The following is a 57326-nucleotide window of genomic DNA, read 5'->3' on the forward strand; positions in this document are numbered from 1 at the left end:
TACGGCGCCACCGGCGGCAGCAACCGTCTGGATGACTTTATCTCGGTGGGCTATGAACGCTTTCTGATTGACCCTGAACTGAAAAAAAATATCGTCTTTACCCAACATGATCTGGTTACAGATCAGGTGTTTGGGGAAATGCAGATGGTGATTTGCCGGAATGTCCTAATTTACTTTCGACGCGAACTCCAGACTAAGGTGCTAACCTTATTTCATAACAGTCTGGATATGGGTGGCTTCCTGGGGCTTGGTATGAAAGAATCCCTGCGCAGTTTACCTAACAGTATTAGATATAAAGCCATTGATGAATCAGCAAGAGTGTTCCAGCGGGTTGATTAAGCAGGTCGAGTTAGTGGTTATAGGTGCCTCCAGCGGTGGCCTTGATGTGTTGATTACCCTTTTGCAACACCTGCCCCGGCACTATCAGATTCCAACAGTGGCCGTTTTACACCAGCGTCCCAACCGGTCCAGTGGCGTACCCGAAATGTTAGCTAAATACACCCACATGAAAGTGCAGGAGCCAGAAGACAAACAGGGAATAGAAGCGGGCAATTTTTACGTGGCACCGCCCAACTATCATTTGTTGATTGATAACGACAGAGTGTTTTCGTTAAGTCTGGATGCGCCGTTGAATTTTTGTCGGCCTTCCATCGATATGGCGTTCGAATCGGCGGCTGAAGTCTATGGCGACAAGCTGGTGGGGTGTGTGCTCACAGGGGCCAACTCCGACGGTGCTGAAGGTGTGCGTTACATCAAGCGCTACGGTGGCCATGTACTGGTACAGGATCCCGCTCAGGCAACAGTTGATTCCATGCCCAGGGCTGCCATTGCGGCGGCTGAGGTAGATGAAATTATTAAAATAGAGCAGATTGCAGAGCGCCTGTCCCTGTTCGCCGAGGGTCATCAGGCATGAAGCAAAGTATACTCATAGTGGATGATCAAAAGGCAAATCTGGTGGCATTGGAAGCCACTTTGGCGGATCTTGATAATGTGGAAATCATTTCCGCAACGTCCGGCCCGGAAGCGCTTTCCATTCTGCTCAAGCAGACCGTCGCCATGGTGTTGCTGGACGTGCAGATGCCCGGAATGGATGGCTTTGAAGTGGCCAGCTATATGCGCCAACGGTCCAAGACCCGTCACATTCCCATTATCTTTCTGACCGCCATCAACAAAGAAGAAAGCTATATGTTCAAAGGCTATGAGAGCGGAGGCGTGGACTTTATGTTCAAGCCCTTCGATCCCTTTGTTCTGCTCAGTAAGGTCAGGATTTTTCTGGAGCTGGATGGCCGGCAGCGGCAACTGGAAGATGCGCTCAGTAAACTCAAACAGGTTAAAACCAGTAACGAAGTGCTGTTGCGTTCGGTGGGGGAAGGCATCATCGGTGTGTGCCTGAAGGGAACCATCACCTTTGTGAATCCCGCCGCCGAAATGATCCTGGGTGTACACAGCTCGGCGTTGATCGGCCAGCACTTGTACGAGGCGGTCATTGTATCCACCCATCATGCAGAGAAAACCGGGTGGTTTCACACCAAACTCTATAAAGCCTGTTCCGAAGGCCGGGCATTCCACACAGATGTGGGTGTGTTTCGTTCCCATCACGATAAAATGCTGCCGGTTGAATACACGGCCAGCCCAACCCATTCCCCTTCGGGCAAGTTTGATGGCGCAGTGATTGTCTTCAAGGATATTACCGAGCGTAAAAAGATTGAGGAAAAGCTGCATTATATGGCGCAGTACGACGCATTAACGGAGCTGGGTAACCGTAACCTGTTTAGCTCGGCGTTGAATAACTCCATAACCTACAGTGATCACAGCGGGCAGAGTTTTGCGCTGCTGTTTATGGATCTGGATCGCTTCAAGCAGGTTAACGACACGCTGGGGCACGATGCCGGCGATGAACTTCTGAAGGAAGTGGCAATAAGAGTCGCTCAGTGTATTCGTGATTCCGATATTCTGTGCCGGTTGGGTGGTGACGAATTTACGGTGATCATTAACGGTGAGTATGCGGAGAAGGCATCGGTGCGGGTGTCCGAGAAGCTGATTCAGGCGCTGTCGCAGCCGTTCGAGATTTTCGGACAGGAGCTGTATGTGGGGGCCAGTATTGGAATCGTTTATTATCCCGAGATGGGTAAGGATACCAGTGAACTGATTCGTAATGCGGATATGGCCATGTATCAGGCCAAACATGAAGGCCGCAACCGATACCGGGTATTTGAGCCGGATATGAAAACCCAGGTTGAGGAATCCATGGCGCTTGAGGTGGAGCTGCGCAGAGCGGTGGAGACCATGGATTTCCAACTGCATTATCAGCCGAAGTTTGACATGACCAACGGCCAGGTGGTGGGGGCGGAAGCGCTGTTGCGCTGGAAGGTTGGCGATAAGATGATATCGCCGGCTACTTTTATCCCGATCGCCGAAGAGACCGGCCTGATCAATGGTATTGGCCGCTGGGTTTTTGAAACCGCTGCCGTGCAAGTGAAGCAGTGGAGTACCCGGTTCGATTTACCCGAGGGCTTTCGGATTTCGGTCAATATGTCCGTACAGCAACTGCAGGACCCGGATCTGGTGCGGGTAATGGGCAGTTTCATTGATGCCGCCAACATTGATCCCGGTTTGTTGGAGATTGAGATCACGGAAAGTCTGTTTCTGGAGCGCACCGAAGTGAATCTGCGTAATCTGGCAGGTATCCGGGGTTTGGGATCCGGTATTGCCCTGGATGATTTTGGTACCGGCTATTCATCGATGGGCTATTTGGCACAGTTACCCTTAACGGTGTTGAAAATTGATAAAACCTTTGTGGATGATGTGCATAAGCCCCAGGGCAGCGCCATCATCTCAGCGGTGGTGGCTCTGGCTCGGGGCCTGGGGGTGGATGTTATTGCTGAAGGGGTTGAGCAGGAGGATCAGGCATCACGCCTGATCGAGCTGGGCTGCGTTACCGCCCAGGGATTTTATTACAGTAAACCGATTCCGGCTGAAGAACTGGAACAATTGCTGGAGAGCAGTTTCGTAATCCTGGATAGTGCCGTCAGCAGTGCTGCCAACTCCGGCAGTTAATGGAGTTTGAATCCCGTCAGTTCCAACAGAAAGTGATCGCCGTCGTCATTCTGCTCCACTTTGACCGGGATGAAAGGGAATTCGTGATGCAGCCAGATCTCCGTTTGCCGCTTGTTGTCGTCGTGCAATCGTTTCAGGTGAAAGGTTTTGATGTTACCGGATTCCGTGCTGATGGTGGGTTTGTCCAGCAGCACAAATTTTCGTAATTCCTGATCGTTATCCTTGGCTTCCATGAACTGAATTTCCGCCTTGCCGGATTGAACCTCCAGTGCCAGCAGCAAAGTGCTGGTGAGCGGATCCTGCATACCGGCTACCAGATCAAACTCTCCTTGCTTTTTTTTGTGCACATAAGTGCCCCGGCCCCTTTGCCAGTCAAAGTTGATGTGATTTTTTCTTTTCTTGAGAAACGTGCCGCGGGTGGAATCGTACTGTAGCGGCCGGGGCTGGCCTGCCTGCCACAGAAACTCCGATCGCTCCTCCAGGCGGTAGATCATCGCACTGGCATCGTATTCGATCCGATACCGCTCCTGTCCCAGGCTGATCAGTTTGCGACTGCCCAGGTCGCTTACCGACATGCCGTTGGCTTCACCGCGATAGTGCGCCGTGAACGGGCTGAATGGCATGGTTTCAGCGTCAGCCCGTGACAGCCCTGTCATCATCAGCAGCAGGGTTAGGAAAGGCAATGCGCGAAACAGAGGCATATGAGTCCTTAGGTCAGATCCAGGCCGGTGGCCGGAAGCGTGGTTCCCTGATACAACACTCCATCGGGGGTGAGCTGTATTTGCTTGCTGCAAAACAATTGCACGCAGGCGGGGTAGAGCAGGTGTTCCAACTGCTGTACTTTCCGGGACAGGCTTGCCGCACAGTCGTCGTGCTCAACCGGCACCTTACATTGGCCTATGACAGCGCCGCTGTCCAGTTCACTACTGACAAAATGAACGCTGCAGCCGTGTTCCTGCTCGCCGGCGTCCAATGCCCGTTGATGGGTGTTCAGACCTTTGAATTTTGGTAACAGGGAAGGGTGAATGTTGAGCAGGCGCCCGGTAAAGTGATCCACGAAGTGATCGGTGAGGATACGCATAAAACCGGCCAGCACTACCAGCCCCGGTTGGAACTGCTCAATCGCCTGCAGCAGATCGGCGTCGAAGGCCTCCCGGGTGCCATAGCCGGTGTGGTCCAGCACCAGGGTTTTAATACCGTGTTTGCGGGCACGGGTAAGGCCCTGTGCCTGAGGACGGTTGCTGATCACCGCGGCAATCCGGCCTTCAATGCGGCCCGCCTCGATGGCATCGATGATCGCCTGCAGATTGGTACCGCTGCCGGAAATCAGTATGACGATATCCATTTACAGACCTTGTAATACCACTTCCGGGGTTTCCTGAGTACTGGCTTCAATGGTGCCGATGAGCCAGGCGGATTCTCCCAGATCTTGCAGTGCCGTTACCGCCGCCTGGGCCTGATCGGCTGCAATGGCCAGGATCATGCCGACACCGCAGTTGAAGGTACGGTACATCTCGCGGGGCTCGACGTTGCCTTGCTGCTGCAGCCAGTTGAAAATGGCGGGCCATTGCCAGCTCCGGGTATCGATCACGGCGTTGGTGGCATTGGGTAATACCCGGGGGACATTTTCTGTAATGCCACCACCGGTAATATGGGCCATGGCTTTGATTTGGAACTGATCCGCCAGGGCCAGCAGGGATTTCACGTAGATGCGGGTGGGTGCCATCAGGTGCTCGGCCAGGGGTTTGCCTTCCAAGGGGGCATGAACATCGGTTGCGCTGACTTCGATGATTTTACGAATCAGTGAGTAACCATTGGAGTGGGGGCCGGAAGAGGCCAGCCCAATCAACACATCCCCGGCACTGACGGTCGCCCCGGTTATGATCCGGTCTTTCTCCACCACGCCGACGCAGAATCCGGCCAGATCATAGTCATCACCTTCATACATTCCAGGCATTTCAGCGGTTTCCCCACCCACCAGCGCGCAGCCGGCCTGTTCGCAGCCGCTGCCGATGCCGGTTACCACGTCCGCTGCCACGTCCACATCCAGGTGGCCGGTGGCATAATAGTCGAGGAAGAACAGGGGTTCGGCACCGGTCACCACCAGGTCGTTGACACACATGGCCACCAGATCAATCCCCACGGTATCGTGCTGTTTCAGGTCAATGGCCAGACGCAGTTTGGTACCCACACCGTCGGTACCGGATACCAGCACCGGTTGACGGTATTTGACAGGTATCTCGCACAGGGCGCCGAATCCGCCCAGGCCGCCCAGCACTTCCGGTCGGCTGGTACGCTTGGCAACCCCTTTGATGCGTTGAACCAGTTGCTCCCCGGCATTGATGTCCACGCCGGCGTCTTTGTAACTGAGGGAAGGGGTTTTGTCTGCCATGATTGCTTCGAGCCCTTGAGTGAGTTGGGTGACTTTTGGATGTCCAGGGGGCCGCTATTCTAGCAGGAGTTGTTCTCCAGCCCAATGCTTACGGGGCGCCTGCGGCGGTGAAAGTTGCGTAGGTTTCGGTTTTATCACCGGCGTCGACGTTGTACACTTTCGCGCAATGGTTTTTCGAGGTACACCAGCGCGTTATGAGTAAGCGAGCACAGCGTTTAGTCTCCCTGGCAGTGTTAGGCTGCTTGATGATGTTGGCAACGGCCGGCCAGGCAGCCGAAGTGGTTGATCTTTATAAGGCCTCGGTGGATGTGGCCAATCGCAGTACGGATGCCCGCAATACGGCCCTGGCCAAGGGGTTGGCCACGGTGCTGATCCGGGTCAGTGGTAATTCCGCCATCACCGCCGAAAGCTCGGTTCAGGATGCCATGGCCAACCCAAATCGCTTCGTGGTCCAGTACGGCTACCAGACCCGTGAAGAGCTGTCGCCGGAAGAGGGCAGTATGCTCAAGCAGACTTACCTTAAAGTCAGTTTCGATGAGGCCGCCGTGAATCAGTTTTTGCGTCGACAGGGGTTTCCCATCTGGTCCTCCAGCCGACCCAATGTGGTGTTGTGGGGGGCAGTGAGGGATGATTCCGGACGCCAGGTTATCGGCGGTAAAAGTCAGCCCGCCCTGCAGCAGTTGCTGCAAATGCAGGCCAAACGGCGGGGGTTACCCCTAATCTTGCCGGCCTATGACGAGGAAGACCTGGCGCAGGTGAGAACCGGGGATATCTGGGGCATGTTTGTGGAGCCAATCAATACGGCTTCACAACGCTACAGCGCAAACGTAGTGGTGGTGGTGAAGATGTTGACCACCCCCGATCAGGTGCAGATCAGTGCCGCCATGAACCTGGACGAGCGCCAGCAGTGGTGGGAAACATCCGGCGACACCCTGGAGGCAGCTGTAGCGGCATTAATGGACCAATTGGGGGACCGTATTGGTGAACGGTTTGCGGTGCAGGCCTCCATGGAGGTTGGCGAACAGGTCATACTGGAGGTGGCGGAAGTGGATCAACTCACGGATTATGCCAATCTGGGGGAGTATCTGGATTCGGTGCTGGCGATTCGCGGCTGGCATTTGCGTATGGCCCAGGGCAGTAAGCATCAATACCTGCTGACGTTGGAAAGCAACCTGGATGCGCTGCAACAGAGCTTTCGCATCGATCGCAAGTTGCTGCCGCAACCGCCGCAATGGGTAGTGCCTCTGGGGCAGCCGCAAACCGAGGAACGGCAACCAGCACCGCCTGAGCAAATGGACGACGCTGCGCAGGTGACGGAAATCGGTACAGACACCCAGGAACCGGCTGTGCTCTATTATCGCTGGAACGGATAGCACCGGGTTTCATGAACTCAGGCATACGACACCTCCCTAATATCCTTACGGTTACCAGGATTGTGCTGGTGTTCCCCTTCGTCTGGTTCATGTTCAATGAACAGTATGACCGGGCCTTGTGGACCCTGTTGCTGGCGGGAGTCAGTGATGGTGTTGATGGCTTTCTGGCCAGGCAATACAACTGGCGCAGCCAGTTTGGTTCCATTGCCGACCCGGTGGCGGACAAGATTTTGCTGATTACCACGTTTCTCACCCTGGGTTTGACCAACCATCTGCCCTGGTGGGTGGTGGCGGTGGTGGTGAGCCGGGATCTGTACATATTCTGTGGCGCCATTGCCTACTGGTTTGTGGTGGGGCGTTATGAGGGCAGCCCCACCATGCTCAGCAAAACCTGCACGTTTATGATGATAGTGTTGGGGCTGGTTGTGATCGCGAATCTGGTATGGCCGCTGGTTCCCCCCCCGCTTTTGCTGTGGTTAAGCTATCTGGTGGTGGGGTTGTCCTTCATCAGCATGGGGCAGTACACCCTGCTGGGTATCCGAGGGTTTGCCCGAAGACGCGCTCATTCAGGTGATAGCCATGACTGATACATCCCACCCGCAGTTGGCTCTGCACCTGTCGCGAAAGCCTAATACGGATTTTGCCAGTTTCTATGTGGGCCATAACCAGCAGCTGGTGGGGCGGCTGCAGCAGGTGTCCCGCGGGGATTTGTCCGGCTGGTTGTATCTATGGGGGGCCGAGCAGAGCGGTAAGAGCCATCTGTTACAAGCTGCCTGCCAGCAGGCTGAAGATCAGGGGCTCAGCGTGTTTTATCTGGCTGGCGCGGAGGCGCGTACCCTGTCGCCGGGGTTGCTGGACAATCTGGCGGCGTTTCAGGTTTTGGCGATTGATGATATCCACCTGCTGACAACCGACCCGGCCTGGGCCGAGGCTCTTTTTCATTTATACAATAAACTTAAGGATTTAGGCTCCGTATTGCTGGTCAGTTCGGTATCGCCGCCGCGTCAGCTACCGGTGGGGCTTGCGGATCTGGCATCGCGGCTGATGGCCATGGAAGTGTATCAGGTGGTACCCATGGATGACGCTGATAAGGCCGGAGCACTGGCCCTGATGGCCCAGCAGCGGGGTTTTCTGCTGTCTGATGAGGTAATCGCCTATATTCTATCCCGCTCCGACCGAACCTTGCGGGTGCTGGAGGGGGTGGTGGACCGTCTTGACCATCAGTCACTGCAGGAAAAACGCGTAATAACAATCCCTTTCGTAAAAAAGGTCATGAGCTGGTAGAACTCTCATCTATACTTTTTAGGGTAGATGCATAACCAAGAGCCAAACCTGTTTTAATGACTGACCCGATTGCCAGCCAAAACAAGCGTTTTATCAGCCTCAAATGGCGGGCACTGGCCCTCACCAGTGCGCTGCTGGTGATTGTATTCACCATATTTCTGATGGCATCCCGATATTCCTCTGAACTGCAACTCAAAGAGCAGGGCAAGGATCGCTCTCAACGTTATGTGGAGCAGCTGGAGGCATTGCTGGATCGACAGGTGCTGCGCATGCAGGCTCTCTCCAGTTTGCTGCTGCAGTTTGAAGGTATGGAGCAGGCGATTCGCTCCGGCAACAGCGATATCATACGGCAGCGCATTGACCAGTTCTGGCCCCGTTTCCAGCAAGAGGCGTCGGTGAATTCCATCGTCCTGTTTTCACCCTCCGATGAAGTACTGTTGTGGCAGGGAGATCCCAGTATTCCGCCGGAAATGGTGGAGAAGTTCCGTTCCGACTGGAACAGCCGGTCGGCGCTTTCCTGCTTTAAAACCTGTGAGGTTTATACGGTCGTGCCCCTGGAGCTGGAAGGGTGGGGTAAAGGCATGGTGGTTTTGGGGGCCTACATGGATCAGGTTGTGGAACGCCTGCACGCCTTGTCCAAAACAGAAATTGCCCTGGCGGTTCGGCGCAGCCCGGACAGCTTTGAACATGACAATACGTTGTCGGGCTGGAGCAGCGACGTTACCTATTCCACTGACCAGGGCGACACCGTCGCCATGCTCCGGCAATTGGCCAAAGACCACGGCCGCGCTGAGGTGTTCAACGGTATTCTGGTGCAGGAAGGCAGCCGTTTCTATGAGGTGGTTCTACGCCCTCTACGGGGCGCGGTATTTCCCCGTCAGGGCGAGCTGTATATCATCAGCGACATCACCACGGAAATGCTGCAGCACCAAACCCTGCAGCGCAATGGTTTGGTGTTCGGGTTGGTGGGGTTGATTTTTGCGGAACTGGTGTTGCTCACCACATTGTGGGGGCCGCTTAATCGTTTACGGGCCATGGCATCGGTATTACCGATGTTGGCAACGCAGAAATTCACTCATATTCGGCAGGAGCTGAACGCCCTGCATCGCGACCTACCGTTTTCCGATGAGAGCGATGTGCTCAACAGCTCAGCCATGCGCCTGTCGCATCTGTTGGAGGAACTGCAATCTGAGCTGCACAGCCGGGCCGAGGAGCTGGAGAAGAAAACCGTCGACCTGGAAGCGGAAAAGCATTTTGTGCAGGGCATTCTGGATACGGCCCATGCCTTGATTCTGACCCAGGACCGCACCGGCTGCATTGCGATGGCGAATCATCATTGCAGCTGGATTACCGGCTATGATACGGGTGAGCTGGTTGGTAAATCGTTTTTCTGGCTGTTGCCGCAAAGTGAACAGTTGCCGGATCTTCAGTTTCAGATTAATGAGCTGGCCAACGGATTTCGGAACGAACTGCACCATGAATCGGCAGTAGTGCGCAAGGATGGCACTACCATGTATATGGCCTGGTATCACTCATTACTGCCCAACGGTAAGGAGGGCCACCAGATACTGAGTATCGCTCTGGACATCAGTGAGCGCAAAGAAGCGGAGGAACGGCTGGGCTGGTTGGCATCCCATGATACCCTGACCGGGCTGTTCAATCGGCGTCGTTTCAGTGAGGAATTGCAGAAATCAATCTCTCATGCCAAGCGTTACGAGCGGTCCGGAGCGATTCTGTTCTTCGATCTGGACCAGTTTAAAGACGTCAATGATACCAGCGGCCATAAGGTGGGTGATGATCTGTTGCGGCGGGTCTCAGAGCGCTTACGAATCGAAGCGCGGGATTCCGATCTGATATTCCGCCTGGGTGGTGACGAGTTTGCCATGCTGGTGCGTGAAGTGGATATCGAAGGTGCGGCCAAGGTGGCATCGCGCTTGTGTGATGCCCTGAACGGCGTTGAGGTCTTGGGGAATAGCCGGGTTCACCGGGTATCGACCAGTATCGGTGTTGCGCTGTTTCCGGATCATGGGGAGTACGTGGATGACCTGGTGGCGAACGCCGACATAGCCATGTATCAAGCCAAGGCATCAGGGCGCAATGGCTGGCATATCTATTCTCCGGAAGAACAGGATCGCGAACGTACCCATGAACGGGTGTATTGGAATGAGAAGGTGAAAGAGGCGTTGTCCACAGACAGCCTGGGTGTGGCGTTTCAGCCGATCCAGAACATTGCGCAGCAAAAACTCTCACACTTTGAAGCCTTATTGCGGGTGTCAGACGATGATGGTAAGCCTTTACCTACCTTCAAATTCATCCAGTCAGCGGAAGCCTCGGGCCTGATCCAGGAAGTGGATCTGCGCATCGTTGATAAGGTATTGGCTTATAAACGGGAGCTGGAGCGACGGGGTGTGGCAGCGGTTTTTGCCATAAACCTGTCGGGTATTTCCTTTCGTAACCCAAACCTTTACGACGAGATTGCGCGTAAGCTAAACCACTACGGTGTCAATCCTGAGGAAATCATCTTCGAAATCACCGAAACGTCGGCGGTGGAAGATGCCGTTTCAACCGCGGAGAAAATGCGGGATATTAAAAAGTTGGGATGCAAGTTTGCCCTGGATGATTTTGGGGTGGGCTTTTCATCTCTCTATCATATTAAGCAATTGCCTATCGATCTGGTGAAGATTGATGGCTCATTTGTGCGCCACCTGGCCACTGAAGCAGAAGACCGGGCGCTGGTGAAAGCGGTGGTGGAAGTTTCCAAAGTGTTTGGCCTGACCACAGTGGCTGAATTTGTAGAAAACCAGGAGATACTGGATATCCTGCGGGAGCTGGGTGTGGACTACGCACAGGGCTATCACATAAGCAAGCCGGAGCCATTTGACACCATTTGGGGTGACGGGGCATCGCAAGAGGGTGTAATCGGCGCGGATTGATTGAGCTTTGGTCAGCATGTCGTTATATTCTGCTCTACCGATAAAAAGAATATACCAACAAGGCAGTGTTCGGGTGTGATTACAGCTCGTGATTTACCAGGGAGAGTTCGGGGCGGGGCACTATTCCTTGTCACCGTATTGGTGTTGTTTTACGGAAATCATTCTGTCGCAGCCGAACCGATGGGCAATAGCCACTATCCTGCGGCGTCCATTCCTCTGAAGGCAGATGGCTTTGATCTGGCGCCCTATTTGCTGTTCTGGCAGGATGAAGCGGAGGCCTCATTCGAGGATGCACTCCAGGCCGTCAAGGGGGGCCAGTTTCAGGCTTTGCCGCAGGTTACCCCCAATCTGGGGTTTCGTGATGGCAGTGTCTGGTTTTATCTGGGATTGAGTAACCCCTATAACTATAAGCGCCTGGTTCTAATGGAGGTGGACTACGCCGTCCTGGATCAACTGGAAGTGTATTGCATTGGGCCGGAACACGGGCCCATCTATTACCCGTCCGGAGATCATCTGCAGTATGAGAGCCGTCCCTTAAAGGTTCGCAACTTTGTGTTTCCCCTGGCCTTGGAGGCTTTTCAGAGTCTCCAGTGCCTGTTGCGGGTGGAGACCTCAACCAATCTGCTGCTGCCGATCCGTGCCTATGACAATCTGTCCTATATCGAGCAGTCCCACGTTTTGGAACGCATGTTGGGCGTTATGTATGGGGTAGCCGTAGCGTTGCTTATCTATAATCTGATCCAGTATTTTTTCACCAGAAAAATGGTGTTTTTCTATTTTTCATTGCATGTACTGGGGGGGCTTTGTTACATGAGCTTCATGGATGGAACCCTCGCGCTCTACTGGATTAAATTGGAACTCCAGGATGTGGGCGTACCCATTGCCATTTGTTTGGGTATTGGATCAGCTTTGCTTTTTTCCAATGAATTTCTGGAGTTAAAAAATTCCCACCCCCTGTGGTCCCGTATTGCAAATTACTTTGCCTATGCCGTGCTGTTGTTGTTTGTGCTATCGCTGTTTTCGACTCTCAGGCTGGCTCACATGCTGAGTGCCGGATTGACTCTGGCATTGTGTTGCTTTTTGCTGGCAGCAGGCATCCAGCGGGTGCTGGATGGGTTTGCCCCGGCCAGGGTGTACCTTCTAGGGTTTGGTACTGTGTTCCTGATGGTGATCTGGATTGTCCTTAATATATTCTTTTTGAAGGCCGATGTGCGATGGATCACCTATGGTGTGAATCTGGTGTGGATGTTTGAGCTGCTGGTGTTGTCGGTGGCCATCAGCGTGCGCATCAAGTCCATGGAAGTTGAGCAGGTGGATATGAACGAGCGTATGCGCTTGATCAAGGATGAGAGCCATACTAAAACGGAATTTCTGGCTAAGGTCAGTCACGAGATCCGAACGCCGATGAATGGTATGTTGGGGTTGGTTGAATTGATTCAGTCCACGCCTTTGAACAAGGATCAAAAACGTTATATCAATGCCATACAGAACGCTGGTAAGGGGTTGCTGGAAGTGATCAATGACGTGCTGGATTTTTCCCGTATGGAAGCCGGTAAGATGGAATTATCCAATGAAAGGTTTCATTTACAGGAACTGTTGTCCGATGCCTGTTCCATATACGAGTTTGATGCCCGCAAAAAAGGCTTGGAATTGGGTTGTATTATAGCACCGGGTACCCCCCTGGAGCTGCTGGGTGACAATGTGCGTATTCGGCAAATTCTGTTGAATACGTTGTCCAATGCGTTGAAATACACCGACAAGGGATTCGTCCATATTAATGTTCAGCTTACCGACCAGATTCATGATGACAAGTTAGTGCTGCGTTTTGAAGTGGAAGACTCGGGTATGGGCATTGCAGTGGAAGATCAAACCAAACTGTTTCAATCGTATTCCCAGGTTAACAGAATTCAAAAGACGTCGCGCTTCAGCACCGGGCTGGGGTTGTCGATCAGCCAACAGTTGGTTCATTTGATGGGTGGCGAAATGGGCGTGAAGAGTGAGCTCGGGGCGGGCTCTTGCTTTTGGTTTGATATACCCCTGACAATGCCCGATGCTGCCGATGTAGCAGATCGACCCATTGTGCTTGATGTGTTTGACGGGAATTTGTCTGAGCCGGATGAATCGAATGCTGTCCCCAATAGCGGATTACCCCCCACCTTTACAGGCACAAGCAGCGACTCTGAGCCACGCATTCTGTTGGTTGAAGATAACGATATCAATCAGTCGGTTATGATTGAGTTTTTGACTAAGATGGATATTACCCCTGAGTTGGCGGTCAACGGGCGAGCCGCGGTAGAGCTGATCCAGCAGGAAGGCAGACAGTATGATTTGATCCTGATGGATTGTGAAATGCCGGTAATGGACGGCTATGAAGCGGCCGCCCGCATTGCGCGTTGGCAAAAAGCCAACGGGTGCAGGTTGACTCCGATTATTGCCCTGTCTGCCCACACCATGCACAAACATCGGGAAATGGCTCAGGATGCGGGCATGGTGGACTTTCTCACCAAGCCTGTAACATCGGAGCAGCTGTTTACCAAACTGGCACGCTATCTTGAGCTATCGGTGTCCTGACATTTGGCAGTGTAGGTGAACACCCGTCGGTTCGACTTAATACTGTGTTAGACTGACCGGATAACACGATGCAGAACTGTCATTGGATTTGGTGACTTGAGCCTAATATGAAAGAACGATTGGTCCCGGCGGCAATCATTCCAGCCATCATGGACCTTGCCATAAAAAACCGTTTGAATATTGAAACGATCCTGTCTCGTGCCCGGGTTGATATTGCGGTAGAACAGAATTCGGGTGCGTTCCTCAGTGTCTCCCAGCAATTGAGAATTCTGGATGCCGCCTATGATGTTATGAACAATCCGGCGTTTGGTCTGCTGCTGGGGGAATCCATGCAGTACCATAGCCTGGATCTGGTGGGCCAGCTCATTGCAACCAGCCAGAATGTTCAAGAGGCATTGGATGAGTTGTTTCAGTTCAAGGATCTGGTCACGCCGTTTACACAATTTTCGCTGGACACCAACGGGCCCTATGCAGTGCTTTCCTATGATATCGAAAGTTCTTTAGTGGAAAGAAATCTTCATGTTCATTACGACCTGGTGGCCTCGACTATTGTTTCAGTTGCCAATGCGGTGATCGGTGCCGGCTTGCGCCTGCAGAAAGTCAGATTCGTGCATCAGCAGCCGGATTATCTGGAAGACTATCATCGTGTGTTCGGCAGACAGGTGGAATTTGGTTGCCAACGTAATGAGATTATCTTCGATCGCGCGCAACTGCAGGAGCCGCTGCTGACGTCGTACCCGGATTATCATGACGGGGTAAGGGCATTGGCCACTGAAAAGCTGAAATCCATTGAGAGCCGGGAGTCGCTTTCTGCCAAAGTAAGCTATTTCATCAGCAGCCACATGGGGGTATCTCCAACTTTGCTGGAGGATGTGGCTGAGCACTTTAATATGACGCCCCGAACCCTGCAGCGAAAACTGAAGCTGGAGAATACCTCTTTTGTTTTGATTCGCGATGAATGCCGGCATCGGCGCGCATTACGCGATCTGGCGGACCCAAGGGTTGAGGTGGATGGATTGGCAGAGACACTGGGGTTTTCTGATACCTCCAACTTTTATCACGCCTTTAAACGCTGGCAGGGGGTGTCGCCGGGGGCGTACCGCAAGCAGGCACTGGGACAACGTGATGTGGATTCCTAGGTTGCCGGTTAGTGCGGTTGTTCACTGGACAGCTTTGAGTGCAACAGATTTTTAGCCTCTTCGATCGCGTTTCGGGTTTGGTCCGACAGCGCAGCCCCCAGTTGAAATTGGTTACCGGTGATGCCCAGCAGATAACAGGGTGGGGCGTTTTTTTTCAGGGTGGTCTCAAACAGAAACAGTAAACTTTCCGGTGTTACGCTGTGACTGGTGAACATGAGTTGGCTGCCGGTCTGTAACCTGCTCCAGCTTGTCGGGGATTCCTGATTCAGAACACAGTCTACGAATATGGCCATATCACAGCCGTCCAGATCGAAAATATGTTCCGGTTCCAGTTGGAAGTCGTAGATAAAACGGAAGCTCAGTTCTGCGTTCTGTTCTGCGGTACGGGAGAGGTTCTGTTCGGCCCACTGTTGCAGTATGTGGCCTGCTGCATCGTCACCCCGGTCCGGATTGCCAAAGAAAAAGACACTAACCAGCATTATGCAGCCGGCCGTCGCTGTTACGTTGCAGCGCACTGTGAATTTTTCCATCGGAGGTCTGCAGCTCAAGTCTCAGGGGCATCTTGCCGGCCGCATGGGTCGCACAGGAAAGGCAGGGATCGTAGGCTCGAATCACCACTTCAATCAAATTCAGGAGTTCCGGTGTCAGTTCTTTTCCAGTGAGGTGTTGTTGGGCCACTTTGCGAATGCTTTCATTCATTGCCTGATTGTTATTGGTGGTGGAAACAATCAGATTCGCCATGGTGACCTGGTCTTGCCCGTTGATCTCGTAATGATGAATCAGGGTGCCCCGCGGAGCTTCAATGACACCAATACCCTGCTGTTGCCTGGTGCCTTGGCCAAGCAGGTCATTGGAAAGCAGGGCCGGATTGTGCAACAGGTTTTTGATCGCCTCCGCGCAATGCAAGGCTTCAATCATGCGCGCCCAGTGATAGGCCAGCGGGGAGTGCGCTGGCGCGCCCAGAGTGCTGACAAAGTCCTGCCGGCAGCGTTCCGCCCGGGGGGTGTCAATGTACCGGCAGACGTTGATTCTCGCCAGCGGGCCGACACGATACCATCCGGTTTCCGGTGTTAAGTGTGAGAGGTAGGGGAACTTCATGTAACTCCATGATTTCACCTGCTCACTCAGCAATGCACGGTATTGATCGCTGGGTTGGCGGCGGATTTCATTTCCCCTGCAATCTATTATCCGGAGATCCCCATGGTAAAGCTCCAGTTGCCCCTTTTCACCGCTCAGTGCCATAAAGTTGGATTCTGTTGCGCCGAATGCCTCATGATAATCGCGATGGCTCAGAAAGAGGGTATTGATGGTGGCAATGGTTGCCTCACACCACTCAATGATATCGTCCACCTGTGCTTTGAAGGGGGTGATTTTGTCGGCGCTCAGTGGCGCGTTCATACCCCCGGGCACGGCGGCAATGCCATGAATGCGTTTGCCGGAAACCGCTTCAATGATTTGCTGTCCGAATTTTCGAATTCTTACGCCCTGTAGCGCCAGCGTCTGGTGATTCTGAATCAGTGCAACAATGTTGCGCCTGGCAATATCGCTGTCGAATCCAAACACCAGATCCGGGGCTGCAAGATGAAAGAAGTGCAGGGCGTGGGATTGCAGTACCTGCCCGAAGTGCATCAGTTTACGCAAGGCCAGCGCACCTTCGGTGAGTTGATCAACACCGACGATCTGGTCGATGGCCTTGGCCGCCGCCAGATGGTGGCTCACCGGACAGATGCCGCATAAGCGTTGTACCACCAAAGGCAGCTCCCAGAAGGGTCTGCCCTGAATGAATTTCTCAAAGCCACGGAATTCAACAATGTGCAAACGGGCTTCGTTGATCTGATTGTTTTCATCCACCAGCAAAGTTACTTTGCCGTGGCCTTCTACCCGGGTAACAGGGTCGATGACGACGCGCCGGTTCATCAGTCAAACCTCCTGTTGGGGTAGTCCAGTTGCGGTGGCCTGCCTTCCAATACAGCATTGATGATTTCCAGAAAGGCCGCCGCCGGAGGCGGGCAGCCGGGCAGGAAATAGTCCACCATGACTGCAGATTGAATCGGCAGGACCTTGTCCAGTAAGCGGGGTAATTCGGGATCGTTGGGAATCTGCGGGTCAACAACACCCAAGCCCCGGATATAGGATTCTTCCAGGCATTCCTGTAGCGAAAAATGATTGCGCATGGCGGGAACGCCGCCGTTGATGGCGCAGGCACCGACAGCAACCAGGATGGTGCAGTGGCGCCGGAATTGATGCAGAATTTCTTGGTTTTCCTCGTTGCATAACCCGCCTTCGATCAAGCCGATATCACAGTCCGATAGGGACTTGATATCGGTCAGCGGGGAGCGGTCGAATTCGATTTTTTCGATCAGGGGTATGATGGCTTCATCCATATCAAGAAACGACATATGGCAGCCGAAACAGCCAGCCAGCGAACAGGTGGCAACTTTGAGCTTGGCCTGCTTCATGAGGATCCGCCTCGCTCTTCTTTGCGCAGGTTGCCGATGTCATGGATGGGGTGGTGGTCATAGAGCCTTGTGCCGATCGGTTCCTGATAGTTGCCGGTTTTGGGAAGAATGCAGCCCACCGGGCAGATATGAGCAGCGCGATCATCAGCACCGGCGTTGGTGTCGCCCAGCAGGCCACTTGGACTGCGAAAAACGAGTTGCGTGTTCTGGCCGCGGCCGGACAGAGTATAGATGGCTTTACCATCATATTCTGCCGACGCCCGGCCGCACAGATCGCATTGGATGCAGCGATCCCGGTCGATGAACAGATCAGGATGGCTGCCATCGGTCTGGCGCTCTGGCATAAAGGGGTCGTAATGATAATGGGTCATACCGAGGTCGTAAGCCAGGGCCTGTAACTGGCAGTTACCACTGGTTTCACAGGTGGGGCAATAGTGATTGCCTTCGGCAAACAGTAGCTGAATCAACCGCAAGCGGGCTTTTTGCAATTCAGGCGTATTGGATTGCACCACCTGGTTTGATTCCGCCGGCTGAGTGCAGGCCGCGACCGTTTTGCCCTGGAGATGGACGATACACACACGACAGCTGCCGTGGGCAGAAAAATCCGGATGGAAGCACAGGTGAGGTAGGTAAATACCGGCGCGCTGTGCCGCCTGCATAATGGTTTCTCCCTTTTCGAAGCAGACGCTGACACCGTCGAGGGAAAATTGCAGATCATTGCTCATGGGCAGGCTCCCGTTGTAACAGGTTTAACACCGGCAGCCCTGCGGTTTTGCCCAGGCCGCAGTGACTGCTGTGCTGCATCAATTGCACCAGTTCCTGCATGTCTTCTCGGCTCTTGGCCTGCAGTGCGGGGTTGTGCTCGTACTGGTCCAGCAACTGATCAAGGGCGACGGTGCCCGCCCGGCAGGGCGTGCAAAAGCCGCAGCTTTCATGGCGAAAGAAGCGGGTAAAATGACGAGTGATGTTCACTATTGAGCGATCTTTATTGAACACCATGACTGAACCGCCACGGCCCGGGTTTTCGAAATCCAGCGGGGTATCGAATTGGTCCTCGAAAAACAGCGCACCGGAGGGGCCACCGATTTGTGCGCACAGCGTGTTGTGGGCGCCACTCAATTCCAGCAGGGTTCGCAGGCTACTGCCTTGCGCCAGTTCATACAGGCCAGGCTGTCTGCAGTCGCCGGAAACGCTGTGCAAACGGCTGCCCCGGCTTTTTTCGTTGCCTGTGTTTTTAAACGCGGCACTGCCCTGTTGTAGTATGTAGGTGGCGCAGACAAAGGTTTCAACATTGTTGACAACGGTAGGCTTGCCAAACAACCCCACTGTGCCGGGAAACGGTGGTTTATTGCGGGGAATTCCCCGTTTGCCTTCCAGTGACTCAAGCATGGCGGATTCTTCTCCGCAGATATAGGCACCGGCCCCCAGGTGAAGCTCGATATCAAAATCCTGCCCCAGGTCGCCGCTGTCACGCCAGCGCCGCAAACAACGTTCCAGATGGGTATAAAGATATACGTACTCACCGCGCAGATAAATGAATCCTGCTTGGGCTCCGACTGCCAGGGCCGCGATCACCATGCCCTCAATCATCTGATCAGCCTGTTCAGTCAGGTAGAAGCGATCCTTGAACGTTCCCGGTTCACCTTCATCGGCGTTACAGGTAATGTATTTGACCGGTTCAGCCTGTTGTTTGCACCAGTGCCATTTGAAGGCGGTGGGAAAGCCGGCACCACCCAGGCCCCGCAAACCCGCCTCGCCGATCCGATCAATGATTTGATCCCCGGTCATCCCGCGGGCCTGTGTCAGGGCCTTGCCCCTTTGATAGGGATAGGAAGTGAGTGGGCCTTTATGGTGCACCCGATTATCCACCGCGAACCAGGATCGGGGCCACTTCTGCAGGGGCACCCTGTTGATGATCAGCGCACAGAACTCGTCCAGATTATGGGGGCCAAGGTGCGTCACCGGAAAACCGTTCACCAGTAACGAGACGGGGTGGTCGCTCAGTCCGATACAGGATGTCGTGTCAATACGGCAATCGGCGGAGCACAGCCTGTGCGTTAAGCTTTCCTGTAAAGATGTCAGCCCGGCATGGCGTTCAACGATGTTGTCAGCCAGTCGCAGGTGATAGCGGGGGGACTTGTCCTGCTCCAGAAAAAAATAAAAGGACATCAAGGCACGAATATCGGTTAACGCAACCCCGGACTTTTGAGACAGCCATTCCTGCATGGGATTGGTTACGGCGCCGAAGCGCAGTTGCAGCAGCACCAGGCTTTGCAGAATGCGTTCGGGCGAAAACGGATGCGGGTGTTGTTGCAATAACATCTGCTCCGCCCGTTCGGTATTCCAATCCGGAAATGTGCTGTTGGGTACCAGCCACTCAGTGTCTCGTTTTAGCAAAATGATGCGGCCTCATTGACTCTGAATACGTAGGGTAACAAGGGTGACAGGGTAAATGAAGCTAACCGGTATGAATAGTGTGTGAATGTTCTCAATCGCTACGCAGGTGTTGTTTGCAAAATTCCGCCGCGCCCTTTATGGGAACATCCTGGGCGTGGCTTAGTGCCACCGGTATTGCCCTAAGCCGGTCAATATACTCATTTTTCTTATCAATAAAGTGTATGTGTTCCTGCTGTCTGAAGAAATCACCCAGTTTGGGGGGAATACCGCCGGCAACAATGATGCCCCCCCAGGCCAGATACTGCAGGGCGAGATTACCGGCTTCGGCGTACACCGCTTGTGTAAACAGTTGCATGCACTGAGCGGCTTTGCCGCTTGGGTCGGCCAGTGCACTGCTACCCAGGGTATCGTTATCCGGTGCGGATTCGCCCGGGAACAGGCTCTCATACAAGCGTCCGAATCCGGATCCTGAAAACCAGTTTTCCCAGCTGGGAGCGTAATCATGCTGTTGCCAGTGTCGATGGAGCAATTCCGCGCTTTGCCGGCTGAAGGGGGCGAAGGTTTTGTGTCCACCTTCAGTGCCCTGAATGATAAAGGTTCCCTGGTGGGGGATGATGCAGGCCTGACCCAGGCCGGTACCGGGGCTGATGACCACGACGGGCTGGTGAAAATTCAGACTTTCACCCCGGAGCATTTCCAGTCTGGCCCGGAGTGCCGGAGAGGTGAGCCCCCAGGCGGTGGCCTGCAAATCGTTCAGGACGGTGACGCGGGACAGATTATAGTGTCGCTGCAGGTGCTCACCATCAATCAGCCAATTGAGATTGGTCATTTGGCAGCGTATGGCGTTATCGACGGGGCCGGCCACGGCCAATACGGCAGCCGTGGGTGGGGGCTGCTGCCGGAGAAACTGCTCGATTACGGTTTCAAAACAGTCATAATCGGCATTCACCACCAGGCTCTCTGCGATCAGCTCGCCAGCCTGATTCATTAACGCCAGTTGCGTTTTGGTGCCGCCCACATCGGCCAGTAGTGCAATCATGTCGCCAACAAACTCCTGCTGTAAGTGCGCCGATTCTTGCATGCAATTGATCGCATTGATCGACGTCAAACGCTTTGAAATGATTGTTTGGTGAAATTCCAGTTTGCCATAATACTAGTACTAAATCTGCCAGGACTTAAGTCATGCCCGGAACACTCTATAGTATCGAAGTCCAACCCAAGATTCCCCAGGCTTTGCAGCGCCTGGATGAACTTGCCAATAACCTGATTTACAGCTGGGACCGGCAAATCCGGGGGCTGTTCTTTCGCCTGGATCGGGAGTTGTGGGAGCGTACGGGACACAACCCCAAGCTGTTCTTGCGCCGGATTGACCAACGCAAGCTGGAAGAAGCGGCGGATGATCCCGTATACATGCAGGATTACGCCAAGGTTATATCCATTTATGATGCCTACCTCAAAGCCAAAAGTAACAAGGTGGTGCGCAAGCTGATAAATCCGCAGTCGGATCTGATTTCCTACTCCTGCGCTGAGTTCGGTTTGCATGAAAGTGTGCCCATTTATTCCGGTGGCCTGGGTATTCTGGCCGGTGACCATTGCAAGGCGGCCAGCGATATGGGCTTGCCTTTTGTGGCAGTGGGCATGCTGTATCGCCAAGGTTACTTTACCCAGCAAATCGACAGCCATGGCAACCAGTTGGCGCAATATAAACCTTCCCGGTTTCTGGACTTGCCGGTGCAACCGGCACAGGATGAAACGGGAACTGCCATCCAGGTGAGCATTCAGGTGCCCGGACGTTCCGTTGATCTCAAGGTATGGGTGGCCAGGGTGGGGCACAATCACCTGTATCTGCTGGACAGCGACCTGGCCAGTAACCAGGATGAGGATCGCCGCATCACGTATCAGCTTTACGGTGGCGACGCCACCAATCGGCTGCTGCAGGAGATGGTACTGGGCATTGGCGGGGTGCGGGCCAAGCGGGCCATGGGGTTGACCCCTTCCGTCTGGCACATCAATGAAGGGCATGCAGCGTTTCAGGTGCTGGAGCGGTGTCGCGAGTTGGTGGCTGGCGGCTTACCTTTTGCAGCGGCACTGGAAGCGGTGGCCGCCAATACGGTTTTCACCACCCATACGCCGGTGCCCGCAGGCCACGATATCTTTGATCATCGACTGATTGAATTTTACTTTTCCGAGTATGTTGCCGAACTGGGCATCAGTATGGAGCATTTTCTCAGTCTGGGCGCCAGCCCGGTCAACAGTCATGGTTTCAACATGACCGCCCTGGCACTGCGGGGTTCCCGTTATCACAATGGCGTCAGCCGCATCCATGGTCAGGTGGCTTCCGAAATGGAGCGCTATATCTGGCCTCAAATTGAGCCGGAAGAAAACCCCATCCGCTATGTTACCAATGGGGTTCACGTTCCCACCTTTCTGGCCAATGAGTGGGTGAATATGTTCGATCTGCAGTTTGGCGGTGGCTGGCGTACAGAGTTGCTGAACCCTGATTTCTGGCGTAAAACCTGGGACATTCCCTACCACAGCTTCTGGAGTGTACGGCAATCGCTGAAGGCCAAAATGCTGGAAGCGGTTTACGATCGCAGCGTGGAACAACAACGCCGAAACGGTATCAGTGAATCGCAGATCCGGCGTCTGACCCGCTACATCAAGCCCCGCAAAACCGACATTCTCACCATTGGTTTTGCCCGTCGTTTTGCCACTTACAAACGGGCTACCCTCATCTTTTCTGATCGGGAGCGGCTCTCCCGACTGCTTAACGATCCGGAAAAACCGATGGTCTTGATCTTTGCCGGCAAGGCCCATCCCAGTGATCACCCGGGGCAGGAATTCATTCGTCAGATCCATCACTATGCCCACGATCCGGAATTTGAGGGCCGTATTATTCTATTGGAAGACTATGACATGGCGCTGGCCAGAAAGCTGGTTACCGGTGTGGATGTGTGGTTGAACAACCCGGCTTACCCGCTGGAAGCCAGTGGTACCTCAGGTCAGAAGGCAGGCATCAACGGGGTGCTGAATCTGAGTGTACTGGACGGCTGGTGGGATGAAGGCTACAACGGTAAGAACGGTTGGGCGATCACGCCGCACGGGCCACAGTTTTCCCCGGATTTTCGCGATCGGGAAGAGGCCAATGAGCTGATGGATGTGGTGGAAAATGAAGTAATCCCCCTGTATTACGCACGTGATGGCCATGGTTTTTCCGTGGAGTGGATCGAGAAGAGCAAAAACGCCATGGAAACCCTGATCCCCGCATTCAATGCGCAACGCATGGTGATGGACTATGTCCGGGATTTTTACAACCCGGCCATTGCTCACGGTCAGGCGCTGTGGGGTAATGATTTCAGCAAGGCCAAAGAGCTGGCAGACTGGAAACACCGGGTGCGGGAGTGCTGGCCCCATGTTCACGCCCAACGCATTGATGAACCATCGGACACCATGTTCCGGGATGAAACCTTTGAGGTAAAGGTCGCCGTTGATCTGGCAGGCTTGTCCGCATCGGACATCACCGTGGATTGTCTGGTGGGAACGCTGGACTGGGATGGGCAGTTTGAGCGGCACTCCTGTTTTCAGTTGGGTACCGATGAGCAGCAGCATGACGGCAAGACGGTCTATTCGTTATCGGTCACCCTGGCAGACAGTGGTAAACAGTGCTACAAACTTCGAGTTTATCCCTACCACACCAGTTTAGGGCAGCGATTTGAAACCGGCGCCATGCTGTGGTTGTAGAGAGCTTTGCCCGGGTTAACCCGGTTGGCGTGAATACAGCACGTTGAGGGCTTTCATGCGGTCGGCAAGGCCTGCGTCTACCTGATCCCAGTGAAAGCGCCAGCGCCAATTGCCGTCCGTGGTGCCCGGTGTGTTCATGCGATGCTGTGCATCCAATTCCAGCAGATCCTGAAACGGCATCATGGCCCAGCGGGCGGGCGATGCCAGCGCGCTCTTGATCAGCGGCCAGGGCATGGGTTCGTTAGGGTGCGCGAAGTATTGGTTGATGCGCTCCCTGAGCGGTTCCGGCAGGCCCTGGTACCAACCCAGTGTGGTGTTGTTGTCGTGGGTTCCGGTATAAATGACGGTGTCACGGGTGTGATTGTGGGGTAGGTACGGATTCTTGCCATCGCTGTCAAAGGCAAACTGCAGAATCTTCATGCCCGGCAGGCCATAGCGTTTGCGCAGTGCAATCACATCTTCAGTGATGATGCCCAGGTCTTCTGCAATCAACGGTAGTTCGCTGCGTTCCGCCAGCAATGCTTCAAACAGTTCGGTGCCGGGTGAGGTGACCCAGCGACCGTTCATGGCAGTGGGTTCGTCAGCGGGAATTTCCCAGTACGCCACAAAACCCCGAAAATGATCGATGCGGATGGCATCGTACAGCTCCAGGTTATACTGCAGACGCTGCTTCCACCAGTGAAACCCCGATGTCCGGTGCGCTTCCCAGTGGTAGATGGGATTGCCCCAGCGTTGTCCGGTCGACGAAAAATAATCCGGCGGTACGCCGGCAATCACCTGAGAGCTGCCATCTTCATGTAGCTTGAACAGGTGACGATTGGCCCACACATCGGCACTGTCCGCCGAGACAAAAATGGGCAAGTCACCAAAAACCAGAATATCCCGCTCGTTGGCATACTGTTTCAGGCTTTGCCATTGGCGATGAAAAAGAAACTGTATAAATTGTTCCAGTTCAATTTCATGCTGGTGTTCTTTACAGAACGTCCGGATTGCGACCTCATCGCGATCTCTCAGTGGCTGGGGCCAGTGCTGCCAATGCCGGGGATACTGGTGCTTAATCACTGTAAACAGGCTGGCATCCTGCAGCCAGGGTGTGGCCTGCTGGTAGGCCGCAAATGCTTTTGCCAGCGGCTTGCTGTTGTTATCCTGCAGCCACTCAAAGGCATGAACCAGTGCCAGCCGGTGCTGACTTTGGGTTGCCACCGGCTTGTTGTAGACGGGTAATTCAAGTGCCTGAAGCTGTGCAATATCAATAAAAGAGGGGTTGCCTGAAAAAGCCGAGATGCTGTTGTAGGGGGAGCCATCCGCCACCGGGCACAGGGGGAGTATTTGCCAGACACCAAACCCGCCTAACTGCAACCAGTTGATCCAGTTGCAGGCTTCCTGGCCGAACGAACCATGGTGTTGTTTGCCGGGGAGTGAGGTGGGGTGAAGTATGACGCCGGACAGTCGCTGGTTGAGTATCCCCTTGGGCATGAATTAACCTTGCCCTCTGCGCATAACACCGTCGTTTTCCTGCGCGCCGCCACCACGGCTGATCACATGCTCCAATTCAGGTGGCGCCGGTTCATCCAGAAATCGATACAGATTCCTCAAGTGAGCCCGGTACAGCTGATCGAAGTCGGCCACGGATTCTGCCGGATTGTAATCGCCAAACCACCAGAACCAATCGGAGCCCTCGCAAATGGCCAGTTGCTCTTCTGCCCGCTGCGCGATTTCCGGTGCCAGCCGGCCACTGGCCATCACCCGATCGAAATCGTCTTTCGCTTTGCAGAGCAAATCCCAGGCTCTGTTTTTGGCGGGGTCACCAATCCAGGTGGAGAAGGTCCCATAGACCCAGCTGCCTGCCACCAACGAGGGTAGGCGCGTACTATCGTTGTGGTACTTCAGGTAATCCCTGAATGTGGTGAGCTGGATTTTGGGGTGCTCCACCAGACGGGAGTACAGCTGCTTCAGGAAGTGGTAACCATTGTGGGGGTAGTATTCCCAGCAGTTTTCACCATCGAGGATAATGGGCACCACGGTATCCTGCCGGTAATTGCAGGCTGAGCGGATATTCTCAATATGGTGGATAAGATTATTGACGGCGTCATGTTCGTTCCAGCCGGAATAGGTGAAGCCAATCAGGTCCGACAGATTGTCGTCCCGAAAGAAACAGGTCACTGAATTTTCCCGCAGCCGAAAGCCATGATGGATACACAGATTCTCCAACTTGTTGGCGTGTTTACTGTTTCCCAGCACACCGCCACCGCTGGCGGTCCATTGAAAGGGGATTTCCGCCAGCAGCTCCAGGGTCGCCTCGCTGAGTGCACCTTCTGATGGCCAGCAACCAACCGGCTTGAAGCCGAAGTGTTGCACAAAGGTGTCGATTCCCTTGCGCAGATGACGTATCGCTCGTTCACGGCCGTCGGGATAGCCGTCACGCTGTGGTAACAGCGCATCCGGCATGGCTTCAAGGGTGGATTTGAAATCCAGCATCAATGGCAGAATGGGGTGTTTGTCCGGTGTAACACTGATTTCCATCTGCCCGCTTTCAGCCAGATGGCGGTAACGGGGAACCACCGATCGAATCAGGGTATCAATCACACCCAGTAACTCACGACGATCCTTACTGGTAAAGCCTCTGGCTTTTCGAATCAGCCGCTGAATGGTTTCGTTCTCCATGCGCACGGTTTCACCCATCCACACCAGGTGATACCACACCAGCAGATCAAAAAAGAATTGCTCGTCCAGATAATTCAGGTAACCCGGTTTATGCAGAGCCTGGCGGGCGAGCTGCACCAGATCCCTGAATGGCGGAAAACGCTCGATCAAGCGCTTCTCATTGGCGCGGATGCATTGCCGGGCAATGAACAGACGCAGGGATTCGGTGGGGCCGATGGTGGCCATGGCCAGCGTCGCCAGCAGACGATCATTAAAGGGTTCACCCTGATTGAAGTAGCGATCAAATTGTTGAATGTAATCGTCTATCTGATCCAGCAGCACCGGAGTAAAGTTCACCACCACCCGGCTTTGGGGAACCTGCTCCACCACCGCCGCCATATCCGCGTAATCCTTGATAGCATGGAGATAGGTCCAGGGCAGGCGCACGTTGTGGGTGAATTGATCCTGATACTGCGGTTGATGCATATGCCAGCACAGAACCACATTCACCTTGGGATGATCATCGATTTTATGCGACATTGGAGAGTGCTTTTCCTAACATCTCTGAGGATACGAGAACAATGCCATTGGGTGAAACGTAGAATTGTTTGGCATCCTGTTCGCGATCGTAACCGATCACGGTACCGGGTGGGATTTTGCAGTCCCGATCAATGATGACCCGTCGCAGTCGGCAGTTGCGTCCAATTTCAACATTAGGAAGAATAACCGCGTCTTTTATTTTTGAATAACTGTGAATGCGTACGTTATTGGACAGCAGTGAGCGTTTAACCGTGCTCCCGGAGACAATACAGCCACCGGACACCAGTGAGTCCACCGCCATGCCGCGCCGGTTGTCGTCATCAAATACGAACTTTGCCGGCGGCAGTTGTTCCTGGTAGGTCCAGATCGGCCAGGTTTGATCATAGAGGTTCAGTTCCGGGGTTACCGACAGCAAGTCCATATTGGCATCAAAGTAGCTGTCGATGGTGCCGACGTCGCGCCAGTATGCCGTATTACCCGTATTGCTGTCTGAAAAAGGAAAAGCTGCCACCTTCAGTCGGCCCACCGCGTTGGGAATAATGTTCTTGCCGAAATCATGGGCGCTGTTGGTCAGTTCGGCGTCTTCAATCAACAATGTTCCCAGCAATTTTTTGGGGAAGATGTAGATCCCCATGGAGGCCAGGCTGACATCATTTTTACCGGGAACGGTGGCGGGTTGATCGGGTTTTTCCTGAAAGGTTTGCACCCAGTTGCTGCTGTCCACCGACATCACCCCGAACTCACGGGCAGCGGCAATCGGGACCTCTATGCAGCCCACCGTAATGTCTGCTCCTATTTCAATATGATGTTGAATCATAAGGGCATAATTCATTTTATAGATATGATCGCCGGCCAGGATCAGTACATAATCCGGGTGCACCATATCGATGATATCCAGATTCTGGTAAACCGCGTCTGCAGTTCCGGTGTACCAGGAATCTTTCACTCTTTGTTGCGCCGGCAACAGCTCTACGAACTCACCCAGTTCGGGGCGCAGAAAACTCCAGCCTTTTTGGATGTGGGTATTCAGTGAATGGGATTTGTATTGCGTCAGGATACTGATCTGGCGAATGCCGGAGTTGATGCAATTGGACAGCGGAAAATCGATGGTTCTGAATTTCCCCCCAAAAGGCACTGCGGGTTTGGAGTGCCAGCGGGTTAGGGATTGCAGGCGCGTGCCGCTGCCACCGGCGAGAATCAACGCCAGGGTGTGTGTCATATTGCCAAAATAGGGATGTGCCGATCCAAACATGATAAACCCGTATTGGTGCTAGATGTGGTACATCACCAAATCCACATAAATGGTAACTGACGATAATGGACATCTTACATGACAAGCATGCTACATTGCCCCATGCATTAACTGATCCAAATCAATGGTGCTGTCAGTCAATGAGTGATTCTCTGAAACTAGAACCAAACCGGATGAATTCAAAATAACAATCGGTTATATAACGGTATAGGAAGTTTGATGTTATTGTTTCTTCCTTTGCCGGCAGGGCTGATCGGATGTTTTGTGTGCGGCGTCCGCACAAGGTCCGCTATCCCGCACAAGGCTCGCTATATAGGAATCAAGGAATCCATTGTTCTTATGACACTGAATCTGCCCCAATCCTCCCTTTCCAGCAGTCGGCAGCAGGATGTCCGGCGTATTCTAAATGCGCGTCATCATGATCCATTTGTCGTATTGGGAATGCACGGTGAAGGCAACTCCGCCGCGCTCACGGTTTTTCGGCCCCATGCTGATTCGGTTTGGATCACGCACGATGGCCAATGCACTCAATTGAAGCAGATAGGGGAGTCCGGGCTGTTCACCATTGAAGGGGGCGCGGACCGTTGGGGTAAGCATCCACTTATGATGGAGCGAATCGGCAATACAGAAACCCGGTTCATCGATCCTTATACGTTTTGGCCCCAACTGCCGGAACAATGGCTGCATCAGTTCCATCAACAGGAATGTTTTGATGCCCATCATGTGTTGGGTGCCCGGCGCTGGCAAGTGGATGACATTACCGGCACCCGTTTTGTGGTGTGGGCGCCCAATGCGGAACGAGTCAGCGTTGTCGGCGACTTTAATCATTGGGACGGGCGCATGCACCCCATGCGCAGCCGGGGACACAGTGGTGTTTGGGAATTGTTCATTCCCGGGTTTGAAGCCGGAGCGTTGTATAAATTCGAAATTCGTAACCGGCAATCCGGCGCGGTGGTGATCAAATCCGACCCCTACGCCAGGTTTTTTGAAGTAAGGCCCAATTCAGCCAGCCGTTATTGTGACCCTGAAGTGTACCAATGGCAGGATGATTTATGGTTGCAGAAACGAGCCAAAGCGGATTGGCTACACAACCCCCATTCAATCTATGAGGTGCATTTGGGATCCTGGCGACGGCAGGAGAACGGGGATTTTCTCGATTACCGTGAACTTGCCCGGCAACTGGTGAGCTATGTTAAAGCCATGGGGTTTACCCACATTGAACTGTTGCCGATTACGGAGTTTCCCTACGATGGCTCGTGGGGCTATCAGGTAACCGGGTTTTTTGCCCCCACCAGTCGATTCGGCGCTATTAACGATTTCAAATATTTCGTGGATCATTGTCATTGTAACGGCATAGGCGTGATCCTCGACTGGGTGCCGGCACACTTTCCCAAGGATGCCCATGGACTGGCCCGGTTTGATGGCTCCTGTCTCTACGAGCACGACGATCCGCAGCGGGGAGAGCACAAGGACTGGGGTACGTTGATTTTTAATTACGGCCGTAACGAGGTCAGGAATTTTTTGTTTTCCAGCGCCTGTTTCTGGCTGGAGGAATTCCACATTGATGGTTTGCGGGTGGACGCCGTCGCCTCCATGTTGTACCTGGATTATTCACGGGAGCCCGGCCAGTGGTCACCGAACCAATACGGTGGTAACGAGAATCTGGACGCGATTCATTTTATTCGACGTCTCAACGAAAAAGTCCATCAGCAGTTCCCCGGCGTACTGATGATGGCCGAGGAATCCACCGCCTGGCCACAGGTCTCGCGACCGGTGTATCTGGGTGGACTGGGATTCAGTATGAAATGGAACATGGGCTGGATGAACGATACCCTGCGTTATATCAGTCTTGATCCAATCCACCGCACTTATCATCATGAGCATCTCACGTTTAGTCTGTTGTATGCATTTTCAGAGAACTTTGTCTTGCCGTTGTCACACGATGAGGTGGTGCACGGCAAACGCTCGTTGTTGGAGAAGATGCCGGGCGATGGCTGGCAACAGTTCGCCAATCTGCGGCTGCTGTTCACCTATATGTTCACACACCCGGGCAAGAAACTGCTGTTTATGGGGGGCGAGTTTGGGCAGGGGCGGGAATGGTGCCATGATCGGGCATTGGATTGGCATGTGCTGGAAAATCAATGGCAGCGTGGGGTACAGGCCGTTGTTCGCGATTTGAATGCGCTGTACCAGGGAATTGCGGCATTGCATCGATTTGATTTTGAGGATCGGGGCTTTGAATGGATTGACTGCCATGACAGTTCACAGTCGGTCATCAGCTACCTGCGCAAGAGTGGGGATGATTATGTGATTGTGATTCTGAATTTCACCCCGGTGGTGCGGGAGCATTATCGCATCGGCGTACCGCAGTTGGGGTTGTATCAGGAACGGTTCAATTCAGATTCGGTTTTCTACGGCGGCAGTAACGTATCCAATGGTATTGAAATACCCGCTGATGATATACCGTATATGAACCAGGCCTATAGTATTTCAATTACCTTGCCACCGTTGGCTGGAATAGTATTGAGCCTTGCCAGCTAATCACACACTGCATTAAGAATGGATCGGCCTTTCCATGAATATTCTGTTTGCCACCAGTGAGGCGTTTCCCCTGATTAAAACCGGAGGGTTGGGGGATGTGTCCTATTCCCTGCCGCGGGCCTTGCAGGAGATGGGCCATCAGGTGGCCTTGATTCTGCCGGGCTATCGCTCGGTAAAACACAAGCTGGGCAGACCGGATCGGCGCTATGCACTGGCCGATGAGTTCTTAAGGGATGATGTGCTGTTATCTTACTATGGACACAGTGCATTGGGATTGCCCCTGTATCTGGTGGAATCAGATTCTCTGTACGACCGGGACGGAGGGCCCTATGAAAGCGGCCCCGGCGAGGGCTGGTATGATAACGGTGACCGTTTTGCGCAATATTGCCGGGCCGTGGTCTGTTTGCTTAAGGGTGGGGCGGCAGAGATTCCACAGCGTTTTGATGTTGTGCACTGCAACGACTGGCAAACCGGGCTGATTCCTGCGTTTTTACAGCGCCTGGCGCTTCCCGTCAGGTCGGTTTTCACCATTCATAATCTGGCCTATCAGGGGCTGTTTGATCGCGGCACATTTGACTATCTGAAACTGCCTGATGAATGGTGGCATCTGGACTCACTGGAGTTCTATGGCAACTTCTCATTTCTTAAAGCCGGTATTGTTTACGCTGATTGGGTGACCACCGTCAGCCCCACTTATGCTTGTGAAATCATGCATGAGCCCCTTGCCTGTGGTATGGGTGGGCTGCTGCAGCATCACCGACACAAGGTGGTGGGTATTCTGAATGGGGTGGATTATGACGCGTGGAATCCGGCCACTGATCCGTACATTCGATTTCATTATGATCAACACTCGCTGCAGGAAAAAATCAACAACAAGCTGGAGATCCAGCGCAATACGGGGCTGCGCCTGAGTAAATCCACTCCGCTTATCGGTCTGGTGAGTCGTCTGGTTGAGCAAAAAGGGCTGGATTGGATTGTGAGTGCCATGGAAGCCACGCTGGGTGAAAAAGTGCAGTGGGTTGTGCTGGGTGCCGGAACACAGCAATACGAGCGGCAGCTACAGGCCTTGGCCCAGGCCAACTCCAAAGTGATCTCGGTGACCATCGGTTATGACGAATCTCTGGCCCATGGTATAGAAGCCGGTTGCGATCTGTTTGCGATGCCGTCACGCTATGAACCCTGCGGATTGAATCAGATTTACAGTCTGCGCTATGGTAGTCTGCCAATTGTAAGGCGTACCGGGGGCCTGGCGGATACGGTGATTGATGCCAGCGAGGATGCCCTGGAGCAGGGCTCCGCCACCGGATTCTGTTTTGAAGAGCCCAGTGCCCGCGCCTTCACCGAGACCGTGCGCCGCGCCATTGCCCTATACCGCAAGCAAAAAACCTGGCGCAAGCTGCAACAGCAGGCAATGGATCAACGCTTTGACTGGCAGCACAGTGCGCAAGCCTATCTTGAACTATACGAGCAGGAGTAGGGAATGGAGTACGACGTTGTTGCCATCGGCAGCGCCACCGTAGACCAATTTGCCGATACGGATTCGGAACTGATCCGGATCGAAACCCCGACCATGCAGGAGAAGCTCATCGCCTTTCCACTGGGCAGTAAAATTCTGGTGAAGTCGTTGAATCTGGCAGTGGGTGGCGGCGGTACCAATTGCGCGGTCACATTCTCCAGGTTGGGGCTGAAAACAGCTTATCTGGGCAAAGTGGGGGCGGATGGCAACGGGGATTTTGTTATTCGAACCCTGCAACAGGAACACATCGATTTCATTGGCCCCCGTGAGGGAACCACCGGCCTGTCGGTTATCCTGAACAGCTTTGCCAATGATCGCACCATTCTGGCATTCAAGGGGTGCAACAATAATTTGCACCTGCACGAGATCAAGCCATTTGAAACCCGGTGGGTTTACTTGGCCAGTATGCTGGGGGAAAGTTTTGACACCATCGTTTCCCTGTTGGCGGAACATGATTATCGGGTTGCCTTCAACCCCAGTAACTACCAGGCGGAACTGGGTTACAAAGCACTGCAGCCATTACTGCAAAAAGTGGAAATCCTGGTGATGAATCTGGAAGAAGCCTGCAAATTTTTAGGGCTTGTGTATCAGGAGCATCCAGCGGCCAAAACCTTACTGCAGCGTATGGCGCAATTGCCCCCCAGGATATTGGTCATCACCGATGGCAGCGAGGGGGTGCACGTGTATGATCGTAAACACTATTATCGCGCCTGGCCCAGAGAAGGCCTTGAGGTTCTGGAAACCACCGGTGCCGGTGATGCCTTTGCCTCCACCTTTACGGCGGCCTGCCTGCTGGATGAACCGATAGAGCAGGCTATTCATTTGGGAATGACTAACGCCGAGTCGGTGTTGATCCATCAGGGGGCAAAGGAAAAGCTGTTGTCCCGGGAAGAATTGTATCAACAGGCACAATCCTTCCAGCGCAAGATAGAAACGGAAGAACTGGACGCCGGGGAACCGGGGTAAGTCTGGATGGGGCAGGGCTCATGCTGAGCCGCCGCTGATACCGGTTACAGTTTGCTGGCCTTGGCCAGAAATTGATTGCGTTCATTGTGGTCGGGGATGTGCCGTGCCAGGGCTTCCACCAGGTCGGAGAGCGCAGGGTGCTGTTTACTCATCTTTTTCACCAGACGGCTGGCCAGGGGGCCCACATGAAACGCCAGCATGTCGGTGATTTGCTGCTGCTGCGATTCGGTGATGGCCGACGCCATCTGGGTGGGTTGGTCCGCCTGGCTGGTGGATCGTGCCTGAGCACCGCTGACGGATGCAGACAGCGGTTCCACCTGTGAAATTCCGCTTTTTTCCACGGACTGCATAAACTGACTGCGTTCATCCTCGTTGGGAATATGGCGGGTAAGGTTTGCCATCAGTTGATCCAGGCTGGAGGCGGAGCGGCTGTTCTTGCGTACCAGCAGTTTTGCCATAGGGCCCACATAGCGGGCAAGGGAATGTTCCAGTGACGCCAGCAGGTCATCACTCCACTGGGACGAGGAGAGGGCGTTGGTCTCCACCGGGGGTCTGGCTTCATAGTTCGCCGGTCGGGGGAAATGAGCGGTGGTGGCCTGGGTCAGGTCCATATCATCAATGGATTTCAACTGCTCGATGAATTGGGCGCTGGTCTGAAAGCGTTGTTTGGGATCAAGCTGCAGAGCGCGGCGCAAAATGGGTTTGATGGAACGGATGCTTTGCCCGGACAGGTGGCGCGCCCCATTCAACGCCTCCAGATTCTGATCCAGTGTCATTTCACGGGAAGGGCGTTCCTTGGTCAGCAGCTCAAAAAACAGGACACCCACGCTGTACAGATCTGACCGCGCATCCGCCGGTTTACCTTGCAGGCCTTCCGGGGACATGTAGTTGGGGGTGCCCACCATAAAACCGGTGCTGGTAAGATCCGAGGTATCCAGCCGGGCTACCCCGAAATCCGACACCTTAACATTACCGTTTTCCAGCAGGATGATGTTGGCCGGCTTGATATCCCGGTGCACAATGCCTTTTTCGTGGGCGTGCCCCAAGGCTTCCAGCACCTGGATGCAGATGTCGGTGGCGGAGGCCAGTGAAATAAAGGTATCACTCTTCAGGTGTGCCTTCAGTTCTATGCCTTCCACAAACTCCATGACAATGTAGGGTTCGCCGTCACTGCCAAAATCGAAAATGGTGACAATGTTGGGGTGCAGGCAACGGGCCGCCGCCTTCGCCTCCTGCAGGAAACGCACCTCCAGCTCGGCTCCCTGATCGCCCTTTCGCAGGTGCTCATGCAATACCTTAATGGCTACCGTGCGTTCGATCTGGCTGTCACAGGCTTTGTAGACGACGCCCATGGCGCCGCTACCTAAAATGCGCTCAATATCATATTTTGCGATGCGTTGTGGAGGCAAATGACGACTGCTCATGGTTAATCAATGGTTTCATCCAGCATCTGTACCGCGTTGCTCAGGCTGCGGTGCATGCGATTGAAAGAGCGGCCCAGGGACGATATTTCATCCTTACCTTTAACCGCTAATTCCTCAACGTTGAGATTGCCCAGGCTGATCTCGTCTGCCTTGCTGGACATGGCCTGAACGGGCTTGATCACTATAAAGTGTAGCAGCAGGTTGAGAATGATGGCGATGATGACAAAGATGCCAATCAGGGCACCCATAAAGGTGAGGAAGGTCTGGTCAGCCCGGGCCAGCGGCAGGGACATGGGAACGGACACCACCTGGGCGCCGATGGTCTCGTTCAGCTTCCAGCCGAAGCCGTTGCTGGAACCATAGGTATCGATCAGGGTCTGGGGCGCTTCGGCCGGTGTGCTGTGGCAGGCGAGGCAGCCGGGGTTGGTTATGGTGATAGGCCGGCTCAGGTAGAGCTGCGGTCCGGTGGGGGTTTCCCGCTCACCGATCAGTTCTTTCTCGTTGGCGTGATTGCGGAACCAGTTCACAATATCCGCTTCCCATTCAGTGGCCCGGTTAGCCGGGTTGGTGGGATTCAGCGTAGCTTCCTTGTAACTGTAATCCTCATGGGATTCCTGCAGTGTCTTGATGTACTGGGCTGCCGCGTAGGCCGGCACGGTTTGTGGAATAAAGCTGCGGCGCTGTTGGATTTTCAGCAAGGGCTTTACTTCGTTGACGGTGTACGCCCTGACGGCGATGGCGCTTTCCATCATGATCCTGGCCATGTCCAACACTTCCTCCCGCGCATTGTCCTGCAGAATTCGATGACTGACAAAGCCGGATACCAGCAGGCCGATGAGGGTCGTGGTGAAAAGAACAAGGTTGAACTTTAAGCGTAATCCCATGGGTTGCTCCGTGGCCTAACGTGCGGTAATGCGTTGGTTGCAGGTCTCCCAGGCAGCATAGGCCTGGGGGAAATGAGCAACCGGTATGGTTTGGGACCGGGTCTCGGTAACCGGCCAGGTGGGCCAGAATCCCAATGCAACCCGGACGCTCTCGGCAGTTTTCAAGGCATCGGTAAGTTGCTGTTTTTGCTTGGTGATGGCGATTTTAGTGTCTTTTACCACGGATTCCAACGGGATGTGGGGGCCGTTGCTGAGGAAAAGTCCGGTGTCCGGGTAGGTACTGTCAATATCGGATTTGGTCTGAATCATCCAGGCGCTGTTGGTGAGTTCCAGATACAGCGGGGTTTTACCGGCGCCATCGTCCATGGTGACCGCAACGGTTTTCAGGCTGCAATGATTCTGGTGGCCACTCAGGATCCAGGTGTTTTGTATGGTGATAGGAAGCTGATCCAGGGCAAATTGAATGGCCGTTATCTTCTGTTCAGTGGCAGCAGGCGGCGGAGTGTCTTGCGCAGCATCCAACGCTTTTTGCTGCGGTTGCGTTTCCGCCGGCGAGTCAGATGCGGGGCGTAAAGGGGGATTGGTTCTCACCTTGGAGCGCAGCGTCGTATCGATCTTCTGCTCTGTTGGTTGTGTGGGTTGTGCCGGTTTGGCTGATTGGGTCCGTTGTGCCGGTTTGCGGGCGGCTGCTTCCTGGTCGCGTTTGAGCACCTCTTCAAATGGAATCGCCTTTGGCTCATTCCGTTGGCTTGATGTTTCCTGTTGGCCTGGTGTAGCCCGGGTGCCGGAATCAGATTGCCCTGCCGGCTCGGTGGCTGCCGTGGGGATGCTTTGGTCAGGGTGAGATACCGCAGGTTGTTTACCGGCGCAGCCGGATAACAGGCTGGAAGCGCATAGCAGGGATAAAGATATCGCGTAAACGACGGGCTTTGGTGCCAGGTTCATGGTGTCTGATCCGGTGAAAATGGGTGCTGATGAGAAATCTTATTATTGATATATAGTGGACAATCGGCGCACATTTGTAAAACGTAATAATGCACAGATCCTGCCCGCGATATCCAACAATCCCCGGATTTACAGTAATCCTTCCCGCTTTACCTCAAAGTATTTGTTGATCAGGGCCACGGGCATTGTCTGTGGGGTGCTGTTGACGGTGTGTATACCGGAATGATTGAACGACTGGGTAATGGCCTGGCGGCGTTCCAGATACAGCTTGGTTCCGGTATACAGCAGGGCATCCCGAAACTGGTGAATGGGCTTTTCCAGCAGCTCATGCAGCTCGGGTTCCTCCAGATTGGCAACCATCACCAAATGTTTTTTCTGCAACAGCGTCAGGGCGGGCTGCAGATCGTCGACGTTTTCATCGCGGATGTTGGAAAGCAGTACCACCAGGGCCCGTTTCTGGTGGCGGGTCATCAGGCCCCGGATCGCGGTGTTGTAATCGCTGGCACGGGTACTGGCATCCACATCGTAGACACAATTGAGAATCTTCGACAGGTTGGCGATGCCTTTGACGGGTTTCAGCCAGCGCTCATCGCCGCCAAAACTGAGCAGGCCAACGGCATCCCCTTGTTTGAGCGCGGCATAACTCATCAACAGCATCGCATTCAATGCATGATCCAGATGGCTGTGATCCCCGTCTTTGGAGCGCATGCGGCGTCCACAGTCCACCAGAAACAGGATTTGCTGATCTTTCTCGTCCTGATATTCCTTGGAGATCAGTTTGTGCCGCCGGGCGGTGGCATTCCAGTCAATCTGGCGCAGGCTGTCTCCCTGGCGGAATTCCCGCAGTTGCTGGAACTCCATGCCTTCACCCCGTCGCTGCTGTAAACGAATGCCCAGTTGGGACGATTGCTGCTCCATGGACATCATGGCGTAGTTGGACACTGCAGCAAAATTAGGAAACACTTTGACCAGGCTGCCGTCGCCTACCAGGACCCGCCGTTGCCAGAAGCCCAGGCTGGAACGCAGCAGCAGATCGGTCCGTCCAAAGTGGCGGTTGCCCCGCTGTCGGGCCCGTACCCGGTACTGAATTTCAGTGCCGCGATGGGGTTGCAGAGTGCAGTGTTGATGAGGGTGTTCCGCTTCAAAATCCGCGGGGTAATGATCATGGATCTCGATCGGAATTGGGCGGCGATAGCGGTGCAGAATCTGCAGCTCCACCTTGGACCATACTCCCAGTGCCAGGGATTCACTGTGGGCTCTGCGCACGGTGGGCAGCGGCGTACGGCGCACCATGATGCCATCAAACAGCAGCAGAAAGACCAGGGTGGCGCTGCTGATCTGCCAGATTTTCTCCAGTTGCGGCTGCCAGTCGGGCTGGCTCCATGGCCCGGGCAGCCAGTTATTCAGCGCGGCGGCCAGGCCCAGCAAGGTCCAACCAATGGCAAACCAGAACAGACGTTTGGTGGGTCTCATCAATAATCCCGTTACAGCCTGGGGGCTTCGACTTCCTGCAGCAACTGCTGCAGTGCCTGATCGGTTTTCAGGCCCTCAATTTCCATTTCAGCGGTGAGCGCCACCCGGTGGCGCATGACCGGCAGCGCCATGGATTTCACATCATCCGGGGTTACGAATTCGCGCCCCTCCAGCAGGGCATTGGCGCGTGCTGCTCTGATCAGTGCAATACTGGCCCGCGGCCCGGCTCCATGGGCAAAGCTGTGCCACTGGCGGGAACTGCGGGCAATGCGTACCGCATAGTCGAACACAGCATCGTCCACCTGAATATGGGCGGTGATGTGTTGCAGCCTGGGAATGTCCGCTGCGCTCACCACTGACTCGATGGCGGCCACGCTCAACGTATCCTGCACCTGCCCGGTGGTAACCTGTTTTACCAGATCCTGTTCCTCCCCTTCGCTGGGGTAGTCGATCAATACCTTCAGCATGAATCGATCCAGTTCGGCTTCCGGTAACGGATAGGTGCCTTCCTGTTCGATGGGGTTTTGAGTGGCCAGCACCATAAACGGCGTGAACGCCGGAAATGCTTTGCCTTCAATGGTGATCTGTTTTTCCTGCATCACCTCCAGAAGTGCAGCCTGGGTTTTGGCCGGGGCCCGGTTAATCTCGTCGGCCAGCAGCAGGTTGCAGAACGCCGGACCTTTGCGAATCTTGAATTGCTCGCTTTTCATATCGTACAGGGCATGGCCGGTTACATCCGCCGGCATCAGGTCCGGGGTGAACTGAATGCGGCCAAACTGGCCCTGAAAGCATTTGGCGAGGGATTTCACCAACAGGGTTTTACCCAACCCGGGTACCCCTTCCACCAGTACATGGCCCGAGGCCAGCATGGCGATGAGTACCTGGTCAATGACCTGTTGCTGGCCCACCACCACACGGGCGATCTGTTGCCGCATGCGTTGTACCAGTTGGATCGCCTCATTCAGAGAGAGGGCCTCGGTTGGCTCCGTCATAATGCATTCCTTATGGTTTGTAATTGAGCAATCAATTCCGTCCAGGGGTGTTCCCGTTCCGGTGAGGGGGCTGACATAGCCAACTGGATCTGATGGGAGTCCAGTTGGCTGTGGTGTGCGATCAGTTCGCAACAGCGGGCCTGCTCCTGGTCAAAATTCAGGTTATGATGCTGCATCAGCAGCGTCTTGATGTCGTTGCGCAGACTCTCCACCATGTTGCCTGCCCGGTGGTGGTTCCAGTCAAAGCGGGTTGCGGCCTCGATGTGTTCCAGCAGCTGGCGATGTTCATTGCCGGGATCAGGCTGCAGGGGCCCGAAACGCACCCAGCGTCGCCAGCCCCAAAGAATGAGCAGGCTGCCGATCCCAATCAACAGGTATGGTGCGGTACGCCAGAGTTTATCCAGCAGGTTTTCGCTTTCATTGCTGCTGACGAACCAGATGGTGTCGTCAGCCTTCACCAGCTGCCAGAGAAAATAGGCGTGATCGTAATCACCGATACGGTCGTTATGCCAGATGGAGGTATCCATCAATACAGTCAGTTTGCCGGCGCCGACCCGGTACTGTAAAACCGCGTTGGGCCAGGTGTTGCCGGTGTGTTCCGCCTCGCCGTATTCGTCATCCAGTGAGTAGAAGCCGTAGGATTCCACCTGCAGCCACTCGCCGTTCCACTTCACGTCGAACAGGTTATCGTAATTGGTGAAAGCGCAGGTTTGCGCCGCTGCGGCTTCGCTTTCATCCTGAGCGTCAGTTTCAGTTTCAGTTTCAGTTTCAGTTTCAGTTTCGGAATCGAACAGTGCTTCCGGTATCGCGACCTCTTCTGCGTCTGTGTCGTCCTCTTCCAAGTGATAAAGCCGTACACCGTAGTCGTCAAGAAACGGGTCAGCGAATTCCTGTTCAAAATCCCATTCCTCCAGGGCGGTAATGATCAGGTGGCCCCCGTCGTGGACCCAATTCTCCAAGCGTTCGCGGGTGGCTGGGTTGGAAACGGTGCTGGCATTATGCAGTACCAGCCCATCGTAGGGCTGTAAGCGTTCAAACACCGGATGCAAATTGAAGGAGCGATGAGACTCCTTGTTCTGGGTTTCCAGCAGGGTTTGCGCTGCGTGCCAGGGGTTGAATGACACGTCCAGTTCCGGGCCGGAATCCCATTGATGAGTGTAGCGTTCCAGCTTGGTGGATAGCCAGTAGCCACCACCGGCAAGGATCAGCAGGCAAACCGCGATAAGGAGGATGCTGCGCCGATTCATGCAACCGGCTCCTGCTGGTCAAAGCGGGGCCAGGCTGCGCAGAGTGCGTTGAAATCCTGCTCACTCAAGGGTTGGTGTGCATAAGCCAGCGCCACCCAGTGCTGGGTCAGGCTTTGAAAAAACTCACCGCGGTGTTGAGGCTCATGCTGCAGGCACAGCCGCAGGCACTCCTGTTCGGTGTGACTGCTGTTCAATGGCAGGTGACGTTCGTGTACCAGGTAGGTGAGGGCTGCCCGGTACAGCAGGCTCAGCGCCGCGCGGAACTGTTGTTGTTGCCACAGGGTTTGGGCGGCGCTGATGATGTCATCCGGCAGCGAATCCTGACTGAGTTCCAAACCAAATAAATGACTGGGAGGTGGGGCTTGGGTGCGGTTATCGAAGGCAACGTCCGGGGCTCGGATGTGGCGAAAGCGATACACCAGGTAGGCCAAAACGGCAATCACCAGACCCCATAGCACGATCTCCAGGCCGTTGATGATCCAGGTCACCAAAGACCCGGCATCCTCAGCGCCGTTGAATCCTTCCAGCTGTTTCACGATCCACTTGCCGAATCGGGCCAACCAGCCGCCGTCTTCCTCCGGCTCTTCCGCTGCGGGCTTGTCGATCCAGCGCCAGCGTTGTTCTTCTTTGATTTCGTGAAAGGCATCGCCCTCAAGAATTTCAATGATCTTCTGTTGGGTTTGCGCCCGGTCCAGTTCCGCCCGGGCCGGTGTCGGCAGCGCCGTCAGGCTGCCCAAAGCAGTCAGCAGCAGTACAGCCATGGCCAGTGATTTTCCCGGTTTCACGTAATCACTGCTCAACTGGCGAAAGGTCAGTTCAATATCCCAGGCTTCCAGCCAGGTGCGTCGGTTGATGTACAGCATGAAGCCACCGCAGACATAGAAGGGGGCCACCAGAGTCATGGCAACGAAGCCGGCAAGGGTGATGGTGGGAAACAGCAAAGGGCTGGACAACAGCATGCTGAATTCAAAATCGATGTCCATTTCCATGGGAATGAACATCCAGGCTGTGCTGAATACGGCAAACACCAGAATGCTTTCGATGCTGTGACCGGCGAAGGTGAGCCACAGGCCTGACGACCCGGCACCCCGGTGCAGCGTGTCGAGCCGTTGCTGCCGACGTTTACCGGTCAGTTGTTCCAGCTCGCCCACGGGCATGTTGAACGAGCGTGAAAAGGCCAGGCGCTGGGTGATCAGTTTGGCGAACCATTGATGCAGGGCAACGCTGCGGCCGTGGCGCAGCGTGTGGCGCCAGTGCACATGGTCATCGAACAGTTTTTCCGAGATGTAACGCAGCTGAATGGATTCAAACAGCGGCTTCAACCACCATACCAACAGCAGTGCCCATAATGGTTGATCCATAAAAATCAGATAGCTCACCACCATCACCGGCAGTGCGGGTATCAGCCACAATAAAACCAGCGGGATGAACCAGCGGCGAGCCATAACAAAGCCCAGATCAATGGCTTCATAGGGATTGCGGGGCCGCACCTGGACACTGATTTTACTTAGGTTCATGGCGAGCCCCCAGACCAAAGTAAGACAGTACCAACAACCAGAAGCAGGCCCCGGCTGTGTATTTCGCGGTATTGGACAGATAACTGCTGGATGACCAGAACGCTTCGACAAAGGCTGCGATCAACAGCATAAAGAAAACCCCATAGACCAAGGGCATGGCGGCTCTGGCAGCCTGAATCAGGGATTGCTTGCGGCTCAGGCGCCCGGGGCACAGCAAACCGTAGCCCAGTTTCAATCCGGCGGCACCTGCGATGGCGATGCCGGTCAGCTCGAAGGCGCCGTGGCCCACCACAAAAGGGAAAAACGTATCGGTGTAGCCCAGTTCGGTGAGATATCCCATGACCGCCCCGATGGCAATGCCATTGAACAGCAGATTAAAAATAGCGCCTGCTCCCAGCAGAAAACCACTGGCAAAGGTCTGGAAGCCGATGCCGATGTTGTTCTTGATGTAGAACCCGAACATGGCAAAATCATCAGCGGTGGTACGCGTCGACTCTGTGCGATGTTTGCTGGCGGGATCATACATCTCGGTAAAATCCCGCACCGCGCCTTCCGGATACACGCTGTACACCAGGCTGGGTTCGAAATAGGTGAGGGTTGCCATCATCAGCAATGAGCCAAAAAATAACAGGCTGGCGATGGCAACGAAGGTGAACTCACGGCGTACTGCCGCGGGAAACCCCAGCAGAATGAAGTACACCATGTTGTAAACAATGTTGGTGTGGCTTTGATACAGTTGTTGATGGCCCCGCAGGGCCAGCTGATTCAGGCGATCAATCAGATAGGGGCTGTACTGGCGCTCCTGCGCCAGGGCCAGATGATGGCACACCTGCCGGTACTGTTCGGCAAAAGCGGATACATCCGCTGCTTTGTGGTTGCGTTTACGGGATTCCAGCGCGCTGAGGCTGGCTTCGAAAGCCTGCCATCTGTCCTGATAGTGGGTTTCAAACAATTCCTGCTTCATCGTCCGCCTCTCAGCCAGGTGGCAATGCGGACAATGTAATCTACCGCCTCCTGGTTCTGGTGTTGAAACACCGGCTGCAGGTGATTGGCCAGTTCCTGTTGTCGTTCCCGGGTGAGGGTGCTTTGCCGCTCCACAAAGGAGAGCATGGCCCGTTGTTGTTTTAAATTGAGTGCCACCGGCGGCGGAGCGCTGCGGCTATCCGGCCATTTGGGCGCGGGCTTGTACTGATCCCGATAAACCACCACGGTACCCGCTGCCAGATCCCCAATGCGCTTGAAATCCTGATTCAGGATCATGCTGATCAAACCGGTAATATACCCCATGGGCAGAAAGTCTACGATCCGCAGAAAGTTGCGTACAATTGAGGCAGACCAGCTTACCGGTGTGCTGTCGTCATTGACCACCGCAATGTTCATGGCCTTCTTGCCCGGTGTCTGGCCCTGGTTGAGCACTTCAAAAAGCACAGGGTAGAACCATTCCAGCACAAAGGTGATGATCAGCCACAGGGCCAGGCCAACCTTTCCCAGCAGTGCCAGCACAATCAATAATGCGATCTGCACACCAGTACGTATCAGGGTATCAATGGTGAATGCAAGAATGCGCACCAGCGGCCCGGCGATGTGAATATCAAGATCGATGTTTTCCGGTGTTTCCAGTTTCCGGTATGTATCCAGCATGTAACCTAACTAATATTTTCCAGGCGCGCGTAATAGCGGGCGGCCATCATCGCTGCGCAGAACACCCCAATGGTCAGTATGGTCTCCAGCAACCCCACAATCCCCAGTATAGAAGGTAATGCGAAACTGCTCATAACACCTTGACAAAAGTAGAGCAAAATAACGAAGCAAAACCAGATGAACACCTTGGGCTTGCGTGCCAGGATGCCGGGGATGAACAACGCCAGCGGTATGATGTGAATGGCGATAATGGTAATGAAATGCTCGGCCGGAATCAGCAGGGTGCGCCAGAGTACCAGCAGCACGATCAATGCGCCCAGCAGGGTCAGGGTCAGGGTGCGGCAACGTTCTGCTTTAGTGCGGAGGATATCGGTCATGGCGATCCCTTCAATTTGCTGGCCAGCAGGGCAACCCGCAAACCCAGTGCCTGACACAGAGCGGATTCATGTTCATCCAGCGGTTGACCACTGTTGGCGCCCGCCCAGTGGCTGGCACCGTACGGGGTGCCGCCCGCTCTGGTTTTAGTGAGCCCCGCTTCGCTATAGGGGATGCCGGCAAACACCATGCCATGGTGCAGCAACGGCAGCATCATGCTCAACAGAGTGGACTCCTGTCCGCCATGGAGGCTGCTGGTGGAGGTGAACGCCGCAGCGGGTTTATTCACCAACGCACCTTTCATCCACAGCGAACTGGTGCCGTCGAGAAAATATTTCAAAGGGGCTGCCATGTTGCCGAAACGGGTTGGTGATCCCAAGATGAGGCCGTCGCAGTTGGCCAGGTCATCCAGCTCTGCATAGATGTCACCCTGATCGGGAATGGCCGGTTGGCTGGCTTCGGTATCCGGTGAGACCGGGGGAACCGTGCGCACGATGGCTTCGGCACCAGAGTGCTGTTCCACTCCCCGTGCCACCAGTCTGGCCATGGTGCGGGTATTGCCGTAGCGGCTGTAATACAGTACCAGGATGCGGCTGCTCACAGAATTTCCAGCACTTGTTCCGGTAGGCGCCCCAGGGCAGCTTTGCTGCCGTTCACCACGATGGGCCGCTCAATGAGTTTGGGTGTGGCGATCATGGCAGCAATCAGTTCGGCGTCGGACAGGTCCGGGTTATTCAGGCCCTGGGCTTTGTACTCGGCTTCTTTGGTACGCATCAGTTCACGGGGCTTTTTGCCCAGCTTTTTCAGCAGCGCTTGCAGTGTTTTGGCATCCGGTGGTGTGTCCAGGTACAGAATGATTTCCGGCTCAATGCCTTTATCCTGCAGTAGCTGCAGGGTTTCCCTGGATTTGGAGCAACGTGGGTTGTGATAAATCTTGGTCATAGGATTGTGGTCAGTGGTGTGTGATATGCTTGTCTTTATAACGGTTTCTGATGGGCTATTGTATAGAGTAATGGTCCGTTAATCACCCGCTTCGGTGAGGAGTTGATTTGAACGAGTTAATGCAGGCATGGCGGCGCTTTAGCAAGTTACCCCCGGTGGCCTTTGTGGTGTATGTGGGCAAATCCTATATGCAGCATGAGAATCCCCGTTCCGCCTTTTATCTGGCGTTCACTTCGCTGTTTGCGGTTGTGCCCATGATGACGGTGGTGTTTTCCATACTGGCCCTGATTCCGGAACTCAAGGGTATGGAAATGAAAATGCAGAACTTTATGTTTGAGCATTTTGTCCCGGCCACCGGATCTCAGTTGCAGGATCATCTCCATGGTTTTGCCCGGCAGGCGGCCAACCTCACCAGCATCGGTGTGGTCATGCTGTTTGTGACCTCGGTGTTGATGTTGCGCAAGATTGAAAATTCATTCAACACCATCTGGCACGTCACTGAAATCCGCAAGGGAGTTAACGGTTTTCTGTTGTACTGGGCGTTGCTCAGCCTGGGGCCGGTGATGATGGGTGGAGCGTTCGCCATATCTTCTTATCTTGCCTCCCTCAAGATGGTTTACGATATGGTGCCGTTGGCCGGCACCCAGCAGTTTGTGCTGGCCCTGCTGCCGATTCTGATGAGTGGCCTGGCGTTTTCTTTGGCTTATATCGCCATTCCCAATACCAAAGTCCCCATTCGCCATGGTTTGCTCGGTGGCTTGCTGGCAGCGGTGATGTTTGACCTGGCGCGGCGCGGTATGACGCTGTTTGTCAGTATGTTTCCCACCTACCAACTGGTGTACGGTGCGTTTGCCGCGGTGCCGATTTTTCTGATTTGGGTTTTGGTGTCCTGGAATATTATGTTGCTGGGTGCAGAATTTGTGCAGGCGATGACCAATTTCAAGGTCAATAAACAGAAGTCCACGTCCTCCATGGGCAACCTGTTGGCCATATTGGAAACCCTGTATCGGTTGCAGGGGCGCGGTGAATTGATGGATGAGGTGATTCTGCTGCAGAAGATGCCCTGGATCTCCAGTCGTGAATGGGAGTTTTACACGGACACGTTGATCAGCATTCCCCTGATACATCGTAATGGTGAAGGGGAAATCTCGTTAACCCGGGATCTGCACAAATACACCCTGGCGCAACTCTTTCGTGATTGTTTTGGCGAAACCGTGAAGCTGGATTTACAGAGCAAAGAGGGCTGGCAGGGCAGAGTGAGTGAGCTTTACCAGAGCACCTTTGATAAGTGTCTGGAAGAATGGGATATTCCGCTGTCTGAGCTGTTTGATAGTGACACTAAGGCTCGATAACCTGCACGTCGAATACTTCAATGTTGCGCGAGCGTTGTAATAGCTGGCGTACATCCGCGTGGGCCGGCTCGTGGTGCCCCACTGCAATCAGGTGGATTTCAGAATTCATGCTTATGGCGCTGCTCGGTGCCACCAGGCGGGTGGTGATCAAGCCACTTTTGTTGCGCAGCAATATCAACAGGCCGTTACGTTCAGTGGCCTGATCGCTTTGCTGCTGGATGGTGACTTTCCTGACCGAGCCCCGTAACCGCTCGATTCCGCATTCCGGAGCGTCATCACGGGAGATGGCGGCCCAGCGCACCACTCCTACTTCCAGTATTTTTCTGCCGCTGCGCTGGCGGATCATGGCCACCACCTGACCTGCTTCCGGGAAGCGGGTGGGATCACCGCTGAGTTTTACCCGCAATCCGCTTGTGCTTTCATCGCTGCCCCGTGACCAGGCACGTTTGTCACTGCCGGCATTCCGGTTCTGCAGCATGTCCATACGGCGTTGGGTTGGGTCCAGCATCGCGCAGATATTTTCCAGCCCCCATACCAGGCCGATTTGCTCATCAATCACATGACGTTCACTATTGCGCTGGGGGTTGCGGAACCAGCGTTCTGACAGCATGGTGAGCAAATCCAATGCCTGCTTGCGTTGCATGTTGTGGAGGCCGGTCAAGCGCAGGGATTCGCCGGCCTTAATGGCGGAGAGGTGCCTGAATACGGTATCCATCAGGCGCGAAAGATCGAGAATTCGGGCTGTGGTCACGGTTTCCGGGAGACTGCCGGGGATATAGGCCGGCTGCAGGCAGGTGGGGGCGACAAAATAGCATTCGCTGAGCTGGCTGATGGAATCCGGTTCCACCAGTTCCAGCAAACCGGCGAATCTGGCGGTGTAATCGCAGGTGCGCCACTGGTCTTCCGCACCCATGGCATAGGGGGAGGCCAGGCCCAAAAGCAAAGACTGCTTATAAAGATGTGACACACTGCCTTCGCTGCCATCGGGGCAGGTGACGGGCTTGTCTTCCTGCTGCAGTTCACAGGCCAGAAAATACAAATAGTGGAACTCCTGCCAGTGCGAGCGTTTCAGCATACGGCCCCGGTTATAAGAGAACAGGCCATGGTAATACTGATAGAGCATCGCCATGTACAGCACGGTGGCGAATCCGGCAGGGCGTTTCTGGCGGGCCAGCGCATCGCGAATTATATGCTTATAGGCGAACCCCAGCTCCTGAATGAATTCCAGCAGATTGTCCAGCTCGTTGGAGTTCACCTCTTTGGCAAACAGACTGCCGCTGAGCTGATTGCGGTAGTAGTCCAGAAAACGGATAAAGGCGTAATGGAACGGGCTGACAATCTGCAATCGTTTGGCGGGTGTCATGGCAAAACGGTTAAATGTGTGCAACCGACGGAAGGCCAGGCTCAGGGCCGATGGGATGTCCACATAGGGCAGGTTCTGGATTTCCTGGGTCAGCCGACGGTTGTCCGCATCCAGCAGCATATGCTGGGTGCGTTCGGTTGTCGGTACTTTGAGTGGCCCATTCATCGGGTAATGCCCTTCCTGGTGTGAAAGATCCCTGGATATAATCCGGTCAAATGTCCGGGCTGTGATGCCTCACAACAAATGGCCGTGACTGAATCGTCATATTGAGCGATTAATTTTTGCACAATGTCAATGTCTGGGAAAGTGATTTTTACTGGTGATATTGTAAGCCGTCACTGATAATGGTTTTAGTCAACCTGGCTTCCCAATAGGGCCAGTCTGTTTGGCTACCCATCTACCACCCAATGGACAGGCGATTTGTTTCATGCCTATGACCGCAACGCTGCTGGCGCCGGTGAAGGGAATTAAACCCCAGATCCTGAATAAAATCTGTGAAAAAAGAACATTCAGTGCCTACTACTGGGATGGTTCAGGCCCGCTGGTGGTCTGCCTCCATGGTTTTCCGGATACGCCTAACACGTTTCATCTCATGGTTCCGGCCCTGGTGAATGCAGGGTACCGGGTACTGGTACCCATTATGCCCGGCTATGAAGCCTCCAGTGTGGATGTGCACGGTCGCTATTACGTGACAGATCTGGCGCAGGATGTGGTGGATTGGGTCGATCACATGGGGGAAGAGTCGGTGCACCTGATCGGCCATGACTGGGGGGCGGTCACCGCCTGGTTGGCGGCGGCCATGTATCCACACCGCTTTTTCAGCATGACCAGTATTGCTATTCCACCCTTGAAACGCTTTGGCGAGGCGCTGATGCGCTGTCCGTCGCAGGTGCTGAAGTCCTGGTATATGGGGTTTTTCCAGATTCCATTGTTGCCGGAACAGATCCTGCTGGCAAAAGACGGGGCCTTTGTGCGTCTGTTGTGGCGGAACTGGTCACCGGGCTGGAATGCGCCTGAGGAGCTGATCCGGCCGGTGCTGGATACGCTGGGGGATAAAAGGGTAAGAGCCGCGGCGCTCGCTTACTACCGTTGTTTGGGGCGGGTGTTCACCGCCCAGCATCAAAAAGGCCGGCGGGCATTGAAGTTGCCTTACCAGGTTCCCTGCCTGATGATCAGTGGTGCCAAAGATGGTTGCATGGACACCCGGTTATTTGAGTTGGCCATGAATGAGAATGATTTCATGGCCGGCGTCGAGTTGTATCGCTTGATGGGGGCTGGGCATTTCTGTCATTTGGAAAAGCCCCAGCTGTTGCATGCTAAGTTGTTGAGTTTCCTTGAATTGCACCCCAAGGGTGCGAAAAAGCTAGCGGATGAATTGGCGCGCCAATTGGGGTAGAATGCGGCGGTTTTATTCGTAGCGACGCCAGAGAGGAGTGGGCCATGGCCGTGATTCGCCAGGACGATTTTATTCAGAGTATTGCAGACAGCCTGCAGTACATTTCCTATTACCATCCAGCCGATTTTATTAAGGCTGTCAACGCGGCATACGAAGCAGAAGAATCCCCTGCTGCCAAAGATGCCATGGCGCAGATCCTGATTAATTCCCGCATGTGTGCTGAAGGGCATCGGCCCATTTGTCAGGACACCGGTATCGTGACCGTATTCCTGAAAGTGGGCATGAACGTGCAGTGGGATGCGGAGATGAGCGTGACCGATATGGTCAATGAAGGTGTTCGCCAGGCCTACAACAATCCGGATAACGTTCTGCGTGCCTCCATCCTGGCCGATCCCGCCGGTGCCCGCAAAAATACCAAGGATAATACCCCGGCGGTGATCCATTACGAGATTGTGGCAGGTGATACGGTTGACGTACACATTGCCGCCAAAGGTGGCGGCTCCGAAAACAAATCCAAAATGGTCATGCTCAACCCCAGTGACAGCATTGTGGACTGGGTGCTGAAAACCGTGCCTACCATGGGGGCGGGCTGGTGCCCTCCGGGTATGTTGGGGCTGGGGATCGGCGGTACCGCCGAAAAAGCCATGGTGTTGGCGAAAGAATCACTGATGGATCCCATTGATATCCATGAATTGATGAAGCGCGGCCCCAATAACCGCATTGAAGAGTTACGTCTGGAACTCTATGACAAGGTCAATGCGTTGGGCATTGGCGCCCAGGGACTGGGTGGTCTGACCACCGTGGTGGACATCAAAATCAAGGATTATCCCACCCATGCAGCCTCTTTACCGGTGGCCATGATACCCAATTGCGCGGCCACCCGGCATGCCCACTTTGTCTTGGACGGCAGCGGGGTGGCGGATCTGCCAGCACCCAAGCTGGAGGACTGGCCGGAAATCGCCAGTGGTGGAGGTGACGGTGCCAAGCGCGTCAACCTGGATACGGTGACTCCCGAAGAAGTGCAGACCTGGCAGCCAGGGGATACTTTGCTGTTGTCCGGCACCTTGTTGACTGGCCGTGATGCTGCCCATAAACGCATGGTGGACATGATTGATAAAGGTGAAGCACTGCCGGTGGATTTCAAGGGCAAGTTCATATACTACGTGGGGCCCGTTGACCCGGTGCGTGATGAAGTGGTGGGCCCGGCTGGCCCGACCACGTCCACCCGCATGGACAAGTTCACCGAAACCATGCTGGCGAAAACCGGTCTGCTGGGTATGGTGGGCAAAGCCGAACGCGGACCCGTGGCCATACAGGCCATCAAGGATCACAAGGCGGTTTATCTGATGGCCGTGGGGGGAGCTGCGTATCTGGTATCCAAAGCCATTCGCAAATCCCGTGTGGTGGCGTTTGAGGAACTGGGCATGGAAGCGATCCATGAATTCGTGGTGGAAGACATGCCGGTGACCGTGGCCGTGGATTCAGCGGGCACCTCAGTGCACAATACTGCCCCCAAAATCTGGCAGGCCAAAATCGGGAAAATCCCCGTCGAATCGGCCTAATTGGAATAGGTACCCAACAAAAAACCCCGCCTTGGTGCGGGTTTTTTTGTTGGGTTTGAGGCTAACGTAATTTGGTTTGTATATTTGTATACCGTCGTTGCGCGGTGGTGAAAGCGTCTATACTGAAGAAAAATAGCGATAAATTCATGGGCGAATCTGAAGGAGCACCATGTCCATACCACTGTTAATTTGCGACGATTCAGCCATGGCGCGTAAACAGGTCAGGCGCTCGTTGCCGGAAGATTGGGATGTAGATATCACCATGGCAACCAATGGAGTGGAAGGCATAGAGGCGATCCGCGCGGGGAAAGGGGAAATGGTGTTTCTTGATCTGACCATGCCGGAGCTGGATGGTTACGGCGTATTGAAGGTCGTCAGGGAGGAGGGGCACAAATGCATCATTATCGTGATATCTGCCGACATACAACCTGAAGCCAGAGAGCGGGTCATGAGCTTGGGTGCACTGGATTTTATCAAGAAGCCGGTGGACGGTAAGAAGCTTCAGGATGTGCTGAGGAAATATGGTCTGATATGAACGATTTGGCCTTAACAGAAGATCAACGGGATTGTTTGCAGGAAGTGGTCAATGTAGCCATGGGGCAGGCGGGGGATTCGTTAGCGCGTTTTCTCGAAGTATTTATTCACCTTTCGGTACCCCGCATCCGGCTGGTGGCTCGACAGGAATTGAACGACGAGCTGGAGGCCATGGTAGGCGGAGCATTGGTTCCGGTTTCCGGTGTCAGTCAGGGCTTTTACCAGCTGGATACCGGCAGCGGCATTCGTGGTGAAGCCATTGTCGTCTTTACCGATAGCTCATTCAAAGAAATGGCGGATCTGTTGGCCTACGATGATGAGTTGACGTCAGAAAGCGAGAAAGAGCTTTTGCTGGATATCACCAACATTCTCAACGGCGCCTGTCTGAATGGTGTCGGCGAACAAATGGAGGCTGAACTGGGGTTTTCTCCGCCCACCATCATGGGGCAGCATCTTCCCATCTCACAGCTGTTGGAGCATGAACAAGCCAGTTGGGATCATGCCCTGTTGGTTGAAATATCCTATACGCTGGAGGACCGATCCTTCAGCTGCACCATGTTTTTACTGATGCCTGGCGAGTCCATTCAGGTGGTCAAGCAGGCGTTGGATCGTTTGCTGGAAGATCTCTGAATTGACCCACTTTGACGCCTCAAAAGAGTTGCTTGAATTCATCGTTGATCGAGTCAACATTGGCGTTTTCATTCTCAATAAAGATCATGAAGTGCTGCTGTGGAACAGTTTTATGGCCTCTAACAGTGGCCTTTCTGCCGAACAGGTGGTGGGTAAAAATCTGTTCGAGAGCTTCCCTGATCTGCCTGAACGCTGGTTTGCCCGCAAAGTTAACAGCGTTTTCATGTTGAAGAATTTTGCCTTCACCTCATGGGAGCAACGCTCTCATTTGTTCCCGTTTCGTCATCACCGCCCGGTTACCAGTGGCATGGAGTTCATGTGTCAGGACATGACGCTGATGCCCATCAAGAATGCGGATGGAGATGTGGAAAGTGTGTGCATTGTGTTGTTTGATTGCACAGACACCGCCATTTATCGCACCATGCACCAGGCGGCCATGGTCAAGCTGGAGGAGGCCAGCCGCCTGGATGGGCTTACCCAGTTGTTCAACCGTGCTCACTGGCAATCCCGCTTGGTGGAGGAGTTCAGTCGGGCCCGGCGCTACAAGCATCCCATGAGCCTGCTGCTGTTTGATCTTGATCACTTTAAATCGATTAACGATACCTATGGGCATCTGGCCGGTGATGCTGTTCTGATCAAGGTGGCGGACCTGGTGCGGGATTCGTTGCGTGAATCGGACGTGGCGGGGCGGTATGGCGGCGAGGAATTCGGGATTATCCTGCCCGATACCAGTGGCCCCGGTGCCATGGTGGTGGCGGAGCGGTTGCGCCAATCAGTGGAATCCACGCTGGTCAGCTTTGAAAAGTTACAGATTGCCATGTCCATCAGTATTGGTGTGGCTGAATTTTCTGCTACGTTTTCCAATGCTGAAGATATGATCGCTAAAGCAGACGAGGCACTCTACAAAGCCAAGCAGGCAGGTCGTAACCGGGTGATTTTGGACGCCTAGTATTTTACAAACCAGTAGCGTTCCCAGGCATTGAAAACCCTTTCCGGATACCAGGTTTTGCCCACACTGCCGTTATAGCGTGCCAGTGCCCTCATCATATTGCCCTGCTCGCGTTTGAGATAGGTTTTCAGGATAGCGCAGCCATAACGAATGTTGGTGGCAATGTCGGTGAGGTTGTCGTCGCCGGTGCCGATTTCCTCTTTCCAGAACGGCATTACCTGCATCAGGCCCTGGGCACCAACCCGCGATACCGCGTAGCGGTCAAACAGGCTTTCCACATGCATCACCGCCAACACCATTTCCGGTTTCAGCTCAAAACGATGAGATTCGGTATGCACCAGATGCAGAATCTGCATCCGCTCCTGGGGATTCTTAATGTAACGGGACAGCCGCCGATCCATGTCCACCAGCCATACCTCGGCATCGAAACGATCCTTGAAGCTATTGGCCTTGGTGATGGTCTGTTGCAACAGCAAGCGCGTTTCCTGGTCCGGGCGCTCTGTGGTGGCAGCAAAGCAGACAGCGGATGCCGTCTGCAGGAGCACCAGAAAAACAAACTGAGTTAGAAAATGAGCCGCCGTGTTCATATGGTAAATGTTAGCTGTTTTTCCGTCTTAGGCAGGGTTGATCTGCGACTGTATGAACTGGATCACCTCACTGGCGGGCACGCTGATTTTGTCGTTCTCGCGCCGGTGCTTGTACTCATAGGCGCCTTCCTCGATGCCACGATCGCTGATGACAATGCGGTGGGGAATACCGATCAGTTCGATATCGGAAAACTTGACCCCGGGCCTTTCTTTGCGATCGTCTAACAGGACCTCAATGCCCAAATCGGTAAATTGCCTGTAGAGGGAATCTGCCGTCTCCTGCACAGCGGGCGATTTGTGATTGTTCAGTGGCACGATGGCCAGTTGGAACGGGGCGATGGCATCGGGCCAGATGATGCCGAACCGGTCGTGATTCTGTTCAATGGCCGAGGCGACCACGCGGGTAACACCGATACCGTAACAGCCCATGGGCATAACATGGTTCTTGCCGTGCTCATCCAGCACCCCGGCTTTGAGGGCCTCGCTGTATTTGGTACCCAGTTGGAAAATATGACCCACCTCGATGCCGCGTTTGATACTCAGCTCGCCATTGCCGCACGGGCTGGGATCACCTTCCACCACGTTACGCAGGTCGGCCACATCGTCAAAGTACACATCACGGTCCCAGTTTGCACCGGTCAGGTGAAAACCATCTTCGTTCGCACCGCAGATAAAATCCGCCATATTGATAACACTGCGATCGGCGATCACCGGAATATTCATTTTCAAAGGGCCGATGGAGCCGGGCTTGCAGCCCAGAGCCTGTTCTACTTCCTCGTCACTGGCGAACGTCAGGGGAGCGGCAATCAGGGGGTGCTTCTCGGCCTTAATGTCGTTTAATGCCTTATCGCCCCGCAGCACCAGAGCCACCAGGTTGGCTGGGGCACCGGCATCAGCGCTACCCTGCACCACCAGGGTTTTTACTATTGCCTGGGGAGGCACCTGAAGAAACGCGGATACCTCGTCAATACTGTGTTGGTTGGGAGTGGGGACTTTTTCCAGTGCGGCGCCGGGTGCGGGGCGGCTGTCCCCAATGGTCAGCGCTTCAGCCATTTCCACGTTGGCGGCGTAGTCACTGTTGTTGCTGAAGGCGATGTCGTCTTCACCGGAATCGGCCAGCACATGAAATTCATGGGAGCTGTTACCGCCGATGCTGCCGGTATCCGCCAGTACCGGACGAAAATCGAGGCCCAGGCGAGTGAAGATACTGCTGTAGGTGTCATACATGACGTTGTAGGTCTGTTGCAATGAAGCTTCATCGATATGGAAAGAGTAGGCATCCTTCATAATAAACTCGCGGGAGCGCATGATGCCGAAACGGGGGCGGATTTCATCCCGGAATTTGGTTTGAATCTGGTAGAAATTGCAGGGCAGCTGCTTGTAGCTCTGAATGTTATTGCGCACCAGATCCGTGATGACTTCTTCGTGGGTTGGGCCCAGGACAAAATCCCGCTGATGGCGGTCCTGCAGGCGTAGCAGTTCGGGGCCGTACGCATCCATACGCTGTGATTCCTGCCACAACTCTGCGGGTTGTACCACCGGCATCAGCACTTCCATGGCGCCGGATTTATTCATTTCCTGCCGAATGATGTTTTCCACTTTCTGCAGAACGCGCAAGCCAAGGGGTAGCCAGGTATAAAGGCCGGAAGCCAGCTTGCGGATCATGCCGGCTCGGAGCATGAGCTGGTGGCTGATCACTTCGGCGTCGGCAGGGGTCTCCCGCAGGGTGGCGAGCAGGTATTCAGTGGTTTTCATCAGGGGAATTCTCAACCTCTAGTGTGTGAAAGCAGCTTGGGCCCTGATTTTAAGGCTTGTTGCGGTGCATAACAATAAAGGCGGTTGGCAGAAGATGGTTCATTCGGCGAGGGCAGGGCGGCCACCCCGACATCCAAGGATAGGCAGCGGTTTTTGATGAGCAAAGAAGACGGGCAAAGAAAAAGGGGCTTGCGCCCCTTGTTTCTTATTTCTCAGCCATGTCTTTCAGCTTTTTCAAGGGGCGAACCTTGATAACGTTGCGGGCCGGCTTGGCTTTAAACACGGTTTCTTCACCGGTGAAGGGGTTGATCCCTTTACGTGCCTTGGTGGCAGGCTTCCGGGTCACCATGATTTTCATCAGGCCCGGGATGGTGAAGTTGCCGACTGCGCGCGGCTTAACATGGGATTCAATCAGCACACCCAGCTCATCCAGTACAGACTGAACCTGTTTGCGGCTCAATTCAGTGTTCTCTGAAATGGTGTTGAGGATCTGGGTTTTGGTCATTGCTTCTTTTGCGGCTGTCACTTTGCGGGCAGCTGGCGCTGCAGCTTTCTTAACAGCTGCTTTTTTGGCTGGCGCCTTCTTGGCTGGCGCTTTTTTTGCGGCAGCTTTCTTTACAGGAGCTTTTTTCTTTGCAGGCATGATTGCTTCCTTTGATTTTAGTTATGGCAAGTCCTGATGTTGAATTGCTGTGCGGGAATGAATTCCCGAACAAAGGCAATCGCAGCAACAGTTCGAGCTGTCGCGCATAATTATTGATCCTAAAATTAGGACTAGCAAGTAAATAAATGCACTTTTTGCCTGTTTTTATAGGGTAAAACGCAAAATAATCGAGATTTTAACTGTCTGGCTGCAGGGATCGGCCCACTTCGTTAAATACATTGACCCAGTTGGGGTCAAAGTGGGTGCCTGCACAACGATTGATTTCCAGCACCGCACGCACGAATGGCCGCTTCAAATTGGTGCTGTAAGCTCGTTCATGGGTGCGGGCTTCGAATGCGTCCACGATGGCCAGAATTTTTGCGCCGGGGCAAATGTGTGCACCGGTCAGGCCGGCGGGATAGCCCAGGCCATCCTCCCGTTCATGATGTTCGAGCACAATATAGCTGGCCTGATCCCAACGTTTCATTGCTGAAATCAGAGTAAAGGCCTGTTGCGTATGAGAGCGTAGAAGGGACATTTCCTCGGCATTGAGTGGTGTGGTTTTGTGCAGGATTTCCAGAGGTAGAAACGCCATGGCGATATCGTGGGTGTAAACGGCGGCCGCCAGTTGGTCCGGTTCAACCGGTTTTCCCGCATGCTGGTTCATGGCCAGGGCTAATTGCAGCATGCGGACGGTGCGCCCTTGCCAGTATTGCGAGCGTTCTTCCAGCGGAGCGCTCAGTTTTTGGAAAAAGCGTAAATCGTCGTTCGATTCCACGCCAAACTGCTTCAGTACGGTATCGCTGTCATGGGGTATCGGCAGCGGTTTGGTTGTATTCCTGGGCAGTGGCTTGTGGTCATCGGGGATGGTGTCCGGTGCCATGATGCCCAGCGCCGTTCGAATGGCAGAGTAACGGGCTTGCTCATCCTGGGAGGCCGCCTCACTGATGTGGTTACACAGCGTGCTTAATTGGGTCTCAGTAAGGGGGGGCGCTGTGCGTTCCATGCTGGACACCACCAGGCGGTGGGTGGTGTCCATGGCCAGCAGAATGATGTCGCTGAGCAGAGTATCGTAATGCACCCGGCCCTGGCGAATAGCATCCAGAACGTCTTCGACACTTTGCAAAAGGGGTGACAGTTCCCGCAGGCCCACATAGATCAGGTTGCCTTTTATGGTATGGACCGAGCGGAAAAGATCATTCAGCAGGGTATTGTTGTCGGGATCGTGCTCCAGGTCGATGAGGGCGTTTTCACAATGTTGGTGAGCCTCCTGAAAATCCAGAAAGAAGTCTTCCATCAGGTCGCGTTGGAACTCATCGTCTCGCATGTGGCCGGCCATTGCATTTCTCCCTCGGGTATTTATTTCAGTATAGGCGTTGAACGGTTGGCGCCAGTGCTGCCAAAAGCGCGGCAACCCGCTATAATGTGGCCCCTTTTTCCAGATGGGGGTGGGTTATCACCGGGCCTCCGTCTTTAAATCTATTCAAATCAAATAGTTATAGGTTTTTGCTCGAGGTGTTTGGTTATGCCGATTTATGAGTATCAGTGCCAGTCCTGCGGACATGAGCTGGAAGCGATCCAGAAAATGAGCGATGCAGCCCTGACGGAGTGCCCGCAATGCAAGCAAAGTACGCTGAAAAAGCGGATTTCCGCGGCCGGTTTTCGCCTCTCCGGTCAAGGTTGGTACGAGACCGATTTTAAGACCGGAAAGAAAAAGAACCTGACCAATCAGGATAGTGGCGGTGCCACCAAGCCCGCTGACAAGCCCGCCAGCCCATCGGCCAGCTGATTCACATTACATACAGACGAATTAAACAGGTATTTTAGTTATGCGAAGCCATTACTGTGGCCATCTCAACGAATCTCACATCGACCAAACCGTAACGCTCTGCGGCTGGGTACACCGTCGCCGCGACCATGGGGGCGTTATATTTCTGGATCTGCGTGATCGTGAAGGAATAGCCCAGGTAGTGGTGGATCCAGACACCGAAGAGGCGTTTGCCCGGGCCGACCGGGTGCGCAGCGAGTTCGTTATCCGTCTCACCGGGCGGGTGCGCCATCGCCCGGAGGGAACCACCAACCCGGAAATGCCCACCGGCATGATCGAGGTGCTGGGTAAGGAGCTGGAAATACTGAATGCCTCGGAAACACCACCCTTCCAGTTGGATGAGCATACCAATGTGGGGGAGGATGTTCGTCTCAAGTATCGTTATATGGATTTGCGCCGCCCTGAAATCCAGCAGCGCTTGGCATTTCGCTCCAAGGTAACCACGGCGATCCGCAACTTTCTGGATCAGCAAGGCTTTCTGGA

At 54.2% G+C, this 57326-nt stretch carries 51 protein-coding genes (2 of these 51 running past the window's edge); 22 read left to right on the forward strand and 29 right to left on the reverse strand.

Going from position 1 to position 57326, the window contains the following annotated elements:
- The 3 genes in view from D9N13_RS09280 to D9N13_RS09290 are tightly spaced (each overlapping or abutting the next) and all read left to right on the forward strand, a layout consistent with a single transcriptional unit that may run on beyond the window.
- A protein-coding gene (locus D9N13_RS09280) for a CheR family methyltransferase (RefSeq protein WP_290588529.1) crosses the window boundary here: on the forward strand, positions 1-339 show its final stretch. 504 nt of this gene lie to the left of the window's left edge; the window shows 339 of its 843 coding nt (coding positions 505-843); its start codon lies off the left edge, out of view; it ends in the stop codon at positions 337-339.
- On the forward strand, positions 305-913 hold the full coding sequence (locus D9N13_RS09285; RefSeq protein WP_290588531.1) for a chemotaxis protein CheB: 609 nt from the start codon (positions 305-307) through the stop codon (positions 911-913). The genes D9N13_RS09280 and D9N13_RS09285 overlap by 35 nt, the downstream gene beginning before the upstream one ends.
- Entirely contained in the window at positions 910-3057 is a 2148-nt protein-coding gene (locus D9N13_RS09290) for an EAL domain-containing protein (RefSeq protein WP_290588533.1), read from the forward strand. The genes D9N13_RS09285 and D9N13_RS09290 overlap by 4 nt, the downstream gene beginning before the upstream one ends.
- Here D9N13_RS09290 and D9N13_RS09295 read toward each other — a convergent pair.
- Genes D9N13_RS09295 through purM form a run of 3 tightly spaced genes read right to left on the reverse strand, consistent with a single transcriptional unit; the run spans position 3054 to position 5449 of the window.
- Positions 3054-3758, reverse strand: coding sequence for a DUF3108 domain-containing protein (locus tag D9N13_RS09295; RefSeq protein WP_290588535.1), 705 nt, complete (start codon positions 3756-3758; stop codon positions 3054-3056). The two genes, D9N13_RS09290 and D9N13_RS09295, sit on opposite strands and share 4 nt — an antisense overlap.
- Positions 3759-3766: 8 nt before the next feature.
- Positions 3767-4402, reverse strand: coding sequence for a phosphoribosylglycinamide formyltransferase (purN, locus tag D9N13_RS09300; protein ID WP_290588537.1), 636 nt, complete (start codon positions 4400-4402; stop codon positions 3767-3769).
- Positions 4403-5449: a phosphoribosylformylglycinamidine cyclo-ligase gene (gene purM / locus D9N13_RS09305; RefSeq protein WP_290588539.1), complete on the reverse strand. Its 1047-nt coding sequence runs from the start codon at positions 5447-5449 to the stop codon at positions 4403-4405.
- A gap of 245 nt (positions 5450-5694) precedes the next feature.
- Here purM and D9N13_RS09310 point away from each other — a divergent pair, with 245 nt between their 5' ends.
- From D9N13_RS09310 to D9N13_RS09335, 6 genes are all read left to right on the forward strand, one after another.
- Positions 5695-6822, forward strand: a complete 1128-nt coding sequence (locus D9N13_RS09310) for a DUF2066 domain-containing protein (RefSeq protein ID WP_290588541.1) — start codon at positions 5695-5697, stop codon at positions 6820-6822.
- Between the two features lie 11 nt (positions 6823-6833).
- The gene (locus tag D9N13_RS09315) at positions 6834-7409 is read left to right on the forward strand and encodes a CDP-alcohol phosphatidyltransferase family protein (protein ID WP_290588543.1); all 576 of its coding nucleotides are present in this window, start codon (positions 6834-6836) and stop codon (positions 7407-7409) included.
- Positions 7402-8106: a DnaA regulatory inactivator Hda gene (hda, locus tag D9N13_RS09320; protein ID WP_290588545.1), complete on the forward strand. Its 705-nt coding sequence runs from the start codon at positions 7402-7404 to the stop codon at positions 8104-8106. The genes D9N13_RS09315 and hda overlap by 8 nt, the downstream gene beginning before the upstream one ends.
- A gap of 56 nt (positions 8107-8162) precedes the next feature.
- Entirely contained in the window at positions 8163-11039 is a 2877-nt protein-coding gene (locus D9N13_RS09325; RefSeq protein ID WP_290588546.1) for an EAL domain-containing protein, read from the forward strand.
- Between the two features lie 180 nt (positions 11040-11219).
- On the forward strand, positions 11220-13610 hold the full coding sequence (locus D9N13_RS09330) for a hybrid sensor histidine kinase/response regulator (protein ID WP_290588548.1): 2391 nt from the start codon (positions 11220-11222) through the stop codon (positions 13608-13610).
- Positions 13611-13717: 107 nt separating this feature from the next.
- Entirely contained in the window at positions 13718-14749 is a 1032-nt protein-coding gene (locus tag D9N13_RS09335) for an AraC family transcriptional regulator (protein ID WP_290588550.1), read from the forward strand.
- 8 nt (positions 14750-14757) lie between these two features.
- On the opposite strand, the gene D9N13_RS09340 is transcribed toward D9N13_RS09335, so the two are convergent.
- From D9N13_RS09340 to D9N13_RS09365, 6 genes are all read right to left on the reverse strand, one after another.
- Entirely contained in the window at positions 14758-15228 is a 471-nt protein-coding gene (locus D9N13_RS09340) for a hydrogenase maturation protease (protein WP_290588552.1), read from the reverse strand.
- Positions 15218-16666 carry a Ni/Fe hydrogenase subunit alpha gene (locus tag D9N13_RS09345; protein ID WP_290588554.1) on the reverse strand — a complete coding sequence of 483 codons (1449 nt, stop codon included), beginning with the start codon at positions 16664-16666 and terminating at the stop codon, positions 15218-15220. The genes D9N13_RS09340 and D9N13_RS09345 overlap by 11 nt, the downstream gene beginning before the upstream one ends.
- Entirely contained in the window at positions 16666-17208 is a 543-nt protein-coding gene (locus tag D9N13_RS09350) for an NADP oxidoreductase (protein ID WP_290588556.1), read from the reverse strand. The genes D9N13_RS09345 and D9N13_RS09350 overlap by 1 nt, the downstream gene beginning before the upstream one ends.
- On the reverse strand, positions 17205-17933 hold the full coding sequence (locus D9N13_RS09355) for a 2Fe-2S iron-sulfur cluster-binding protein (protein ID WP_290588558.1): 729 nt from the start codon (positions 17931-17933) through the stop codon (positions 17205-17207). The genes D9N13_RS09350 and D9N13_RS09355 overlap by 4 nt, the downstream gene beginning before the upstream one ends.
- Positions 17923-19605, reverse strand: coding sequence for an NADH-ubiquinone oxidoreductase-F iron-sulfur binding region domain-containing protein (locus D9N13_RS09360; protein WP_290588560.1), 1683 nt, complete (start codon positions 19603-19605; stop codon positions 17923-17925). Before D9N13_RS09360 ends, D9N13_RS09355 begins: the two co-directional genes overlap by 11 nt.
- A gap of 91 nt (positions 19606-19696) precedes the next feature.
- Positions 19697-20644, reverse strand: coding sequence for an ROK family protein (locus D9N13_RS09365; protein ID WP_290588562.1), 948 nt, complete (start codon positions 20642-20644; stop codon positions 19697-19699).
- 143 nt (positions 20645-20787) lie between these two features.
- Here D9N13_RS09365 and glgP point away from each other — a divergent pair, with 143 nt between their 5' ends.
- Entirely contained in the window at positions 20788-23346 is a 2559-nt protein-coding gene (gene glgP / locus D9N13_RS09370; protein ID WP_290588564.1) for an alpha-glucan family phosphorylase, read from the forward strand.
- A 15-nt stretch (positions 23347-23361) separates the two neighbouring features.
- Here the strand turns inward: glgP and malQ are convergent, their stop codons facing one another.
- The 3 genes from malQ to glgC are packed head-to-tail and all read right to left on the reverse strand — an operon-like array spanning position 23362 to position 27781.
- The gene (malQ, locus tag D9N13_RS09375; protein WP_290588567.1) at positions 23362-24822 is read right to left on the reverse strand and encodes a 4-alpha-glucanotransferase; all 1461 of its coding nucleotides are present in this window, start codon (positions 24820-24822) and stop codon (positions 23362-23364) included.
- Between the two features lie 3 nt (positions 24823-24825).
- Positions 24826-26529, reverse strand: a complete 1704-nt coding sequence (locus D9N13_RS09380) for a glycoside hydrolase family 57 protein (protein WP_290588570.1) — start codon at positions 26527-26529, stop codon at positions 24826-24828.
- Positions 26519-27781 carry a glucose-1-phosphate adenylyltransferase gene (glgC, locus tag D9N13_RS09385; RefSeq protein ID WP_290588573.1) on the reverse strand — a complete coding sequence of 421 codons (1263 nt, stop codon included), beginning with the start codon at positions 27779-27781 and terminating at the stop codon, positions 26519-26521. Before glgC ends, D9N13_RS09380 begins: the two co-directional genes overlap by 11 nt.
- Positions 27782-28120: 339 nt before the next feature.
- Here glgC and glgB point away from each other — a divergent pair, with 339 nt between their 5' ends.
- The 3 genes from glgB to D9N13_RS09400 are packed head-to-tail and all read left to right on the forward strand — an operon-like array spanning position 28121 to position 32804.
- Positions 28121-30322, forward strand: a complete 2202-nt coding sequence (glgB, locus tag D9N13_RS09390) for a 1,4-alpha-glucan branching protein GlgB (RefSeq protein WP_290588576.1) — start codon at positions 28121-28123, stop codon at positions 30320-30322.
- Between the two features lie 34 nt (positions 30323-30356).
- The gene (gene glgA / locus D9N13_RS09395) at positions 30357-31799 is read left to right on the forward strand and encodes a glycogen synthase GlgA (protein ID WP_290588579.1); all 1443 of its coding nucleotides are present in this window, start codon (positions 30357-30359) and stop codon (positions 31797-31799) included.
- 3 nt (positions 31800-31802) lie between these two features.
- Complete coding sequence (locus D9N13_RS09400; protein ID WP_290588582.1) at positions 31803-32804, forward strand: carbohydrate kinase family protein; 1002 nt, start codon at positions 31803-31805, stop codon at positions 32802-32804.
- Between the two features lie 44 nt (positions 32805-32848).
- Here the strand turns inward: D9N13_RS09400 and D9N13_RS09405 are convergent, their stop codons facing one another.
- The 12 genes from D9N13_RS09405 to arsC all read right to left on the reverse strand — a co-directional run bounded on the left by D9N13_RS09405 (position 32849) and on the right by arsC (position 44244).
- On the reverse strand, positions 32849-34228 hold the full coding sequence (locus D9N13_RS09405) for a serine/threonine-protein kinase (RefSeq protein ID WP_290588585.1): 1380 nt from the start codon (positions 34226-34228) through the stop codon (positions 32849-32851).
- A 2-nt stretch (positions 34229-34230) separates the two neighbouring features.
- On the reverse strand, positions 34231-35112 hold the full coding sequence (locus tag D9N13_RS09410; RefSeq protein ID WP_290588587.1) for a DUF3365 domain-containing protein: 882 nt from the start codon (positions 35110-35112) through the stop codon (positions 34231-34233).
- 15 nt (positions 35113-35127) lie between these two features.
- Positions 35128-36057, reverse strand: a complete 930-nt coding sequence (locus D9N13_RS09415; protein WP_290588590.1) for a hypothetical protein — start codon at positions 36055-36057, stop codon at positions 35128-35130.
- Positions 36058-36186: 129 nt separating this feature from the next.
- Positions 36187-37530, reverse strand: coding sequence for a DUF58 domain-containing protein (locus D9N13_RS09420; RefSeq protein ID WP_290588593.1), 1344 nt, complete (start codon positions 37528-37530; stop codon positions 36187-36189).
- Positions 37531-37541: 11 nt separating this feature from the next.
- Complete coding sequence (locus D9N13_RS09425) at positions 37542-38522, reverse strand: AAA family ATPase (protein ID WP_290588595.1); 981 nt, start codon at positions 38520-38522, stop codon at positions 37542-37544.
- Positions 38519-39769 (reverse strand): DUF4350 domain-containing protein, encoded by a 1251-nt coding sequence (locus D9N13_RS09430; protein ID WP_290588597.1) that lies wholly within the window; start codon positions 39767-39769, stop codon positions 38519-38521. Before D9N13_RS09430 ends, D9N13_RS09425 begins: the two co-directional genes overlap by 4 nt.
- On the reverse strand, positions 39766-41286 hold the full coding sequence (locus D9N13_RS09435) for a DUF4129 domain-containing protein (RefSeq protein ID WP_290588602.1): 1521 nt from the start codon (positions 41284-41286) through the stop codon (positions 39766-39768). The genes D9N13_RS09430 and D9N13_RS09435 overlap by 4 nt, the downstream gene beginning before the upstream one ends.
- Entirely contained in the window at positions 41273-42250 is a 978-nt protein-coding gene (locus D9N13_RS09440; protein WP_290588604.1) for a stage II sporulation protein M, read from the reverse strand. Before D9N13_RS09440 ends, D9N13_RS09435 begins: the two co-directional genes overlap by 14 nt.
- Complete coding sequence (locus tag D9N13_RS09445; protein WP_290588607.1) at positions 42247-42927, reverse strand: RDD family protein; 681 nt, start codon at positions 42925-42927, stop codon at positions 42247-42249. Before D9N13_RS09445 ends, D9N13_RS09440 begins: the two co-directional genes overlap by 4 nt.
- Positions 42928-42932: 5 nt before the next feature.
- Positions 42933-43304, reverse strand: a complete 372-nt coding sequence (locus D9N13_RS09450; protein WP_290588610.1) for a DUF2069 domain-containing protein — start codon at positions 43302-43304, stop codon at positions 42933-42935.
- Positions 43301-43903 carry an NAD(P)H:quinone oxidoreductase gene (gene wrbA, locus D9N13_RS09455; RefSeq protein WP_290588614.1) on the reverse strand — a complete coding sequence of 201 codons (603 nt, stop codon included), beginning with the start codon at positions 43901-43903 and terminating at the stop codon, positions 43301-43303. Before wrbA ends, D9N13_RS09450 begins: the two co-directional genes overlap by 4 nt.
- Positions 43900-44244: an arsenate reductase (glutaredoxin) gene (gene arsC / locus D9N13_RS09460; RefSeq protein WP_290588617.1), complete on the reverse strand. Its 345-nt coding sequence runs from the start codon at positions 44242-44244 to the stop codon at positions 43900-43902. The genes wrbA and arsC overlap by 4 nt, the downstream gene beginning before the upstream one ends.
- A 107-nt stretch (positions 44245-44351) precedes the next feature.
- On the opposite strand from arsC, the gene D9N13_RS09465 reads away from it, so the two are divergent.
- On the forward strand, positions 44352-45596 hold the full coding sequence (locus tag D9N13_RS09465) for a YihY family inner membrane protein (RefSeq protein WP_290588619.1): 1245 nt from the start codon (positions 44352-44354) through the stop codon (positions 45594-45596).
- Here the strand turns inward: D9N13_RS09465 and D9N13_RS09470 are convergent.
- A complete protein-coding gene (locus D9N13_RS09470; protein ID WP_290588622.1) occupies positions 45583-47124 on the reverse strand; it encodes a hypothetical protein in 1542 nt (513 codons plus the stop codon). The two genes, D9N13_RS09465 and D9N13_RS09470, sit on opposite strands and share 14 nt — an antisense overlap.
- Before the next feature lie 262 nt (positions 47125-47386).
- On the opposite strand from D9N13_RS09470, the gene D9N13_RS09475 reads away from it, so the two are divergent.
- The 5 genes from D9N13_RS09475 (at position 47387) to D9N13_RS09495 (ending at position 52030) form a co-directional block, all read left to right on the forward strand.
- Positions 47387-48355, forward strand: coding sequence for an alpha/beta fold hydrolase (locus D9N13_RS09475; RefSeq protein WP_290588625.1), 969 nt, complete (start codon positions 47387-47389; stop codon positions 48353-48355).
- A gap of 44 nt (positions 48356-48399) precedes the next feature.
- Entirely contained in the window at positions 48400-49917 is a 1518-nt protein-coding gene (locus D9N13_RS09480; RefSeq protein ID WP_290588628.1) for a fumarate hydratase, read from the forward strand.
- Positions 49918-50086: 169 nt separating this feature from the next.
- Positions 50087-50452 (forward strand): response regulator, encoded by a 366-nt coding sequence (locus D9N13_RS09485; protein ID WP_290588632.1) that lies wholly within the window; start codon positions 50087-50089, stop codon positions 50450-50452.
- Positions 50449-51081, forward strand: a complete 633-nt coding sequence (locus D9N13_RS09490) for a histidine kinase (protein WP_290588635.1) — start codon at positions 50449-50451, stop codon at positions 51079-51081. Before D9N13_RS09485 ends, D9N13_RS09490 begins: the two co-directional genes overlap by 4 nt.
- A gap of 1 nt (position 51082) precedes the next feature.
- Complete coding sequence (locus tag D9N13_RS09495; RefSeq protein WP_290588638.1) at positions 51083-52030, forward strand: diguanylate cyclase; 948 nt, start codon at positions 51083-51085, stop codon at positions 52028-52030.
- Here D9N13_RS09495 and D9N13_RS09500 read toward each other — a convergent pair.
- The 3 genes from D9N13_RS09500 to D9N13_RS09510 form a co-directional block, all read right to left on the reverse strand.
- Entirely contained in the window at positions 52027-52617 is a 591-nt protein-coding gene (locus D9N13_RS09500) for a lytic transglycosylase domain-containing protein (protein ID WP_290588641.1), read from the reverse strand. The genes D9N13_RS09495 and D9N13_RS09500 overlap by 4 nt on opposite strands.
- Before the next feature lie 27 nt (positions 52618-52644).
- Positions 52645-54372: a proline--tRNA ligase gene (locus tag D9N13_RS09505; protein ID WP_290588645.1), complete on the reverse strand. Its 1728-nt coding sequence runs from the start codon at positions 54370-54372 to the stop codon at positions 52645-52647.
- 205 nt (positions 54373-54577) lie between these two features.
- On the reverse strand, positions 54578-54877 hold the full coding sequence (locus D9N13_RS09510) for an HU family DNA-binding protein (protein ID WP_290588648.1): 300 nt from the start codon (positions 54875-54877) through the stop codon (positions 54578-54580).
- Here D9N13_RS09510 and D9N13_RS09515 point away from each other — a divergent pair.
- A complete protein-coding gene (locus D9N13_RS09515; RefSeq protein WP_290588651.1) occupies positions 54870-55052 on the forward strand; it encodes a hypothetical protein in 183 nt (60 codons plus the stop codon). The genes D9N13_RS09510 and D9N13_RS09515 overlap by 8 nt on opposite strands.
- Positions 55053-55211: 159 nt before the next feature.
- Here D9N13_RS09515 and D9N13_RS09520 read toward each other — a convergent pair whose 3' ends face one another.
- Positions 55212-56354, reverse strand: a complete 1143-nt coding sequence (locus D9N13_RS09520; protein ID WP_290588653.1) for an HD domain-containing phosphohydrolase — start codon at positions 56352-56354, stop codon at positions 55212-55214.
- Between the two features lie 186 nt (positions 56355-56540).
- Between D9N13_RS09520 and D9N13_RS09525 the strand changes: the two genes are divergently transcribed.
- Together D9N13_RS09525 and aspS are read left to right on the forward strand one after the other, a co-directional pair.
- Positions 56541-56804: an FmdB family zinc ribbon protein gene (locus D9N13_RS09525; protein ID WP_290588656.1), complete on the forward strand. Its 264-nt coding sequence runs from the start codon at positions 56541-56543 to the stop codon at positions 56802-56804.
- Positions 56805-56844: 40 nt separating this feature from the next.
- Positions 56845-57326, forward strand: partial view of an aspartate--tRNA ligase gene (gene aspS, locus D9N13_RS09530; protein WP_290588659.1) — the 5' end (the start) only. It continues 1288 nt past the right edge of the window; the window shows 482 of its 1770 coding nt (coding positions 1-482); the start codon lies at positions 56845-56847; the stop codon falls past the right edge of the window.

The sequence above is a fragment of the Ketobacter sp. GenoA1 genome (assembly GCF_003671475.1).
In the GTDB taxonomy this organism is placed as follows: Bacteria; Pseudomonadota; Gammaproteobacteria; order Pseudomonadales; family Ketobacteraceae; genus Ketobacter.

Excerpts from the sequence above, each read along its gene's own strand:
- D9N13_RS09285 (WP_290588531.1), top strand. The coding sequence starts at position 305 with ATGAATCAGCAAGAGTGTTCCAGCGGGTTGATTAAGCAGGTCGAGTTA.
- D9N13_RS09290 (WP_290588533.1), top strand. The coding sequence starts at position 910 with ATGAAGCAAAGTATACTCATAGTGGATGATCAAAAGGCAAATCTGGTG.
- D9N13_RS09295 (WP_290588535.1), bottom strand. The coding sequence starts at position 3,758 with ATGCCTCTGTTTCGCGCATTGCCTTTCCTAACCCTGCTGCTGATGATG.
- purN (WP_290588537.1), bottom strand. The coding sequence starts at position 4,402 with ATGGATATCGTCATACTGATTTCCGGCAGCGGTACCAATCTGCAGGCG.
- purM (WP_290588539.1), bottom strand. The coding sequence starts at position 5,449 with ATGGCAGACAAAACCCCTTCCCTCAGTTACAAAGACGCCGGCGTGGAC.
- D9N13_RS09310 (WP_290588541.1), top strand. The coding sequence starts at position 5,695 with ATGATGTTGGCAACGGCCGGCCAGGCAGCCGAAGTGGTTGATCTTTAT.
- D9N13_RS09315 (WP_290588543.1), top strand. The coding sequence starts at position 6,834 with ATGAACTCAGGCATACGACACCTCCCTAATATCCTTACGGTTACCAGG.
- hda (WP_290588545.1), top strand. The coding sequence starts at position 7,402 with ATGACTGATACATCCCACCCGCAGTTGGCTCTGCACCTGTCGCGAAAG.
- D9N13_RS09325 (WP_290588546.1), top strand. The coding sequence starts at position 8,163 with ATGACTGACCCGATTGCCAGCCAAAACAAGCGTTTTATCAGCCTCAAA.
- D9N13_RS09330 (WP_290588548.1), top strand. The coding sequence starts at position 11,220 with ATGGGCAATAGCCACTATCCTGCGGCGTCCATTCCTCTGAAGGCAGAT.
- D9N13_RS09335 (WP_290588550.1), top strand. The coding sequence starts at position 13,718 with ATGAAAGAACGATTGGTCCCGGCGGCAATCATTCCAGCCATCATGGAC.
- D9N13_RS09340 (WP_290588552.1), bottom strand. The coding sequence starts at position 15,228 with ATGCTGGTTAGTGTCTTTTTCTTTGGCAATCCGGACCGGGGTGACGAT.
- D9N13_RS09345 (WP_290588554.1), bottom strand. The coding sequence starts at position 16,666 with ATGAACCGGCGCGTCGTCATCGACCCTGTTACCCGGGTAGAAGGCCAC.
- D9N13_RS09350 (WP_290588556.1), bottom strand. The coding sequence starts at position 17,208 with ATGAAGCAGGCCAAGCTCAAAGTTGCCACCTGTTCGCTGGCTGGCTGT.
- D9N13_RS09355 (WP_290588558.1), bottom strand. The coding sequence starts at position 17,933 with ATGAGCAATGATCTGCAATTTTCCCTCGACGGTGTCAGCGTCTGCTTC.
- D9N13_RS09365 (WP_290588562.1), bottom strand. The coding sequence starts at position 20,644 with ATGATTGCACTACTGGCCGATGTGGGCGGCACCAAAACGCAACTGGCG.
- glgP (WP_290588564.1), top strand. The coding sequence starts at position 20,788 with ATGCCCGGAACACTCTATAGTATCGAAGTCCAACCCAAGATTCCCCAG.
- malQ (WP_290588567.1), bottom strand. The coding sequence starts at position 24,822 with ATGCCCAAGGGGATACTCAACCAGCGACTGTCCGGCGTCATACTTCAC.
- D9N13_RS09380 (WP_290588570.1), bottom strand. The coding sequence starts at position 26,529 with ATGTCGCATAAAATCGATGATCATCCCAAGGTGAATGTGGTTCTGTGC.
- glgC (WP_290588573.1), bottom strand. The coding sequence starts at position 27,781 with ATGTTTGGATCGGCACATCCCTATTTTGGCAATATGACACACACCCTG.
- glgB (WP_290588576.1), top strand. The coding sequence starts at position 28,121 with ATGACACTGAATCTGCCCCAATCCTCCCTTTCCAGCAGTCGGCAGCAG.
- glgA (WP_290588579.1), top strand. The coding sequence starts at position 30,357 with ATGAATATTCTGTTTGCCACCAGTGAGGCGTTTCCCCTGATTAAAACC.
- D9N13_RS09400 (WP_290588582.1), top strand. The coding sequence starts at position 31,803 with ATGGAGTACGACGTTGTTGCCATCGGCAGCGCCACCGTAGACCAATTT.
- D9N13_RS09405 (WP_290588585.1), bottom strand. The coding sequence starts at position 34,228 with ATGAGCAGTCGTCATTTGCCTCCACAACGCATCGCAAAATATGATATT.
- D9N13_RS09410 (WP_290588587.1), bottom strand. The coding sequence starts at position 35,112 with ATGGGATTACGCTTAAAGTTCAACCTTGTTCTTTTCACCACGACCCTC.
- D9N13_RS09415 (WP_290588590.1), bottom strand. The coding sequence starts at position 36,057 with ATGAACCTGGCACCAAAGCCCGTCGTTTACGCGATATCTTTATCCCTG.
- D9N13_RS09420 (WP_290588593.1), bottom strand. The coding sequence starts at position 37,530 with ATGAGACCCACCAAACGTCTGTTCTGGTTTGCCATTGGTTGGACCTTG.
- D9N13_RS09425 (WP_290588595.1), bottom strand. The coding sequence starts at position 38,522 with ATGACGGAGCCAACCGAGGCCCTCTCTCTGAATGAGGCGATCCAACTG.
- D9N13_RS09430 (WP_290588597.1), bottom strand. The coding sequence starts at position 39,769 with ATGAATCGGCGCAGCATCCTCCTTATCGCGGTTTGCCTGCTGATCCTT.
- D9N13_RS09435 (WP_290588602.1), bottom strand. The coding sequence starts at position 41,286 with ATGAACCTAAGTAAAATCAGTGTCCAGGTGCGGCCCCGCAATCCCTAT.
- D9N13_RS09440 (WP_290588604.1), bottom strand. The coding sequence starts at position 42,250 with ATGAAGCAGGAATTGTTTGAAACCCACTATCAGGACAGATGGCAGGCT.
- D9N13_RS09445 (WP_290588607.1), bottom strand. The coding sequence starts at position 42,927 with ATGCTGGATACATACCGGAAACTGGAAACACCGGAAAACATCGATCTT.
- D9N13_RS09450 (WP_290588610.1), bottom strand. The coding sequence starts at position 43,304 with ATGACCGATATCCTCCGCACTAAAGCAGAACGTTGCCGCACCCTGACC.
- arsC (WP_290588617.1), bottom strand. The coding sequence starts at position 44,244 with ATGACCAAGATTTATCACAACCCACGTTGCTCCAAATCCAGGGAAACC.
- D9N13_RS09470 (WP_290588622.1), bottom strand. The coding sequence starts at position 47,124 with ATGAATGGGCCACTCAAAGTACCGACAACCGAACGCACCCAGCATATG.
- D9N13_RS09475 (WP_290588625.1), top strand. The coding sequence starts at position 47,387 with ATGCCTATGACCGCAACGCTGCTGGCGCCGGTGAAGGGAATTAAACCC.
- D9N13_RS09480 (WP_290588628.1), top strand. The coding sequence starts at position 48,400 with ATGGCCGTGATTCGCCAGGACGATTTTATTCAGAGTATTGCAGACAGC.
- D9N13_RS09485 (WP_290588632.1), top strand. The coding sequence starts at position 50,087 with ATGTCCATACCACTGTTAATTTGCGACGATTCAGCCATGGCGCGTAAA.
- D9N13_RS09490 (WP_290588635.1), top strand. The coding sequence starts at position 50,449 with ATGAACGATTTGGCCTTAACAGAAGATCAACGGGATTGTTTGCAGGAA.
- D9N13_RS09500 (WP_290588641.1), bottom strand. The coding sequence starts at position 52,617 with ATGAACACGGCGGCTCATTTTCTAACTCAGTTTGTTTTTCTGGTGCTC.
- D9N13_RS09505 (WP_290588645.1), bottom strand. The coding sequence starts at position 54,372 with ATGAAAACCACTGAATACCTGCTCGCCACCCTGCGGGAGACCCCTGCC.
- D9N13_RS09510 (WP_290588648.1), bottom strand. The coding sequence starts at position 54,877 with ATGACCAAAACCCAGATCCTCAACACCATTTCAGAGAACACTGAATTG.
- D9N13_RS09520 (WP_290588653.1), bottom strand. The coding sequence starts at position 56,354 with ATGGCCGGCCACATGCGAGACGATGAGTTCCAACGCGACCTGATGGAA.
- D9N13_RS09525 (WP_290588656.1), top strand. The coding sequence starts at position 56,541 with ATGCCGATTTATGAGTATCAGTGCCAGTCCTGCGGACATGAGCTGGAA.